This is a genomic window from Paenibacillus taihuensis (assembly GCF_003386535.1).
Taxonomy (GTDB): domain Bacteria; phylum Bacillota; class Bacilli; order Paenibacillales; family Paenibacillaceae; genus Paenibacillus_Z; species Paenibacillus_Z taihuensis.
In genome coordinates, this window is sequence record NZ_QTTN01000039.1 from 1 (window position 1) to 57,671 (window position 57,671).

The 57,671-nt window shown below is 54.9% G+C and carries 52 protein-coding genes and 2 pseudogenes (1 of these 54 running past the window's edge); 21 read left to right on the top strand and 33 right to left on the bottom strand.

Annotated features, from left to right (window positions below):
* Nucleotides 1-806: 806 nt before the first annotated feature.
* Nucleotides 807-1,640: an MBL fold metallo-hydrolase gene (locus A8990_RS24590; RefSeq protein WP_116191688.1), complete on the bottom strand. Its 834-nt coding sequence runs from the start codon at nucleotides 1,638-1,640 to the stop codon at nucleotides 807-809.
* A 353-nt stretch (nucleotides 1,641-1,993) separates the two neighbouring features.
* On the opposite strand from A8990_RS24590, the gene A8990_RS24595 reads away from it, so the two are divergent.
* Nucleotides 1,994-3,007 (top strand): NAD(P)/FAD-dependent oxidoreductase, encoded by a 1,014-nt coding sequence (locus tag A8990_RS24595; RefSeq protein WP_116191689.1) that lies wholly within the window; start codon nucleotides 1,994-1,996, stop codon nucleotides 3,005-3,007.
* Here the strand turns inward: A8990_RS24595 and A8990_RS24600 are convergent.
* Nucleotides 2,982-4,442, bottom strand: coding sequence for a DEAD/DEAH box helicase (locus tag A8990_RS24600; RefSeq protein WP_116191690.1), 1,461 nt, complete (start codon nucleotides 4,440-4,442; stop codon nucleotides 2,982-2,984). The genes A8990_RS24595 and A8990_RS24600 overlap by 26 nt on opposite strands.
* A 200-nt stretch (nucleotides 4,443-4,642) precedes the next feature.
* Between A8990_RS24600 and A8990_RS24605 the strand changes: the two genes are divergently transcribed.
* On the top strand, nucleotides 4,643-5,866 hold the full coding sequence (locus A8990_RS24605) for a helix-turn-helix domain-containing protein (RefSeq protein ID WP_116191691.1): 1,224 nt from the start codon (nucleotides 4,643-4,645) through the stop codon (nucleotides 5,864-5,866).
* Nucleotides 5,867-5,972: 106 nt separating this feature from the next.
* Here the strand turns inward: A8990_RS24605 and A8990_RS31310 are convergent, their stop codons facing one another.
* The 12 genes from A8990_RS31310 to A8990_RS24665 all read right to left on the bottom strand — a co-directional run bounded on the left by A8990_RS31310 (nucleotide 5,973) and on the right by A8990_RS24665 (nucleotide 16,719).
* A complete protein-coding gene (locus A8990_RS31310) occupies nucleotides 5,973-6,296 on the bottom strand; it encodes a hypothetical protein (protein ID WP_147306864.1) in 324 nt (107 codons plus the stop codon).
* A gap of 230 nt (nucleotides 6,297-6,526) precedes the next feature.
* Nucleotides 6,527-7,003, bottom strand: coding sequence for a transcription elongation factor GreA (gene greA / locus A8990_RS24615; protein WP_116191693.1), 477 nt, complete (start codon nucleotides 7,001-7,003; stop codon nucleotides 6,527-6,529).
* 207 nt (nucleotides 7,004-7,210) lie between these two features.
* Complete coding sequence (locus A8990_RS24620; RefSeq protein ID WP_116191694.1) at nucleotides 7,211-8,833, bottom strand: AraC family transcriptional regulator; 1,623 nt, start codon at nucleotides 8,831-8,833, stop codon at nucleotides 7,211-7,213.
* 108 nt (nucleotides 8,834-8,941) lie between these two features.
* Nucleotides 8,942-10,003, bottom strand: coding sequence for a dual-specificity RNA methyltransferase RlmN (gene rlmN / locus A8990_RS24625; RefSeq protein ID WP_116191695.1), 1,062 nt, complete (start codon nucleotides 10,001-10,003; stop codon nucleotides 8,942-8,944).
* A 108-nt stretch (nucleotides 10,004-10,111) separates the two neighbouring features.
* Complete coding sequence (locus A8990_RS24630) at nucleotides 10,112-10,717, bottom strand: carbohydrate-binding family 9-like protein (protein WP_116191696.1); 606 nt, start codon at nucleotides 10,715-10,717, stop codon at nucleotides 10,112-10,114.
* A gap of 188 nt (nucleotides 10,718-10,905) precedes the next feature.
* Nucleotides 10,906-12,177, bottom strand: a complete 1,272-nt coding sequence (locus tag A8990_RS24635) for an MFS transporter (RefSeq protein WP_116191697.1) — start codon at nucleotides 12,175-12,177, stop codon at nucleotides 10,906-10,908.
* Nucleotides 12,178-12,184: 7 nt separating this feature from the next.
* Entirely contained in the window at nucleotides 12,185-12,628 is a 444-nt protein-coding gene (locus A8990_RS24640) for a MerR family transcriptional regulator (RefSeq protein ID WP_116191733.1), read from the bottom strand.
* 237 nt (nucleotides 12,629-12,865) lie between these two features.
* Nucleotides 12,866-13,246, bottom strand: coding sequence for a rhodanese-like domain-containing protein (locus A8990_RS24645; RefSeq protein WP_116191698.1), 381 nt, complete (start codon nucleotides 13,244-13,246; stop codon nucleotides 12,866-12,868).
* Between the two features lie 43 nt (nucleotides 13,247-13,289).
* On the bottom strand, nucleotides 13,290-13,607 hold the full coding sequence (locus A8990_RS24650) for a rhodanese-like domain-containing protein (RefSeq protein WP_116191699.1): 318 nt from the start codon (nucleotides 13,605-13,607) through the stop codon (nucleotides 13,290-13,292).
* 241 nt (nucleotides 13,608-13,848) lie between these two features.
* On the bottom strand, nucleotides 13,849-14,676 hold the full coding sequence (locus tag A8990_RS24655) for an ABC transporter ATP-binding protein (RefSeq protein ID WP_116191700.1): 828 nt from the start codon (nucleotides 14,674-14,676) through the stop codon (nucleotides 13,849-13,851).
* A gap of 20 nt (nucleotides 14,677-14,696) precedes the next feature.
* On the bottom strand, nucleotides 14,697-15,737 hold the full coding sequence (locus tag A8990_RS24660) for a FecCD family ABC transporter permease (protein WP_116191701.1): 1,041 nt from the start codon (nucleotides 15,735-15,737) through the stop codon (nucleotides 14,697-14,699).
* Nucleotides 15,730-16,719 carry a FecCD family ABC transporter permease gene (locus A8990_RS24665; RefSeq protein WP_116191702.1) on the bottom strand — a complete coding sequence of 330 codons (990 nt, stop codon included), beginning with the start codon at nucleotides 16,717-16,719 and terminating at the stop codon, nucleotides 15,730-15,732. The genes A8990_RS24660 and A8990_RS24665 overlap by 8 nt, the downstream gene beginning before the upstream one ends.
* 230 nt (nucleotides 16,720-16,949) lie before the next feature.
* On the opposite strand from A8990_RS24665, the gene A8990_RS24670 reads away from it, so the two are divergent.
* Together A8990_RS24670 and A8990_RS32305 are read left to right on the top strand one after the other, a co-directional pair.
* Nucleotides 16,950-17,990 carry an ABC transporter substrate-binding protein gene (locus A8990_RS24670; protein ID WP_425463928.1) on the top strand — a complete coding sequence of 347 codons (1,041 nt, stop codon included), beginning with the start codon at nucleotides 16,950-16,952 and terminating at the stop codon, nucleotides 17,988-17,990.
* Nucleotides 17,991-18,128: 138 nt separating this feature from the next.
* On the top strand, nucleotides 18,129-18,278 hold the full coding sequence (locus A8990_RS32305; protein WP_245996194.1) for a hypothetical protein: 150 nt from the start codon (nucleotides 18,129-18,131) through the stop codon (nucleotides 18,276-18,278).
* Here the strand turns inward: A8990_RS32305 and A8990_RS32310 are convergent.
* The 3 genes and pseudogenes from A8990_RS32310 to A8990_RS24685 form a co-directional block, all read right to left on the bottom strand.
* A pseudogene (locus tag A8990_RS32310) lies at nucleotides 18,221-18,421 on the bottom strand (catalase); the annotation flags it as partial. The gene A8990_RS32305 and the pseudogene A8990_RS32310 overlap by 58 nt on opposite strands.
* Nucleotides 18,422-18,615: 194 nt before the next feature.
* Nucleotides 18,616-20,514, bottom strand: coding sequence for an LTA synthase family protein (locus A8990_RS24680; protein WP_116191704.1), 1,899 nt, complete (start codon nucleotides 20,512-20,514; stop codon nucleotides 18,616-18,618).
* 31 nt (nucleotides 20,515-20,545) lie between these two features.
* The gene (locus A8990_RS24685) at nucleotides 20,546-21,193 is read right to left on the bottom strand and encodes an antibiotic biosynthesis monooxygenase family protein (RefSeq protein WP_116191705.1); all 648 of its coding nucleotides are present in this window, start codon (nucleotides 21,191-21,193) and stop codon (nucleotides 20,546-20,548) included.
* 174 nt (nucleotides 21,194-21,367) lie between these two features.
* On the opposite strand from A8990_RS24685, the gene A8990_RS24690 reads away from it, so the two are divergent.
* Entirely contained in the window at nucleotides 21,368-21,844 is a 477-nt protein-coding gene (locus tag A8990_RS24690) for a MarR family winged helix-turn-helix transcriptional regulator (RefSeq protein ID WP_116191706.1), read from the top strand.
* A gap of 56 nt (nucleotides 21,845-21,900) precedes the next feature.
* Entirely contained in the window at nucleotides 21,901-24,405 is a 2,505-nt protein-coding gene (locus A8990_RS24695) for an ATP-binding protein (RefSeq protein ID WP_181909767.1), read from the top strand.
* Between the two features lie 23 nt (nucleotides 24,406-24,428).
* On the opposite strand, the gene A8990_RS24700 is transcribed toward A8990_RS24695, so the two are convergent.
* Nucleotides 24,429-27,404 carry a response regulator gene (locus A8990_RS24700; protein WP_116191708.1) on the bottom strand — a complete coding sequence of 992 codons (2,976 nt, stop codon included), beginning with the start codon at nucleotides 27,402-27,404 and terminating at the stop codon, nucleotides 24,429-24,431.
* Between the two features lie 194 nt (nucleotides 27,405-27,598).
* Nucleotides 27,599-28,003 (bottom strand): VOC family protein, encoded by a 405-nt coding sequence (locus A8990_RS24705; RefSeq protein WP_425463929.1) that lies wholly within the window; start codon nucleotides 28,001-28,003, stop codon nucleotides 27,599-27,601.
* Between the two features lie 142 nt (nucleotides 28,004-28,145).
* Between A8990_RS24705 and A8990_RS24710 the strand changes: the two genes are divergently transcribed.
* From A8990_RS24710 to A8990_RS24720, 3 genes are all read left to right on the top strand, one after another.
* Entirely contained in the window at nucleotides 28,146-28,616 is a 471-nt protein-coding gene (locus tag A8990_RS24710) for a heme-degrading domain-containing protein (protein WP_116191709.1), read from the top strand.
* A gap of 33 nt (nucleotides 28,617-28,649) precedes the next feature.
* On the top strand, nucleotides 28,650-29,189 hold the full coding sequence (locus A8990_RS24715) for an NAD(P)H-dependent oxidoreductase (protein ID WP_116191710.1): 540 nt from the start codon (nucleotides 28,650-28,652) through the stop codon (nucleotides 29,187-29,189).
* Nucleotides 29,190-29,374: 185 nt separating this feature from the next.
* Nucleotides 29,375-30,385 (top strand): globin-coupled sensor protein, encoded by a 1,011-nt coding sequence (locus A8990_RS24720; RefSeq protein WP_116191711.1) that lies wholly within the window; start codon nucleotides 29,375-29,377, stop codon nucleotides 30,383-30,385.
* 381 nt (nucleotides 30,386-30,766) lie between these two features.
* On the opposite strand, the gene A8990_RS24725 is transcribed toward A8990_RS24720, so the two are convergent.
* Together A8990_RS24725 and A8990_RS24730 are read right to left on the bottom strand one after the other, a co-directional pair.
* Nucleotides 30,767-31,216 carry a DUF488 domain-containing protein gene (locus A8990_RS24725; protein ID WP_116191712.1) on the bottom strand — a complete coding sequence of 150 codons (450 nt, stop codon included), beginning with the start codon at nucleotides 31,214-31,216 and terminating at the stop codon, nucleotides 30,767-30,769.
* Nucleotides 31,206-31,577, bottom strand: coding sequence for a DUF4180 domain-containing protein (locus A8990_RS24730; protein WP_116191713.1), 372 nt, complete (start codon nucleotides 31,575-31,577; stop codon nucleotides 31,206-31,208). The genes A8990_RS24725 and A8990_RS24730 overlap by 11 nt, the downstream gene beginning before the upstream one ends.
* 112 nt (nucleotides 31,578-31,689) lie before the next feature.
* Between A8990_RS24730 and A8990_RS24735 the strand changes: the two genes are divergently transcribed.
* A complete protein-coding gene (locus tag A8990_RS24735; protein ID WP_245996195.1) occupies nucleotides 31,690-32,754 on the top strand; it encodes an LLM class flavin-dependent oxidoreductase in 1,065 nt (354 codons plus the stop codon).
* Here the strand turns inward: A8990_RS24735 and A8990_RS24740 are convergent.
* The 4 genes from A8990_RS24740 to A8990_RS24755 form a co-directional block, all read right to left on the bottom strand.
* Nucleotides 32,751-34,145, bottom strand: coding sequence for a hypothetical protein (locus A8990_RS24740; RefSeq protein ID WP_116191714.1), 1,395 nt, complete (start codon nucleotides 34,143-34,145; stop codon nucleotides 32,751-32,753). The genes A8990_RS24735 and A8990_RS24740 overlap by 4 nt on opposite strands.
* A 112-nt stretch (nucleotides 34,146-34,257) precedes the next feature.
* Nucleotides 34,258-34,734 carry a ferritin-like domain-containing protein gene (locus A8990_RS24745; protein ID WP_116191715.1) on the bottom strand — a complete coding sequence of 159 codons (477 nt, stop codon included), beginning with the start codon at nucleotides 34,732-34,734 and terminating at the stop codon, nucleotides 34,258-34,260.
* A 59-nt stretch (nucleotides 34,735-34,793) separates the two neighbouring features.
* A complete protein-coding gene (locus tag A8990_RS24750; RefSeq protein WP_116191716.1) occupies nucleotides 34,794-35,549 on the bottom strand; it encodes a class I SAM-dependent methyltransferase in 756 nt (251 codons plus the stop codon).
* A gap of 32 nt (nucleotides 35,550-35,581) precedes the next feature.
* Nucleotides 35,582-36,355 (bottom strand): DODA-type extradiol aromatic ring-opening family dioxygenase, encoded by a 774-nt coding sequence (locus A8990_RS24755; RefSeq protein ID WP_116191717.1) that lies wholly within the window; start codon nucleotides 36,353-36,355, stop codon nucleotides 35,582-35,584.
* A gap of 160 nt (nucleotides 36,356-36,515) precedes the next feature.
* Between A8990_RS24755 and A8990_RS24760 the strand changes: the two genes are divergently transcribed.
* The gene (locus A8990_RS24760; RefSeq protein ID WP_116191718.1) at nucleotides 36,516-37,067 is read left to right on the top strand and encodes a helix-turn-helix domain-containing protein; all 552 of its coding nucleotides are present in this window, start codon (nucleotides 36,516-36,518) and stop codon (nucleotides 37,065-37,067) included.
* A gap of 132 nt (nucleotides 37,068-37,199) precedes the next feature.
* Nucleotides 37,200-38,147 carry a nucleoside hydrolase gene (locus tag A8990_RS24765; RefSeq protein WP_116191719.1) on the top strand — a complete coding sequence of 316 codons (948 nt, stop codon included), beginning with the start codon at nucleotides 37,200-37,202 and terminating at the stop codon, nucleotides 38,145-38,147.
* Between the two features lie 45 nt (nucleotides 38,148-38,192).
* Here A8990_RS24765 and A8990_RS24770 read toward each other — a convergent pair whose 3' ends face one another.
* Nucleotides 38,193-38,624 carry an organic hydroperoxide resistance protein gene (locus tag A8990_RS24770; RefSeq protein WP_116191720.1) on the bottom strand — a complete coding sequence of 144 codons (432 nt, stop codon included), beginning with the start codon at nucleotides 38,622-38,624 and terminating at the stop codon, nucleotides 38,193-38,195.
* Nucleotides 38,625-38,826: 202 nt separating this feature from the next.
* Here A8990_RS24770 and A8990_RS24775 point away from each other — a divergent pair, with 202 nt between their 5' ends.
* Nucleotides 38,827-40,065, top strand: coding sequence for a chromate transporter (locus A8990_RS24775; protein ID WP_116191721.1), 1,239 nt, complete (start codon nucleotides 38,827-38,829; stop codon nucleotides 40,063-40,065).
* Between the two features lie 207 nt (nucleotides 40,066-40,272).
* Here A8990_RS24775 and A8990_RS24780 read toward each other — a convergent pair whose 3' ends face one another.
* The 3 genes from A8990_RS24780 to A8990_RS24790 are packed head-to-tail and all read right to left on the bottom strand — an operon-like array spanning nucleotide 40,273 to nucleotide 43,366.
* Entirely contained in the window at nucleotides 40,273-40,758 is a 486-nt protein-coding gene (locus A8990_RS24780) for an SRPBCC family protein (RefSeq protein ID WP_116191722.1), read from the bottom strand.
* A 20-nt stretch (nucleotides 40,759-40,778) separates the two neighbouring features.
* Nucleotides 40,779-41,240 (bottom strand): VOC family protein, encoded by a 462-nt coding sequence (locus A8990_RS24785; RefSeq protein WP_116191723.1) that lies wholly within the window; start codon nucleotides 41,238-41,240, stop codon nucleotides 40,779-40,781.
* 5 nt (nucleotides 41,241-41,245) lie between these two features.
* Nucleotides 41,246-43,366: a cell division protein FtsA gene (locus A8990_RS24790; RefSeq protein WP_181909768.1), complete on the bottom strand. Its 2,121-nt coding sequence runs from the start codon at nucleotides 43,364-43,366 to the stop codon at nucleotides 41,246-41,248.
* 247 nt (nucleotides 43,367-43,613) lie between these two features.
* Between A8990_RS24790 and A8990_RS24795 the strand changes: the two genes are divergently transcribed.
* From A8990_RS24795 to A8990_RS24830, 8 genes and pseudogenes are all read left to right on the top strand, one after another.
* Entirely contained in the window at nucleotides 43,614-45,230 is a 1,617-nt protein-coding gene (locus tag A8990_RS24795) for a response regulator transcription factor (RefSeq protein WP_116191736.1), read from the top strand.
* A 4-nt stretch (nucleotides 45,231-45,234) separates the two neighbouring features.
* Nucleotides 45,235-47,034, top strand: a complete 1,800-nt coding sequence (locus A8990_RS24800; protein ID WP_245996196.1) for a cache domain-containing sensor histidine kinase — start codon at nucleotides 45,235-45,237, stop codon at nucleotides 47,032-47,034.
* A 17-nt stretch (nucleotides 47,035-47,051) separates the two neighbouring features.
* A complete protein-coding gene (locus tag A8990_RS24805; protein WP_116191725.1) occupies nucleotides 47,052-48,035 on the top strand; it encodes a substrate-binding domain-containing protein in 984 nt (327 codons plus the stop codon).
* A gap of 24 nt (nucleotides 48,036-48,059) precedes the next feature.
* Entirely contained in the window at nucleotides 48,060-49,349 is a 1,290-nt protein-coding gene (locus tag A8990_RS24810; protein WP_116191726.1) for an extracellular solute-binding protein, read from the top strand.
* Nucleotides 49,350-49,457: 108 nt separating this feature from the next.
* A complete protein-coding gene (locus A8990_RS24815) occupies nucleotides 49,458-50,882 on the top strand; it encodes an ABC transporter substrate-binding protein (protein WP_116191727.1) in 1,425 nt (474 codons plus the stop codon).
* A 99-nt stretch (nucleotides 50,883-50,981) separates the two neighbouring features.
* Nucleotides 50,982-51,884: a carbohydrate ABC transporter permease gene (locus A8990_RS24820; protein WP_116191738.1), complete on the top strand. Its 903-nt coding sequence runs from the start codon at nucleotides 50,982-50,984 to the stop codon at nucleotides 51,882-51,884.
* Between the two features lie 15 nt (nucleotides 51,885-51,899).
* Nucleotides 51,900-52,745 carry a carbohydrate ABC transporter permease gene (locus A8990_RS24825; protein WP_116191728.1) on the top strand — a complete coding sequence of 282 codons (846 nt, stop codon included), beginning with the start codon at nucleotides 51,900-51,902 and terminating at the stop codon, nucleotides 52,743-52,745.
* Nucleotides 52,746-52,935: 190 nt separating this feature from the next.
* Nucleotides 52,936-54,161 (top strand): annotated as a pseudogene (locus tag A8990_RS24830) (FAD-dependent oxidoreductase).
* A 66-nt stretch (nucleotides 54,162-54,227) separates the two neighbouring features.
* On the opposite strand, the gene A8990_RS24835 reads toward A8990_RS24830, so the two are convergent.
* The 4 genes from A8990_RS24835 to A8990_RS24850 form a co-directional block, all read right to left on the bottom strand.
* A complete protein-coding gene (locus A8990_RS24835) occupies nucleotides 54,228-55,091 on the bottom strand; it encodes an SDR family oxidoreductase (protein ID WP_116191729.1) in 864 nt (287 codons plus the stop codon).
* Between the two features lie 145 nt (nucleotides 55,092-55,236).
* Nucleotides 55,237-55,650 carry an Rrf2 family transcriptional regulator gene (locus tag A8990_RS24840; RefSeq protein ID WP_116191739.1) on the bottom strand — a complete coding sequence of 138 codons (414 nt, stop codon included), beginning with the start codon at nucleotides 55,648-55,650 and terminating at the stop codon, nucleotides 55,237-55,239.
* Between the two features lie 113 nt (nucleotides 55,651-55,763).
* Nucleotides 55,764-57,662 (bottom strand): ABC transporter ATP-binding protein, encoded by a 1,899-nt coding sequence (locus A8990_RS24845; RefSeq protein WP_116191730.1) that lies wholly within the window; start codon nucleotides 57,660-57,662, stop codon nucleotides 55,764-55,766.
* A protein-coding gene (locus A8990_RS24850) for an ABC transporter ATP-binding protein (protein ID WP_116191731.1) crosses the window boundary here: on the bottom strand, nucleotides 57,628-57,671 show its 3' portion. The gene runs 1,750 nt beyond the window's last position; 44 of the gene's 1,794 nt are visible here — the last part of the coding sequence; the start codon falls outside the window, past its right edge; its stop codon occupies nucleotides 57,628-57,630. Before A8990_RS24850 ends, A8990_RS24845 begins: the two co-directional genes overlap by 35 nt.

Sequence of the window (57,671 nt, forward strand, 5' to 3'; positions counted from 1 at the left end):
CCTCCATAACCTCGCCTTAACCGTCACGGTTTCGAACAAGGGTTACCGCTTCTTAGCGGAGACGATGAGATCTCCTTGGGTCACGTCAACCGACTTTCCCCCGAAACCAGTCCTCCTAACTTCCAGAGCCACTGGTGGTATTGGACCTCCCCTTCTTTTGCAGGGTTATCCGGCTCTGTCAGCCAACTTGGTATGCCGCCTGTTCCGGGTTTTGCCTTCGCATCCTCCGCACCTCTCCTCGCGGACAAAGCACTATGCGTCAGCTATGCACTTCCGCCACCTCGCGGTGTGCTAGAGACTTTCACTCCTTAGTCGATTGCGCTGCCAAGCGCACAAAAGACCGTAAGCCCATTCGCTTACGGTCTTCATGCAATGTGGAACATAAGGCGCGCCTCTGTGCCGCCTGTCGTAGGTGGCAGGTCGGAATCATAATCATTGATTACGATCGTGATTGGGAACGTAATCGTGATTGCGATGCAGCGCGGTTATCCTTGTCTTTCCCTTGCTGGGGCCCGTAAAGGCCGATGGACAATGAACAGCTTATTCAATTGAGACGTGTGGGCAATGTTGCGGACCGTCATGTCAATCGGCCTCCTTCCTGTTTAAGATAGTGTTTATGATAATGGCAGCAGGGAATGAATGTCAATACAAAAATAGAAAATAATTATCGGACAAATTAATTATATTTATCACTCGTGTTGCGCGTGGCTGGCGCGTGAGTGTGGCGTGATTGGTGTGTGATAGATGCGTGAGCGGCGCGCGAACAATGCATAACCAGTGCGGGACCAGTGCGGGACCAGTGAGAGTTACTCGCTGATCTGCAGCTCGCGTTCGAACAGCGTCTGGTTGCCGCGGTGGAATTTGCGCATGTTGCGCGGGAACTTGCAGCCCTCGATCAGCCTGTCGATCGCAGCCTGGTCGCCCGCCCGGACAGCCGCCCGCATCGCGGCAATGTAAGCCAAATCCGACTCTTGGCGGCGTTTCATCTCGCCGTGGTCGGTGGTTGAGTTGCCATGACCCGGGATAAGTCGAGTAATGGCGCGGTTCGCGAGCATCGTATCGAGCTTCCGGATGCTCGTCTCGTACTCCGTGCTGCTGAAGTAGATATACGGGAACTCGATGTCCGACCAGTAATCGCCTGCGAACAGCAGCCCGAGCGGCTCAATGACGGTATAGATGCCGTCGTTGTTGTGACCCGGTGCTTGGTAGAAGGTCAGGCGCGTTCCGCCTTCGCTCAGATTCAGTACTTGTCCATCTGCTTCCGCGCGGTGCGTGACCGTTGGATAGGCGATCTCGTAATCCCGCTCCAAGTAGTACGAATGCTCGAAGTCGCGAATTTGCTCGAGAATTGCTTCTTTATCCGCATCCGGCTTATCTGCCAAAGCGGCGGATGCAATGACCGCCGCGTCCGCGAACGCCCCGTATCCGATGATATGGTCGAAGTCGGAATGGGTGAATAGCACGTACTTCGACCTGTCTCCAGCGAGGTTATCCGCATATTGGCGAATCTCCTCGACCTCATGCGGCAGCCAGCACGGATCGACAATAATGACTGCGTCCACCGTTTCTACGACTGCGGACATGGTCTTGTACAGCGCGCTCTCGAACAAGGTGAGCGGGCCGTCTTGCAGTTTGATCATTGGGGGTGGTACCTCCTTTTAAGATAGAGTTCGTTGTCCGAATATGTGTATCCCTGAGGGTCACTCTTGCACCTAATTCCCCGGATTTCCGCCTATGTGTAATCCTGAGGGACACTCTTGAGTCATACTTCGCACATATTCGTCTATGTGTATCCCTGGAGGACACGCTATTTCTCCACCTACCGATTCTCAACCAATGTAGATACCTGGAGCACTCTCTTTTGCCAAAATCCCCAGTCGGGAGATTGATTCCCGCCGTTCTGGAAAATAATAATCCGACAAGTCTGCTTAGGCTTCATCTTCAACTTCAACTTCAACTTCAACTTCGACTTTGACATGTAGGGAGATTCGTCATGATTATGGATTGCATCATTATCGGCGGCGGCATTGCCGGACTGCAGGCTGCCATTCAGCTCGGGCGATATGCTTCGCACCGGGTGCTTGTCATCGACTCCGGCGACGGCCGGTCCGCGATATGCCGCAGCTATCGCAATCTGCTCGGCTACCCGGACGGCGTATCCGGCACCGAGCTGCGCGAAGCCGGCATGCGGCAGCTCGCGGCATACGGCATCGACGTCGTACACGACACGATCGTCGATGCTTCCCGCGCCGCGGACGGCCACTTCGTGCTGCGCGGCGCCGGCGAAGGCGAAAGCAGCAGCAGCGCCACATACAAGGCGCGGACGCTGCTCATTGCCACGGGCGTCATGGACCGGTTCACCGACTATCCGGGCCTGCGCCCATGCCTGGGGCTCACCGTCTACGTGTGCCCGGACTGCGACGGTTACGAAGTGAAAGACCGCCGCACCATCGTGCTCGGCGCAGGCGATGTCGGCGCGAACATGGCGCTTACCCTGCGCGCATGGACCGACAAGCTCGTCTACATCGAACAAGCCGAAGCCGAGCCCGAGGCTAAAGCCAATAACGATGCTCAGCAGCGAACCGCTTCAGGCGCCACAAGCGCCAGCATCCGCGCGCAGCTTGAAGCCGCCGGCATTCGCCATACCCAAGCGGTCGTCTCCGCCATCACCGTCGATACCGCCACCGGGCAGTTTCGAGGCGTGCAGCTCGCCGACGGCACCGCCATCGAAGCGGACCGCGCCTTCCTCGCCTACGGCGGCAACGAGGTGCGCTCCCAGCTAGCTCGCCAGCTCGGCGCAAGCTTGCACGAGAACGGCCATGTCTGGACCGATCCGCGCAGCAAAATGACGAGCGTGCCCGGCGTCTGGGCCGCCGGCGACGTCGCCGTGCATGCGGAGCAGGTGTCGATCGCGATGGGCGAAGGCGCGCAAGCGGCGATCTGGATCCACAAGCTGCTCATGGATCCCGCCGCGAATATCCCTACTTATTCGCCACATGCACCTTGAGCAGCTTGCCCTTGATCGTCGTCTGCTTCATCGCCTGCAGCACGAGCTGCCCTTTGCCGTTCAGAATGTCGACGAACGTGGCATTATCTTCAATCGAGATAATGCCGATATCGTCGGCAGTAATGCCTTCAAGCTTCGCGATCGTCCCCACGAAGTCGACCGCGCGCAGCTTCTTCTTCTTCCCGCCGCCAAAATACAGCTTCGTAATATCCTGGCTCAGCAGGTCCCGCCGGTCCACACGCGGCGCCTCTTCCTTGCCAAGCTTCGCCTCGAATGCCCGCGAAGCCACAGCCAATTCCTCCGCCGTCGGCATCTCCGCACGCGGCAGTTCAAACCCGATGTAGCTCTCGATCTCCTCGAGATACCGCTGCTCACCCGGCAATACAGCGAAAGTAATCGCTTCGCCGCTCATGCCGGCACGACCTGTCCGGCCGATGCGGTGCACGAAATTCTCTTTATCCATCGGCAAGTCATAGTTAATGACATGCGTGATATTCTCAATATCGATGCCGCGCGCAGCCAGATCCGTCGCGACCAAGTAGCGGAACTCTCGCCTGCGGAACGCATGCATGACGCTGAAGCGGTCATTCTGCTCCATGCCGCCGTGCAGCTTGTCGCACGGATAGCCCCAGCGCTTCAGCTGCCGCGCCACTTGGTCGACCGTCTCCTGCATCCGGCAGAACACAATGCAGTTGTCCGGATTCCGAGTTACCGTGATCGCCCGCAGCAGCTCCAGCTTCTCCTGCTCCTGAGCAACCGAATAGAGCGTATGTGTAATCCGCTCTACCGTCACGCCGCCTTCCGCCTCGATCTCGATATCGACAGGGCTTTTCATATACTCATGGCAGAGCCGCTCCACATCAGGCGGCATCGTAGCCGAGAACAGCAGCGTCAGCCGCTGCGTCGGCAGCAGCGCCATAATCGCCTCCACCTGCTCGATAAAACCGCGGCTCAGCATCTCGTCAGCCTCGTCGATAACGAGATACCGCAGCTTCTCGACCTGCAGCGTGCCGCGCTGAATATGATCGAGTACCCGTCCCGGCGTTCCCGCGATGACGTGCACCTTCTGCTTCAGCTCAAGCCGCTGCTGCGCGAATGGCTGCTTCCCGTAGATCGCCACCGCCTTTATCCGCTTAAATCGGCCGATATTGATCATATCCTCCTTGATCTGCCCGGCCAGCTCCCGCGTCGGCGTCAGAATGAGCGCCTGCGGCTTATTCTCCTCCCATGCGACAAGCTCGCAGATCGGAATGCCGAACGCCGCCGTCTTGCCGCTCCCTGTCTGCGAGCGGACAGTCATATCCCGCTGCGCGAGCACCTGCGGAATAACCTCGCGCTGCACGGGCGTCGGCTCCGTATAGCCAAGGCTATCTAGCGCACGGACGATCTCCTCGCTTAGCGGATATGACTCAAAACCTGTCTTTTTCGATGACATGCATAGACTCCTTTTGCCGTAACAATATAGTTGATTCCAGTATAGCGGTTTTTTGAAGCTATGAACAGCAATTTGGCATAGGTCCACCCGTTGGAAACTAAATACAAATATGTAAATGAAGGATTTTCAAGCATTTGCGCCGAATTCCCCCAATGTAGCGCACAATCCGCCCGCCAAGAAAACGAAAGGGGCTCCTTCCGATGCACGAAGGCAAGATTATCAAGCTTTACCGGGAAAAAGCCCAGCTAACGCAAGAACAACTCGGAATCGGCATCTGCTCGGACACCCATATTAGCAAGATCGAACGCGGCATTACGGACTACTCGCCCGAAATTGTAACGCTGCTCTCGGAGCGGCTTGGTATCTCGTTAGAAGAGGAACTCTCTCGGTTCAATAAGCTCAAGAAGCGGCTGTATGACTGGCACGACGTCATCGTGAAGCAGATCCGGCCGGAAGTTGAAGCTATACGCGGAGAGCTCGAGCAGGAGATGCTGCTATCGATCTCTGAATATCAAACCCTGTACCTCCTGCTGCAGATCAAATATTTGCTGTTCATGAATGAGGCCGATAAAGCGCATCGCATGATTCAGAAGATCGCGAAGTCGAAGGATCAGCTGCCTGCTTTTGAAAGCAATCTCTTCAAACATGTGCAAGGCATCTACTATTTGGCGCGGCAGCATTATCACGAAGCCATTGCGATGCTGAAATCGATCAATGAGAAAGAATATAACAACCCTGAATTCTATCACCATCTGGCGGTAGCCTACCATACGCTGAAGTCGGAGGTCATGGCTTACTTCTACGCGGAGAAAGCACGCAACTACTTCAAGGAGATCAACTGCTTCCTGCGTGTAATTGACTCGGAGATGCTGATGCTCATTCAAGTACAGGACGACCACGGCACGGAGTTCGACAAGGTGGTTACCCGCTTCGAGAACTTGATTCAAAGCAGCGACATGGTCGGTGCCCCTGACCGCAAAGCGCGGCTCGTGCATAATTTGGGGTACGAGCTGTATCGCCGCAAACAATACAAGCAAGCAAGCCTATTGTACAAACAGTCGATGGAGCTGAAAAATCGGCGGACCGGCCCTTACTTGCTGTCGCTGCATGGATACCTGAGAAGCTGCTACGACGGTGAACTGCTCCCTAACGAACAGGTCGAGCAGCTTGCGCAAGAAGGGCTCGCATCCGCAGTATCGATGAAAGAAGCGCTCTATGTATCGCTGTTCAACCTCGTTCTCTACAAAATCCGCAAAGATGAGTTCCAGTACCACACTTATCTTCGCGATGAAGCACTGCCCATTTACCGGAAACTCGGCCATGTACTCCTGATTGAGCAATCCGAGAAAGAGCTGTTCCAGTATTATTGTCGGACAGGTGAGACGGCAGCTGCTCTGGAAATAGCTCATGCGCTCATTGACTGATGAATAATGACATTTCACCCCAAACAAATAACCCGTGAGACAAGCCCTCCGCAAAGGGTGTCGCCTACGGGTTATTTGGCGCGGATTCGCTATGGTTTATGCTGGACTATTTTCTGGAACGTTTCTTAGTGGATTTCTTAGCTCGTTTTGCACTCGATACCCGAGCTTTTTTGCCTCTAGCCATGACGTCAGTCTCGGAATACGTGTAGCAGTGGTTGTAAACAGGGCAGCAGTGATGCTGCTTCACTACATTGACAGCATGAACGACGTTGACCAGCTGCGGATGATAGACATCTTCATATAGCGTAACCGGCGGATCATACATCGTTTGTGTAGGACAGTCTGGACAGAACTCCCCGCCAGTGTTTGCTCCAGCGACGTTGTTGCCAGGACCCATTCCTGCACCTGCTAATGCTTGGTGGTAATTCACTAAGGAATCACTCCTTCCTCTTAATGGAGTACACCACATACTATGCGTTATCGAATGCGGCGGCCTGTACGCTTGACACGGAAGGCCATCGCCTCTTCTTCGCCAGCGCATTAGCGGCCAGGATGTATGCCAGGGAACAGCAGCAGCCCGCATGTTGGCGCATAGAAAAAGACAGGCATCCCGCTCCCGATCAGGAGCAACAGACACCTGCCTTACTTGAATAAGCCGTATTAGAACGCCTTGACTTCGAGCAGCTTGTACACGACTACACCCATCGGGGCGTTGACGTTGATGGAATCCCCAACCGATTTGCCAATCAACTCTCTGCCAAGCGGGCTTTCATAAGAAATTTTGTTCTCTGCCACATCCGCCTCTGCCGGCGCGACGATTTGATACGTGATCTTCTCATCAAACTCGACATCATGCACTGTGACCATCGAGCCTACCTGCACTGTGCTTTTGTTCGGATCAGCTTCGACAACACGCGCGGTTGCAAGCATTTTCTCAAGAATAATAATGCGTGTTTCCATGAACGATTGGTCGTTCTTCGCGGAATGATACTCGCTGTTCTCCTTCAGGTCACCGTAGCTGATGGCCAGCTTAATGCGAGCCGCCAGTTCCTTGCGCTTCACATACTTGAGGTCGTCGAGCTCCTCTTGCAGCTTGTCATAACCTTCTTTGGTCAAAATCACTTCTTCTTTCGACATCGATCCAGCTCCCGTTCCACTTGATTCCTCTATTTTAGCCTATTTAGGGCCTAAAGTCTCTTTCCTCTTGCCCACCTTTGTCATTGTTGACAAAAAGTTGTTGCCCTATAAGAGCTTACCCAGCATGCTTCTCGTCTTATTCCTCCATGTCAGGTCCTTACAATAAAAAAAATGCCCCCGCAAGGGAGGCATCTGAACGCCAGTATTTTACTTGATCGGCACGTAAATGTGGAGCTCCGAGTCGGCCCGCCCCTCCTGAAATCCGGGACCGTAGAACTCGAAGTCGAAGCTGCACGCGTCGCCTCCATCCATCTCTTTCCGTGCTTCCCCGGACGCCGGAAGCCACTCACCGTAAATATATCCGAATGTTTCGCCGAGCAGCTCTGTGGAGCCTACATGCGTGAACACCGCGTATTTGCCGCCGGGAATGGTATAGCCGGTAACGCCCCCTGGTAAAGCAGACAAGTCGGCTACTTGAACGCCTGCCACGTACGTGAACTGCCCGCTGCGAGCATCAGCCTGCGGTTCGTAGAGCTCAAGCCCGAAGCAGCTCTCCTCGCTCACTTTGCCCGGAATTTGCGCCCACAAGCGGCTAAGCTCCTTCCAAGCGGCTGCAATGTGACGGTCCTTCGACGTATCTGTCTGACACACGACCCCTGCAACATGCGCAGCTTGACGCACTTCAATCTTCGGCTCTCTCATTGTACACGCTCTCCTTCTGAATAATTGAGGAGGCTCCCCGAATCGCTTCATAAACGAGCGGATGAAAGACTCGTGACTGCCGTAACCGATGTCGAACCCGATGCGCGTGCCGGATTCGTCCGTGCTTCTCAGCTGGCGCGCCGCATAAGCGAGCCGCCGCTCGCGGATGTATTGGGACAGCGTCGCACCCGTGCAAGCGCAGAACAAGCGGTGAAAATGAAACGGCGAGTACCCCGTCATCCGCGCCAGCTCCTCCAGATGAAGCTCCTCCTGCAAGTGCTGCTCGATGAATTCGGCCGCGCCGATAATACCCGCGTACCGCTCTTCTTCATTCATCGGATCACCTCCCCTTATCCTCATTGTAGAGCGACGCCGCTTGCCGAACCTGACAATCCTTGCGGTCTTGCCGAGAGGTATGTAGTACCCCACACTGGCGGAAATCGGCGGGAAATTGGCAAAGAGAGGTACGTAGTACCCCACATTGGCGGAAAGCGGCGGGAAAGCAGCAAAGAGAGGTACGTAGTACCCCACATTGGCGGACATCGGCGAGAAAGTAGCAAAGAGAGGTACGTGGTACCCCACATTGGCAGAAAGCGGCGAGAAAGTGGCAAAGAGAGGTACGTAGTACCCCACATTGGCGGAAAGCGGCGGGAAAGCAGCAAAGAGAGGTACGTAGTACCCCACATTGGCGGACATCGGCGAGAAAGTAGCAAAGAGAGGTACGTGGTACCCCACATTGGCAGAAAGCGGCGAGAAAGCGGCAAAGAGAGGTACGTGGTACCCTACATTGGCGGAAATCGGCGAGAAATTGGCAAAGAGAGGTACGTAGTACCCCACATTGGCGGACATCGGCGAGAAAGTAGCAAAGAGAGGTACGTAGTACCCCACATTGGCGGAAATCGGCGAGAAATTGGCAAAGAGAGGTACGTAGTACCCCACATTGGCGGAAATCGGCGAGAAAGCGCCAAAGAGAGGTACGTAGTACCCCACATTGGCGGAAATCGGCGAGAAAACGGCAAAGAGAGGTACGTAGTACCACACATTGGCGGAAATCGGCGATAAAGCGCCAAAGAGAGGTACGCAGTACCCCACATTGGCGGAAATCGGCGATAAATTAGCAAAGCGCATCCGGAAGTGTGATTCGATTGCGCTCTATTTGTCCAGCGATCGGAACAATGATCCGAACGCGCAGCGGTTGATTTTACCTGACCCATATACTCACTTCATACCGGAGTTTTATACCGAAGCCTTGATCTGTTTACTCCGCAGCTGTCCGCACGCAGCATCAATGTCCGTGCCGTGCTCGAGGCGCACGCTCACGCTGACATCCTGCTTCTTCAGCGTATCGTAGAAGACGCGGATCGACTCCTGCTCGCTGCGCTGGTACTGGCTGTGTTCATCGACCGGATTGTACGGGATCAGGTTCACGTTGACCTGCTGGCGCCGATCGCCGATCAGCTCAGCGAGCTCAAGCGCATGCTCCTTCTGGTCGTTCACGTCCCGCAGCAAAATATACTCCAGCGTCACGCGGCGTTTGTTCTTGCTGAGGTAGTAATCGATCGCTTCCATTAACTCTTCGATCGGAATCGCCCGGTTGATCTTCATAATGCGCGTGCGCAGCTCGTTGTTCGGCGCATGCAGCGATACCGCCAGGTTCACGCCGACGTTACGGTCGGTGAACTCGCGGATTTTGTTCGCGAGCCCGCTCGTCGATACCGTGATATGGCGCGCGCCAATCGCGAGCCCTTTGTGATCCTTGACCACGTCGAGGAAATCGACCATATTCTCGAAGTTGTCGAACGGCTCGCCGATGCCCATGACGACGATATGGCTGACGCGATCCCCGCCCCCCTGCGCATCTAGGTGCAGCTGCACCTTCATAATCTGGCCGACGATCTCGCCTGCCGTCAGATCGCGGCTCTTGGCCAGCAGCCCGCTCGCGCAGAAGCTGCAGCCGATGTTACAGCCGACCTGCGTCGTCACGCAGACGGACAAGCCGAACTTGTGGCGCATCAGCACCGTCTCGATCAGGTTGCCGTCCGTCAGCTTCAGCAGAAACTTGATCGTGCCGTCCGCCGATTCCTGCTTCGTATGCTCGCCCAGCGTCTGAATATCATAATGCGCTGCCAGCTGCTCCAGACAAGACGGATGAACATCCGTCATCTCGCCAAAGCTCGTCACCCGCTTCCGATACAGCCAATCCCACACCTGCAGCGCGCGCGACTTCTTATGTCCGTGTTCTGCAAGCCAGCTGGTCAGCTGCTCGAACGTAAATCCATAGATGGATGGTTTATGCATGATAGATCCTCTCTTCAACACCTAACTGATGTCCCGGTGCACATTCTTTGTTCGTATTGTCCCAAAATTTCAAGGGGAACACAAGGGCAGCAGCCGCCAGCCAGCTATTTATACGAATAAAAGCGTGCCGAACTTGCCAGGCATATGAAACTGGACCGCCCCCGTAGGCTGCCATGCTTGATACTCGCGCACGCCTTCCACGCTCTCGTCGATGCGGTAGAAGTTCACCTTCCAGCGGATGCCCTCTTCCAGCTTCGTCTCGAAGTTGCCTGCCGCCGGAATACGGATCTCATAGAGCAGCTCCCCCGATTCGATTCGGTTTACCGACGTTTGGAGCCCTTCGATATTCCAGCCCAGATCAATATTAACCGCACGATTGTCCTCGTTACCGATCCGCGCATCGAACACGACATTATGCGGACTCACTTCCAGCTCTATATAACCGGTGCCGATGCACCGCTCATCGATGAACACTTCCACGACATCCTGGTTGTACAACGGCTCGTCCTTCTGCGTATAGTCCGATACGATATGCGTATCCTCGCATAGAAACTGAATAAGCAATGCCTCGGCCGTCCAGCCGCAACGCACGCGCGTCCGCTCCGCAGACGCTTCGCCGCTCACCGTATCCGACAGCTGCACCCATTCATGCGAGTCCCAGCCTTCTTGCTCACTCCATCTTTTGCACGCATACACGTTAGCGTCCATGTTCATCCTTCGATTCTCCCCTTCGACTCCAATAGTCACTTTCCTCTATCGTACCAGCTTTCGAGCGCGTTGAGACAATAAAAAAAGCAGCCCCTATAGACTAGGGACTACGATTTTATAACATTTACGTAAACGTTACTTTTTGAACATGCCAAGGTGCATTATTGGGGTCCGGCACAAAAGTATAACTTAACTTAGTGACCCTCTGCCGCATCGACATGCTTCAGATGTTTGCGGTTCAGCCAGATGAAGATTACTGCCAGTAGTACGAAGCCGCCGCCAATGTAGAACGGAGCATGGAAGTCGAACCATTCCGCGAACTTAACTGCATAGTACGGTGCAAGCGCGCCGCCGATGAAACGAAGGAAGCTGTATGCCGCCGAGGCTGTCGGACGCTCGATCGGTGCAGCATTCATAACCGCCGTCGTAATCAGCGTGTTGTTGTTGCCCAGGAAAGCGCCAGCGACGATTACCATCACGATGACAACCGATTTATTCGTCGTCCAGTAGCCCATTGCGAACAAGGTTGCAGCGAACAGAATGAGCTGCGTGCACATGGCTGTAATGGTACCCATGCTCTTCTGCAGCTTCGGAGCTGTAACGACCGATGTGAAGGCAAGCATAAGACCCCAGCCGAGGAACACATAACCGAGACCGTGCACATCCAGATGGTGCATATGTCCAAGCACAAGCGCTGCGTATACAAGCAGTGTGAAGAAGCCGAAGTTATAGAAAGCCGCGGACAAACCGAATACGAACAGTGCGCGATACTTGAGTGCGCGGAACGGATCGAGCAGCGATGCTTTCTTCTTCACTGTCTTGGCAGCCGCTGTTGGTGCTTTAGCAAATGCTCTGGGCATCATGAACAGAATGAGACAGAATGCAATAACCATCAGTCCTGCAACACCATAGAACGGCGCGCGCCATGTGATTGCACCGAGCTCGCCGCCGAGCAGCGGACCTACCGAGATGCCAAGACCGACCGCGACCTCGAACAAAATAATCGAAGCAGCAACGCCGACACGGGACAGCGATACAATCGCGGACAACGCCGTTGCAACGAAGAAGGCGTTACCTAGACCCCAGCCTGCGCGGAGCCAAACGATATCCATCACGTGATCGACACTGCCGGCAAGCGCGGAGAAAATAGCAATGATGACGATACCGCTAAGCAGCATCCGCTTAATGCCAAGACGTGCAGAGATGACGCCTGTAATGAGCATCGCAACCGCCATAACCGCGTTATAGCTGGTGAACAGCAGCGTAAGCTGGCTGTCCGTTGCGTGCAACTGGTCCTTCATCATAGGCAGAATCGGGTCAACGAGGCCTAGGCCCATGAACGCGATAATGCTGGCGAAGGCGATAGCCCATACGGCGATCGGCTGATTAAACATACTTTGTTTCTTGGCAGGAGCGCCTTGGACAGGCGCTTCTGCACGAGCTTGCTGACGTGCCGGTGATGACATGGTTGAATTACTCCCCTTCTTTTGGTGGTGTGGGCTGCTGGTTCAGCGCGTTTGAGACACGTACCTGAAGCTTCTCGATCTCTTTGCGGAACCCCGCGATCTTCTCGAGCTTAATGTCGATCATCTCGAGCTGCTTATCGAGCATCTGCCCGACTTCCATCAGCTTGAGACGTCTCTGCTCAGCCTCTTCGGTGAGGTGATACGCATCCCGATGCTGAACGATCTCCTCGCGTATCGCTACGAAATCGACCAGCTCCTGCAGTGAGAAGCCGAGAACATCACGCGCATCGACAAGCTGCTTCAGCCGATCGATATGCATCCGAGTGTACAGCCTGGTTCCGCCCTCTGTACGCTCTGGCGCTGGAAGCAAGCCAAGCTCTTCATAGTAGCGGATCGTGCGCTTCGTTAGACCGGAAGCCTTGGCGACATCGTCAATTTTGAAACGTTCCACTGCTTGTTGAACCCTCCCTTCAATCATCCGATTGTTATTCGTCGTTGATTTCATCTTACTCCTATTATAACGTTAACGTCAACGTTAGATTTAATTCGCAAATAGTTGCAGTCAGACCATCCAGCATCGATGCTAATGTGACCGAGTGCGGTGGATTTCATGCAAAAAAGAGCCCTATTGCCGCTGCAGACCTGTTAATGCCAAGGTGCCAGCCTGAAAAGGACTCTCTTATGAACGTTAACGTGAGATGCGGCCGCTCCACACACTAATGCCGCCCCGCAGATGCGAGATGTGGCTATAACCGCCCCGGCCCAGCATTCGCGCCGCCGTCTTGCTGCGCATGCCGCTGCGGCAATACAGCAGCAGCTCGCGCTCCTTCGGAATTTCATCGATTCGCTGCCCGAGCTGCGACAACGGAATGTTGAGCGCGCCCGGAATGGCGCCGCTCTTGAATTCGTTCGGCTCGCGAACGTCGATGAGCATCGCTTCGGGAGCTGTTTCAAGCTTGCTGCGGAAGTCTGCTTCCTTCAGCGTGCGGAGCCCTTTCACCCTGCCAAAGCGCGTATAGGCGAACCAAATGACAAGCACAATAAAAAGTAGATTAATTGCCGTTTCCAATGTAACTTTAGACGCCCCTTTCGATTGCTAACGCTGTTCCCTGCTAGTCCTGCACAAGCTCGCCTGTCCAGCTCATAAGGCCGCCCGTCAGGTTCACGACATCGAAGCCTCGTTCGCCGAGCAGCTCGCAAGCGAGCGCGCTTCGACCGCCGCCTTTGCACATCACGATGAGCTCGCGTCCTTGCGGCAGTTCTTGCAGCCGCTCCTGCAGCTGACCAACCGGAATATGCACCGCTCCTGCCAGATGACCCGCCGCCCATTCGTTCGGCTCGCGAACATCAAGCATGAAAGGCTGTTCTCCCTCGCTCAGTCGTGCAGCGAGCTGCCCAGGCGTTAATTCTTTTGCGATTCGAAATCCCATTGTTGCCGTCCTCCTCAGGATGCTTATAATTAGTCAAGATTTAAGTATTAAGAGTTAAACAGTTAAAACGGCCCTTCACGAGCAGCTCGTCTTCCATCAAGCGGAGCACGCCGCGTTCACGGAGCATATACCCCTATGGGTATACTAACGAACGCAGCTTACCCTGTCAATGCCATCTCCGCATGCAAAATAAGGCTGCCCGCCAGTCTGCATCAGACTACCGGACAGCCACAATTCGAACCTATACAACCTCTGCTTTGGCCGTTATAGCCGCAGCAGATCGCCTTCTTCCCCTGCCATGCGGAATGCACAGCGGCGTTCCGTACAGCGGATCAGGGATAATATCGCATTTGAGTCGGAATACCTTCTCGATCAATTCCTCATCGATAATTTCATCCGGTCGTCCCTGCGACTCGACCAGTCCGTCTCGAATCGCAACGATATGATCCGCATATCGGCACGCGAGATTGATATCGTGCAGCACCATGACAACGGTCCGCTGCTCCCGGCGGTTCATCGCGTCAAGCAGATCAAGCACCTCGATCTGGTGCGTCAAGTCGAGGTATGTCGTCGGCTCATCGAGCAGAATGATCGGCGTTTCCTGCGCGATCGTCATCGCGATCCATGCCCGCTGCCGCTGGCCTCCGGATAACGAATCCACGGACCGCTCCGCCAGCTCAGTCATGCCGGTCGCCGCAAGCGCGCCCTGCACGCTCGCTTCGTCCTCTCTCGACCATTGCTTCAGCAAGGACTGGTACGGGTATCTGCCCTGCTTCACGAGCTGCAATACGGTCAGCCCTTCCGGAGTAACCGGCCCCTGCGGCAGGATCGCCAGCTTGCGCGCGACCTCCTTCGTCGACATGCCCGCAATATCCGCGCCCTCCAGCACGACAGAACCGTGCTGCGGCTTCAGGAGCCGCGCCATCGAGCGAAGCAGCGTCGACTTCCCGCAGCCGTTGCTCCCGATGAACACGGTCACCTTCCCCTTCGGAATGGAGAGATTCAGATTTTCAAAAATATAGTTACCTCCGTAGGACAACCCGAGTCCCCTAGCTTCTAAATGACTCATATTGATTTCCTGCCTCCCTGCTAGCTGCGATTCCGGTTCCGATAGAGCAGATACATGAAGAACGGCGCGCCGATTGCCGCCGTCAGTACGCCTGCCGGTACGTCGTTCGGCAGGAAAGCCGTGCGCGCGACCACGTCCGCGACGAGCAGAATGAGCGCCCCGAGCAGCGCGCTGACCGGCACGACGCTGCCGAAGGACGAGCCGACCAGCTTGCGCGCGATATGCGGCGCCATCAGGCCAATGAACGCGATCGCCCCGCCGATGGCAACGGCGGCACCCGCGAGGCCTACGCTAAGCGCGATGAGCAGGAGCCGCTGCCGCTGCACCCTCGCCCCGGCGCTGCTGGCGACGTCGTCGCCGAGCGCCTGAATGTTCACGTTCCTTGCCTGCAGCCACGTCAGCGGCAGCAGGATGAGCACCCACGGCAGCAGCGTCATGACATCCTTATCCCAGGATGTCCCGTAAATGCTGCCGGTCATGAAAGTAAGCGAGCGCTGGGCGAGCGCCATCGGCCCGGAGATGATGAGCATATAGGAGACCGACTTGATCGCGGCAGAGACGCCGATGCCGACGAGAACGAGCCGCAGCGGCTCCACGCCGCGCTTCCACGCGAGCACATACAGCAGCGCGGTCATAAGGAGCGCGCCGGCAATCGCGAACAGCGGCATCCAGTGGATCGATACGGCGCCGCCGAACAGGAAGATGAACAGCACGGCGCCAAGCGATGCGCCCTCTGTCACGCCCGTCACATCCGGCGAAGCCAGCGGATTGCGGATGATGCCTTGCAGCACGGCGCCTGCGACCGCGAGCGATGCGCCGACGAGAACGCCGATGACGATGCGCGGCAGCCGCAGCTTCTCGATAATGACTTGATCCATCGGCTTGCCCCCGCCGAGGAGCACCTTGATGACGTTCAGCGGCGAGATCGGTTGGCCGCCGCTGCCTGCGCTAATGATCGCTGCTACGATGCAAAGCACGAGCAGAATAAGCGATATCCAGACCGTTCGCTTCTCGATGAGAAACGAAACCTTCGATGTGCGGAATGTTTGATATTTACCCATGGCGCGTTCTACCTTTCCTGGCGATATAGACGAAGAACGGAACGCCGATAATCGCCGTCATGACGCCCACGGGCACTTCTTTGGGCATCGCGATGTAGCGCGAGCCCACATCGGCCGCTACGAGCAGGAGCGCGCCGTATACCGCGCTGTACGGCAAGATCCAGCGGTAATCGGTTCCGACCATGTAGCGGACGATATGCGGGATGATAATGCCGATGAACGCGATCGGTCCCGCTGCGGCAACTGCAGCGCCAGCCAGCAGGATGATCGCAGCCGCGGCCAGCACCTTGATGTGCGCCGTGCGCTGCCCAAGCCCCGCCGCGATATCGTCGCCCATCGCGAGCACGTTCAAGTGACGCGGCAGGAACAGCGCGATGACCATGCCGACCGCCATATATGGCCACACGGCGGCTAGTTGCGACATCTCGCGTCCTGCAACGGAGCCGACCAGCCAGGCGAGGATCTGGTCGAACATTTTGCCATCCGTCAGCATAACGCCCTGCGTCAGGGAAGCGAAGAACGCAGCCATCGCTGCGCCGCTCAGCGTGACCTTCACAGGCGTCATCCCGTCCCGTCCGATACTGCCGAGGGTGAATACGATTGTGCCGCTGATTGCCGCGCCCAGCAGCGCCACGAGCGTGAATGCGTGCAGCCCGGACACGCCGAACCATGCGCCTGCCACGATAATGAAGAACGTCGCGCCGGAGTTTACCCCAACCGTGCTCGGCGAGGCGATCGGGTTGCGCGTGATGGCCTGCATCAGCGCTCCCGCAACGGCGAGGCTGGCGCCAACCGCCCCGGCAATGAGCGCGCGCGGCAATCGCGCCGTGCGGACGATGAGCTGTTCATTGCTCGTGCCGCCGTGGATGATCGAGTCCCATACGACCCGAAGCGAAATATCTGTAACGCCAAAAGAAATGCTGCAAATAAGGGCTATAACAAGTACGGCGAGCGACAACAACAAATATAAGGCCAATCTCATAAGCGCGCATTCTTCCCATCTGGGCGAACCTCGTAAGAGGTACCCTTTTATACTCGTCAAATTTTAGTAGCATCCACCTCTGTTGTCAATGACACTGAGAATCATTATCAGTTTTTTATTGACAACTCCAGCACTTAGCCGTTATAGTTGGTACCTGTTACTGATAACGATTCTCAACGTCATGATCAGCTCGATCAGAAAATCGCATTAAGCACTAGGGGGAAATGAATATGTTTGCACCACGCACCACCTCCACTCGCCGCCGCGCTGTCCTGTGGACGATCTTGACTCTCGTTTTTGCCGTTGTAATTGCAGGCTGCGGGAACAGCTCGAATAATACGGGAAGCACAAACAACACGTCGGCGAACACCGAATCGGCCAATACGAACAGCGAGGCTGCTGAGCCGGCTTCCGATACAGCAACACGCACAGTGAAGCATGCCATGGGTGAAACTGAAATTACAGGCACGCCGAAGAAAATCGTCGTTCTAACGAACGAAGGAACGGAAGCACTTCTCGCCCTTGGCATAAAGCCGGTTGGCGCAGTGAAATCGTGGACAGGCGACCCTTGGTATCCGCATATCAAGGACGAGATGGAAGGCGTAACGGTTGTCGGCGAAGAGAGCCAGCCGAACCTTGAGCTTATCGCTGGCCTGCAGCCGGATCTCATTATCGGGAACAAGATGCGCCAAGAGAAAGTTTACGAGCAGCTGAAGGCGATTGCGCCAACCGTAATGGCAGAAGACCTGCGCGGCTTGTGGAAGGTTAACTTCAAGCTTTATGCGGAAGCTGTTGGCAAGACCGAGGAAGGCAACAAGCTGATCGCCGACTTTGATGCACGCATCGACGACTTCAAGGCAAAAGCCGGCGACAAGCTGAATCAAACGGTATCCGTCGTTCGGTTCATGGCAGGCAAAACACGCGTTTATCATACGAACACGTTCTCCGGCATTATTTTCGATCAAATCGGCCTTGCACGCACGGAAATGACGAAGAACGCGAAGGATACGTTCGTCGACGAAATTACGAAGGAGCGTCTGCCTGAGGCGGATGCGGACCGGATCTTCTACTTCACGTATGAGACGGGCGACGGCAAAGCGAGCGACACGGAGAAGGAATGGACGAACGATCCGCTTTGGAAGAACCTGAAGGCCGTGAAGAACGGTCAAGCGTACAAAGTGGACGACGCGATCTGGAATACAGCCGGCGGCATTAAGGCAGCGAACCTGATGCTGACGGAGCTTTTCAAAATTTATGGACTGACTGAATAGTTATAGTTTAAGCGTGCTGAAGCGACCCCTTGCGGGTCGCTTTTTTGTCGTTATTCGGAAGCGCGGGAGAGTATGTTTTTCTTCGGTTGGTAACAATACCCTTGGCTAGTTTTCATTTACTTCGAGAGGAGCTTACGCGTGAACAAGAATCAACATGACGCTCCCGGCGGCGATTCGAATCAGACGCTGACGACCGGGCAAGGTCATCCTGTCACGGATAATCAGAACATTCGCACTGTCGGGGGCCGCGGTCCGAGCACACTCTGGAACAGCTTCGCCCGAGTATAAGGAGCAACAGGCTTGTCGCCCACTTTGCCGTAGGCCTCGAAGACGCCATGAGCGCCAGCGCCGCGGCCATGAACGAAGCGCTCAGGGATGCGCTCTCAGTCGAATAGACTGATTTTCTCGATAAAATGATAGTTCTCAAATGTGGGGTACTACGTACCTCTCTTTGCCACTTTCTCGCCGATTTCCGTCAATGTGGGTGAAAGCTATCCCCGTCGGCCTTCTCGCTGCGCCTAGCCGCTCCCCGAGCCCGCCTCGCAGCGCCACACCGCACACGCGCACAATCCAAAAAGAGCAGTGACCCAAGGGTCTGCTCTTCTTCCGCATTCACTCTATATCCTTATTCCCTTTTCCCCGTAACAGCCGATACCGGCTTATCCGCTTCCGTCTTATCCGGCAGCTGCTTCACATAGCTGTCTGACAGATTCAGCAGCTTCAGCGTCCGGTTGTACTGGCCATTCGTAATACCCCGATCGACCGTGCTGCCATTCGCCAGCGAGTAATTCGTGCCATCCTCATACGCGATGCCTGGCATGAACAAGAAATCATTCGTAATAACGGAACCCGACGGCAGGAAGTGGCGCATCGGAATCATATCGGACGGCTGGTTCAACAAGTCTTGGCCGAAATGAATTTGCCCATCCATCGACACGCCGGCCAAGTTCGCAATCGTTGGCATAATATCGACTTCTCCGCCCATTTGCGAGACTACTTTCGGATAGGTAACGCCTGGTGCATGGAGAACGGCACCGATCCGGAACATGTCGGTATACCCGTATTCATGGCCGAGCATCTCGGCAACCAGATCCTTCTCCTTGTTATCCAGCGAGTAGAGCGACAGCCCTTGGTGGTCTCCGTAGAACATAATGATGCTGTCGTTCCACAGACCGCTCTCCTTCAGCCCTTCAATGAACTGGCCAAGCGCATAGTCGGCATAATTCTGCGAGCGGATATAGTCACCGACAAGCGTTCCCTCGAAACGCTCAGGCAGCTGCATTTTGTACTTGCGCTCCGGCAGGTCGAACGGATGATGCGCGCTCATCGAGATCACTTGCGCGTAGAACGGCTTATCGCTCTCGTCCATCTTCTTCAGCTCCGGAATCGTCTTCGCATACAGCACTTCATCGGAAGAACCGAATGCAACGTGATCGTCATCGCCGTACCAGGCTTGGTCGTAATACTTATCCCAGCCAATCGCGCTGTACAGCTCCGTCCGATTCCAGAACTCGATGGCATTCGTATGGAATGTCGCCGTGTCGTAACCGTTGGCATGCATCAGTTTCGGGAAGCTTGGAAGCGCCTTGGCCACGTTCGTATCCGTCGCCGCTTCGTGCTTCGGCACATATAGCGATGTATTCACCACATACTCGGCATCCGAGGTCGTGCCTTGCCCAACCATCGTATAGAAGCGGTTGAAGTGGAAGTTCTCCGCCGCCAGCTTGTTCATATTCGGCGTAATTTCCTGACCGTCGATTTTCAGGCCGATGAGGAAATCCTGGAACGATTCCATCTGCAGGATAATGACGTTCTTACCCTTGTCTGCACCGAAGTACTTCGGCTGCAGCGGCTGCTCGATCCCTTTCAGCCTATCGATCTCGCTCTGGGTGATTTGATCCATCGGGACGAGGTCATCATCTTCCGTCGAATCCGCGAAGATCGTGTACACCTCATAGTTGAGAATGCCCATTTCCTCCGCCTGTTTGTTTTCGTTCATGCTGGCGCGGTTCGGCCAGATGTTAAGCAAGCACAGCATCAGCGACACTGCGAACAGCGCGATAATGCCGCGTTTCTTCCGCACCGGGCGAGCGCTGACTGCCTGCTGGTACGAGACGTTCTTCGGACGCCACAGAATGAACGTAAGCACGATAATATCGACGAAAATAAATAAATAGTACGGGTCCAGCAAAGAATACGTACTGTTGCCGACCTGCGTTACCTTATCGGCCTGACGGAGCGCATGGTACGTAACGATAATTCCGTAATATTTGTAATACATGAGGACGGTAAAATAAAGTAACGTAAACAGCAGGTTCACGATCATGTAATACAGCATTTTGCGTTTGCTCGCCAGCCATTCAATCAAGCAGAAGACGACCCAGAAGAACGGAATTTCCGTTACGACGGTCATCCATGAAGGTCCCTCGTCGAACACGACCGACCAAGCCAATAAACCCTTGACCAACAATATAATGGTAAAATAAATAAATCTGCGGTTAAGCAGCCTTCTCAGAAAAGGCACCCCACATCAGCTCCCTCTAACGTTGCTAGCACTATGCACTTCCTCCGACAACATGAGCCAGCTCGCACAAATGCAGCTGCGGCGGCTTCGGCAGCACGCCGAGCACCGTAGCCATGATGCCGAGCGGATATCCCTTGGCAAACGAACCGAGCACCTCTTTCTTGCGCATGCTCGCTCTGAGCTGCTTGCTTGAATCGAACTGACCGATATTGATGGCCAGCGGCTGATCGACACTAAGCAGCAAATTCGACGATACGTACCCCGGTTGTTTGCGCATATAGGGGATTGTATGCTCGAAGTGGGCGATCAGTTCTTCTCGTTTCTCCGGAGCAAAGTGAACGATGTTCACAAAATGCGATAAATTCGAACCTTGCTCGATCGACGTGAAGCCTTGATTCGTCCGATGATCGCTAATTTCTACTGTAAAACGGTTCGGCGCCGCCGTTTCCTCCGCAGTCGTGTCGACATGCGCGAGCGAAATGACATGCTTGCCGCCAGTCGCACGCAAAATAGCGCCGCTCCGCACCGATCCGTCATGCCAGACCCGGTCTATGGCGCTGATCGCATGCTGCACCTCAACCTTCTGTTTATGCCGGTATGGCGCAGGCAGCACCTTCAAGCGGACAAGTTGCCCGACGCCCTGCCTTAATTGCAGCACCGGATTTAATTCGCCTTTCATCTCTGTTATTCACCCCGCAAAGACCCCATTCATAGAGTCGCTAGAATAATACAATTGATTGTCCGGTCAATTAGTTGTAAGATACAACTATCGATATGATTGTATTATACAAGTTTTTAAGATGTCAATTACCGTTCAGAAGTTGACAAAAAAGTGAATAAGCGGTGAACGAAAATGATTACAGATAACAGCACGATGCAGCTGCTGCAGCAGGAAATGGCAATTTTCATACGTCGGGCAGAAGCCGCCCGCATCGCATATTTGAGCGAGCATGACTGCGATCGCTCCACTTATTTATTGCTTCAGCATTTGAAGAAGAATGGGCCGGTCGGCTTGAAGGCAATGTCGACCTCGCTGCAGCTCGATATTTCCACCGCGAGCCGGCAGATCGCGTCGCTGGAAGCCAAGGGCTTTGTCGAGCGCACCTCCGATCCGAAGGATGCGAGAGTAAGCCTCCTGCAGCTGTCAGAGGAAGGCAGCAGCTTCTTACGCCGGGCGAAGGAGCTTCGCCATCAGTTCTTTACGCTTCTACTTGGGGAATGGTCGCAAGAGGAATGTGAACAATTCGGCCAATTGCTGCAGAAGTTTAACCAAACGGTCGAGCAATTTCGACAACGGAAGATATCCCTATTAAAGGAAAATGAGCAATAAGGTCGAATAAATTCATTACAGCATCCTACTAAAGAAGTAGAATGGAGTCCTGCGTAATGAATACAATTCGCGATTTAATTACTAATCTCTCGATTTTATCTGTATTTATTGTGATTGCCGGACAATTGTTCTATAACAAAGAGCCGAATATCATCCGCACTTGGCGTTACAAGCTGGCCGTTGGCGTTGTCCACGGTCTTTTTGGCATTGTGCTGATCCTCTTCGGCGCCGCGCTCGACGATCGCCATGTCATCGACTCCCGATTCGTATCGATCCTCATGTCCGCCTATTTCGGCGGCCCGATTTCGTCCGTCATAACAGCCAGCATGGTGATCGTATTCCGGACCATACAAGTGCCATCCCTCTTCGTGACCGTTCTTTGCGCCAATATGATTATCGCGCTCGGCTGCGGGTTCATCTCGATCAAGCTGCGCTCACATACGCGCAAGTGGCTCTATATGCTGCTTTTTTTAACTACTGTGCTCGTTGTCGATTATGTATTCGTGTTCAACTTCCCCCTTCAGCCTTACGTCGCTGAGCATCTCGCGATTAACCTTATTGGCGGATCCACAACGGCTCTGCTATGGCGCTTCTTCAGACGCAACCGCGAGCTCGCCCGGCAGATGGAGCTGTTGAAGAACGAGTATCATGAGGTCCTTCGCCTGCAGCCTGGCCTCATCTACAAAGTGTCCGTGCAATCGTCTCGCTATTTGTGCACGATGATGACCGGTCAGCTTCTGGAATCGCTTGGCCTGAAGTCAGAAGATATCGTCGGATTGTATTGCGATGATATTGAAGCGCTGCCCAGAGAAACGATTACTCTGCTTCAAGTCCACTACGGCAAAGTGCTCCAGACCGGCGAGAAATCGAGGTTCGAGGTCCATATTGCAGGCGTTGAGCTGCTCGTCGCCATTCAGCCGGTATTCCGGGACGCCCTGGTGAAGGAGCTCATCGTCTTCTTCACCGACATTACCGAACGCCATAAGCGCATACTCGCCGATGAAGCGAACCAAGCGAAGAGCCAGTTCCTTGCGACGATGAGCCACGAGATCCGCACACCGCTCAGCGGCATTATCGGGCTGACGCAAATTCTAATGAATACGTCGCTCTCCAGCGTGCAGCAAGAGTACTTGTCCAAGATCAATTCCGCCTCGAACGCCCTGCATTCGATTATTAACGATATTCTGGACTTCTCGAAGATCGAAGCTGGCAAAATCGAGCTCGAGCATGTGCCGATCCAGCTCGACGCCTTCTTCGGCAAGCTATCGGATATGACCGGACTGCTTATCGACAATAAGCCGATTGAAGTGCTGTTCGACATTGCGGACAACTGCCCGGGTACAATCATCGGCGACCCGCTCCGTCTGGAGCAAATCATGCTCAATCTGTGCGGCAATGCAATCAAGTTCACGGAGTCCGGCTCCATACATATTAAAGCTGAAGTCATCGACGATGCCGAGGCCGCGCGCAGGATTCGATTCAGCGTGCAAGATACGGGCATCGGAATTTTGCCGGAGCAGCTGAAGCAACTATTCCGCCCATTCTCGCAGGCGGACAGCTCGACAACGCGCAAATACGGGGGCACCGGGCTCGGCCTCATCATATGCAAGCACTTGGTCGAAATGATGGGCGGCACGATTGACGTCGCCAGCGAGAAAGGGCAGGGCAGCAAGTTCACGTTCCAGCTGCCGCTCGAGCAGGCTTCTGAGCTGCCGCTGCCTGCGGCTGCCATGTTCAAGGAGCTGGCCGGACGGCGCGCGCTGCTGCTCGGAAGCCGATCCTTGTCGACGTCCCATATGCGGCAGCTGCTGCTGTCGATGGGAATGGAAGTGTTCGTCTCCGAAGCGTGGCCGAATCAGCCTCTGCACGTAGATGTGGACGTGGTGCTCGTTGATGCGTCGCAGCCCTCGCTCACGACCGGATTATGGACGAACCTGACGAAGGAAGCCCGCCGGAGGCGCATTCCGAGCATCATTATGGCGACGGCCAACGTGCGCAATGCGCTGCTGCATACGACGATAGAAGAGCTCTCGAGCGGCGGCATTCTGCTGAAGCCGATCAGCCGAATTCGGCTGTATCAGCGGCTGGTGGCTTTACTTACGCACGCTGCTGCTCCGGTGCTGCCGGAGCCAATAAGCACGAACACAGTGGCTGCAGCAGCTGCAAGCCGCGGCGCGCGGCGAGTCATTCTCGCCGAAGACAACGAGATTAATCAAATTATCGGGATCGAAATTTTGCAAAGCAGCGGGTATTACGTAGAAGTGGCGAACAATGGCCATGAGGTGCTTCAATTGCTGGAGCAATCGGCTTGGGATGCCATTCTCATGGACATCCATATGCCGGAGATGGATGGCTGCGAGGCGACGAGACGGATTCGCGCCGACAAGCGGTTCGCTTACCTGCCGATCATCGCGCTCACAGCCGATGCGTTCGCACAGAATCACGATAACTATCTCAAAGCCGGTATTACCGATATTGTCACGAAGCCGATTGAGAAGGCCGTCCTGATGCGGATGCTGAACAAGTACTGCGGCACTGCAGCGGCAGTGGATCACGTATAGCTGCAGAGGATAGCCTATGCCCTCTATCCGTGCTTGATCGCGTAGAGAACTTCATGCAGCATATGCTCGAACTCGGGCAGAAGACGCTCTATCGACTCCGTCTGACGCTCCCGAATCGCGATTTGCAGCTCGCCCGACAAGGCGGACAGCTCCTTCGCGCCGATGCATAAGGCGTCCGCCTTCAACGTGTGCGCCAGTCTGACGGCACCTTCTATATCCCCGTTTGCCAGGACGTTCCTTATTCCGACAGCCGATTCCGTGTAATCGTCCTCGAATGCACGCAGAATCTGGCTGTATACCGTCTCACTGAAGTCGAAGCGTTTCATTGCTCCTTCTCTGTCCAAGAATAAGACAGGTTCGGAACGTTCGGCAACGGCGGCGACAGCTTCTGCAGCTTCTGCGCCTTCGTGCGCTCTCGAGGCTTGGATTACTCGCTGAAGCACACTGTAGAGCTGAATCGGGTCAAAGGGCTTCGTGATGTAAGCAATCATCCCCTCAGCGAGCACCTTCTCTTCCACGCCCTTCATCGCGTCGGCTGTCATGGCAATAATCGGCGTGTCGCTGCCATTCGCCAGCCTCCGAATAATTCGTGCAGCTTCGTAGCCGTCCATAACCGGCATCTGCAGATCCATCAGAATGGCGTCATACCTCTTGCCCTCCACATGTTTCACCGCTTCTTGGCCGTTATCCGCCACATCGATATGCCCCGCAACTTCTTTCAAAATCTCTTTATCGACCATCTGGTTTATCTCGCTGTCTTCCACGAGCAGAATGACGGCCTCGCCCAGCACGGGGAAATTGGTCTCGAAATCCGGCTCCTGCTTCATGCTCGGCTTCGTGCTCACATGCGGTTGAACCAGACCCATAATTTCGTCGTACAGCAGCGACTGGCTGATCGGATAATGGAGCATTTTCTTGATCGCCGGCGAGAACGAATCCGCATTCGTCTCGGACTCGTAGTAGGAGCCCATGAGCACAATATCCTGTTCTGCAGCAGGGAAGCTCGTCTTGATCCGCTCGGCCAGCTGCGTCACTTCAGCGCCGTTCAACTGCCGATCCAGAATAATTAGATCATACGGGCCATGCAGCTCAATCTCTCTCATCACCTTGCCGGCTTCATCGACCGTGTTGATTATGAATTGGAACTGCTCAAGCTGGCTTTTCAACACGAGGCTCATTTCCGCATTGTCGCTCACGATCAGGATGCGCAGAAATTTAATCGGCAGCGGCAATTCACTCTTGGCGACAGCTCCCGCGCTATAGCCAAACTTCGACGTAAAGGAGAAGCAGCTCCCCGAATCAACAACGCTCTCCACCTGAATATTCCCGCCCATGAGCTCCACGAGGCTCTTGCTGATGACAAGGCCAAGTCCGGTACCGCCGTATTTTCGGGTCGTCGACATATCGGCCTGCGTAAATTCACGGAATAACAGCCTTTGCTGCGCTTCGGATATGCCAATCCCCGTATCGCGAACGGCGAACTGCAGCATGACGTCATGCTCTTCTTTCACAACAGCTTTGACCGAGATGGATACAGTGCCGTTCTCCGTAAATTTAATCGCATTGTTCGATAAGTTGAGCAGCACTTGATTCAGGCGAAACGGGTCACCCGTCAGCATCTGCGGCACCTCGGGCGAGATGGAGAAGTGCAGCCTCAGCCCTTTGTCATACGCCTTGAAGCTGATCATGTTCGAAAGATTGTTCAGCACCTCGTACAGGTCAAAATCAATCTGTTCAACCGTGATCTTCTTCGCCTCGACCTTGGAGAAATCCAAAATATCATTGATGATGGCGACTAAACTTTTGGCGGAACTAATGGTTTTGTCCACGTAATCTTTCTGCCGGCTGTTCAGCTTGGTCTGCTGCAGCAAATAATTAAGACCGATCACCGCATTGATCGGCGTGCGTATCTCATGGCTCATATTGGCCAGAAACTCGCTCTTCGCGCGATTGGCGGATTCCGCCGTTTCCTTCGCTTCCGCCAGCTCCTTCGTGCGCTGCGCAACCAATTCTTCCAGATGCTCTTGATATTCCTGTACCTGTACCTTCTCCAGCAGCAGCTCCCTGTTGACGGATTCCGCCTTCTCCTTCGCCTCGACAAGCTCGCTCTGCTCCAGGAGATGCTGATACAGCTCGGTCATATTATAGTAAAGCCGGACATGCTCATAGATAAGAACCGCGAGCAAGATATTCCCGCTCATGAAGCTGTTCCACTTGGCCATGTACCAGCTGAAATCGTAGCGATGCACCGAGTTGATCGACAGCAGCACATCAAGCGCCGAAGCCAGTACGGCGACAGCGAGCCAGAGGTCGGTTACCGACCTCGTCCCCGGTTTCAGCAGGAGCCCGATAAAGGCGCCTAATGAAATCAGAAACGTGAGAAGAAGCCCACACTTAAACAGCATGGTATATTTGCCGTTCACGATGAGCACAGGGAGCGAAGAACTGCTGCATGCCACCCATACGGTAATGCCGGTCGCGATGGTGAAGACCGAGATCAGCATGACCACGGACCAGGCACGAACCTGCCGCACGCTCCACTGCACCTTCCGGTAACGGACGCTTACGAACAAATACATGCAGACGAGCAGCCCGAAGCCGCCATGCAGAATCGCATATAGCAAGGAAGGCGTCTGCCTGCCTTCATTCATCAGGCCCGCTTTCGTGAATAACTCGGGAAACGACAGCAAGAGCGGGATCGTAATGAGCGCCGAGAACAGATAAGCTGCGGAGAGCACCAGTACGCCCGGAGAGCGATTCACACGGAATTGATTGAACAGCACGAACGCCGTAATGAAGTTAAAACAGATGACCGTAGAGGTTACGGTAGGGAAGAATCCCGGCGTGTCCATCGTCTTAACATGAGCGACAGGTAAAATGCAGAGCGAAATGAACACCAGAAAGGCGCCAACAAGAAATGCCGATCTCCGCTGAGAAGCGCTGGTTGGCAATGTCATCAAAGTAAGTGCGTTGCTGTCTCTAACTGGTTTGGCCGCCATCGTTTCCCCCTGGTTTTGGACATTTATTTCTTACAATTTTTGTTTATATTCGACTGTATTCGACATTTTTCGCCGTAATCCTTTTACCGAATTAAAGCGATTGCCCAAAAAACTATAGATACGCAGAAAAGCCACCTCCGAGTGGAGATGGCCTACTTCACCTGATAACTGGTAACCGGGCTGACGAAGTGCTATTAAGCTAGCGTCAACTGCCATGTCACGCCGAATTGGTCCCGCACCCAGCTGAATCTCTTGCTGAACGGGTATTCCCCGAGCGGCATTAACACGCCGCCGCCCTTCGACAGCATCTCGTGAGCACGATCAATCTCAGTCTCCGTCTCGCACGTCACATAGAGGGAGATCGCCGGCGTGAATGTAAACCCATGCTTCACGTGGCTGTCGATGCACATGAACATTTGATCGGCCAGCTTGAAAGTCGCCATCATCACGCTTCCCTCCGGTCCTAGCTCGCCTGCGCCATACTTGCGCATGCTTACAATTTCAGATTGGTCGAAGACGGAGAGGTAGTAGTTCATCGCTTCCTCGGCTTTACCTTCAAACATAAGAAACGTCATAATTTTCTGCGGTTTCGTTTCCAATTCGACTCAGCTCCTAATTATCGGAATATAGGACAAGTATACCCGACCAATATGCCCGCTTACCAGCCGCGGCATTTCGCTTCGCACTCCACTTGTAGTACTATTAATGCTGTACAATACGAACCGATAGGATGTGCTTACGATGACGAATGATCAAGCTGAACTGGAACGTCTGTTGAAGCAGGAGCAGGACTTGCAATTTACGACTTTTACGAACGAAACGGCTTTTGAAATCGGTACGCGAATGATTCAGAAAGCTCAGCAGGAGCAGAAGGCGATTGCGGTCACCATCGTACGCAACGGCGAGCTTCTCTTCCATACGAAAATGAACGGCACGACGGCAGACAACGATATGTGGATCAAGCGCAAGCGCAACGTGGTGCACCACTTCGGCCACAGCTCGTACTATATGCATGTGAAATTTAAAGTTGAGGGCGGCTCGGTTGAAGGCGCCTGCCTCGATCCGAAGGATTATGCGGCAGAAGGCGGCTCGTTCCCGCTGCTCATTAAGAACGTCGGCGTAGTCGGCACAATCTCCGCATCGGGCTTGCCTGGCGACCAAGATCATCAGATGATCGTATCCGTGCTTGAGGATTACCTCGGCGCTCAATAAACCGTACATCTGGACGAGAGGAGTTCCTACAACATGAAGACACTAGTCGTACTCGCCCATCCGAAGCTGCAGGAATCGCGCGTGAACCGATTGTGGAAGGAACGGCTGCAGCAAGAGCCTTCGATTACCGTGCATGATCTGTATGAGACGTACCCGGACGAAGCGATTGATGTAGAGCCGGAGCAGCTGCTTCTGCTCCAGCACGACCGGATTGTGTTTCAATTCCCGTTCTACTGGTACAGCACCCCGTCGCTTCTGAAGAAATGGCAGGATGAAGTGTACACGTACGGCTTCGGGTATGGCACTGGCAACCAGTTGAAGGGCAAAGAGTACATACTAGCCATCTCTGTCGGCCGACCAGAAGAATCGTATCGACCGGACGGCCCAAGCCTCTATACGCTGGATCAGCTGATCCTGCCGCTGAAAGCGACGGTTCTGCTAACCGAGATGAAGTATATAGAACCGTTCGTCGTTTACCATGCGCCTCGTCTGACCGATGAGGAAATCAAGGCTAGCGCGGACCGGTTGGCCGCTTATCTGACATCTCCGGCTGATGCACTTATCGCAAAATAATCAGAAAGCCCAGCGGCCGCGTGAGCGGTGCCGGGCTTCTTTCTTTTCTATGCAAGCCAAACCTAGGAACTATCCACGTCTAACTCAGTGTTTTCCCCCCGGATTTTCAGTGAATTCCCTAATATCCCCATGCACGCGCATCAGGTAGGATGAAAGCAACACCTACAAGAGGAGCGACTGCAGCTATGATTAACGTAACTGAAGCCAGGAAGAAACAGCTTGATTATATAGGCATTACGAATGATACACTCGCATTCTTGAAGTCCCATGAGCAAACATTCAAGCAAATTACGGAGCTGGTCGTGGACGAGCTCTACGCCCGCGTCTATAAGCAGCCTGAGCTGGCTGCCATTATTACCGCCCACAGTACGATCGAGAGGCTGAAATCCACACAAATCTGGTATTTCCAGACGATGACCGCCGGGTTGATTGACGAGGCCTTCATCGAGAAGCGCCTCTATATCGGCTCCCTGCACTCGCGCATCGGACTGACGACGGAATGGTACCTCGGGACGTATATGTTATATCTCGACATCGCGACTCATTTCTTGATGAGCGTCGTGCCGGATGAATGGCTCCGAATTATTCAGGCCCTGTCCAAAATGTTCAATTTCGACTCCCAGCTCGTCCTCGAAGCGTACGAGAAGGACGAGAAAGCGCTCGTCCAGAAGATGGCCGATGATCGCCAGATGATGATTACGACGATCAGCGCTGCCGTGCAGGAGCTCGCAACGATGATGATCGAGCTGACGGGAAGCACACAATCCGTCGCTCATACCGCAACGCATACCGCGCAGCTGCAAGAGGACTCGCATGATAAAGTCGAACAGCTGAACACGCAGATGAAGGACATTCAGCTGATGGGCAAGGTTATTCAGGAAGTCGCTGACCAGACGAACCTGCTGGGCCTCAATGCCGCTATCGAAGCAGCACGTGCCGGCGAGGCCGGCTACGGCTTCGAAATCGTCGCGCGGGAAATCCGCAAGCTGGCGGAGAACTCCAAGCAATCGTCGAAGACGATTCAAGAGAAGCTGCGCGGCATGAACACGATCATCGCGGACGTTAAGCAGCGTAACGACGAGACGGTGAAGCTCGCGCGCGCCCAGGCCGAGAGCTCGAAGGAGCTTGCGAGCTTCGTTACTATGATCGAGTCGATCACGGATGAGCTGAGTAAGCTTCAGGGTGTGGCTGGGTAACTAGGCAGTCATGCGGGTGGATGGGCTGGGCGGGTTACTAGACTGGGTGATCCGATCGATGGGTGGATAGCTGGGTAGTGGGGCTGGTGGACGGGTTGGCGGCTGGCGGCTGGCGGCTTCGCTGAGTGGCCAGGCTGCTGGCGGGCAGCTGGCTGTAGTGGATTTATCCCACATAAAAGGGCTCAAACGGCCGAAATTGCAGCCTATAATGGAAATATCCACTCATTTTCGCTCGACACCGGCTTTATGGACCCTTTGGCTGAAAATGAGTGGAAAAATCCAATATAGATACCGAGAAACGGCGGTTTTGATCAAAATAAGTGGATTTATCCCATATAGCGGGCCAAAGGTGGTTAGTGTTAGGGCCAAGGGTGGTTACTGTTAGTACAAGCGGTGAATCTGCAGGTCCTTCTTGTACTCGGCCACGTATTCCGCCAGCAGCCTCCTGTGGCACTGATGCGGCTTATGCTCGCTGCACATGAAGCAGACGATCTCGCCTTCCCCGAACAGCTCGCCCACTTTCTTCTCAATCTGCCGCTTCGCAATCAGATCGATGAATAGCTTCTCGAACTCCGACCACGACACCTGCTTCTGCTTAATCGCTTCGAGCAGCTCCTTCGTCGGTGCAAGATCAAGGTCATGCGTATAGTCGATATGGACGAGCTCCAGCACATAGCTGAGGTCGTCTTTCTTGGCATAGCCTGCAAGCTGCGACACGTTGTTCAGCCGCGTATCGACGACTTTAGTCACCTGATTGCCCTGCAGATGGGAGACGAACTCGCGCAATGATTTTTGGGCAAAACCGATCGTGTAGAGGGGCTTACCGGACATTGTGCAATGCCGCAAGCGCCGCCTGCTCATCCGGCAGGAAGAAGAACTGCTTGCCGTGATTGCTCTCGTAGATGAAATCCTTCAAGCTCTTGCTGCCGTAGCCGCTGAAGTCGCCGACAATCGCAAGGTTCACCTTATAGTTCGTAAACTTCTGCAGGATGTCCCCCGCCAGCTTCGTGCTAAGGTCGAAGAACGACTCGGCAATAGCCGACTTATGCAGGAGCAGCTTGTAGCAGCCGTCGTGGTTATACTGTATGGTCGCCATCAGGTCGAGCGCGTCCTGCACACTGCCGATCACGACCTCATCGCTCTCAATAATGGCAACATTCGAGCTGCCCTTCTGATTCACCGTAATGTTCATCGCGTCTTTCATCCTCCCGACTTTTCATAGGCTATCGTTCTCCATCCATTATAACGGTTTGTAGTGCCGAAGCGGAATGAGTAAACTAGAGCTATAAAGGAGGCTTACCAAGATGAACGAAGCAACACCTGCAATGGAAATTGGAATTAGTACGTTTCTGGAGACGACGCCGGACCCGGTGACAGGCAAAACGATGAGTCACGCGGAGCGGCTTCGCAATGCGGTGGAGGAGATGGTGCTCGCCGATCAGGTCGGCCTTGATGTGTACGGCATCGGGGAGCATCACCGTCCGGACTACGCGGGTACGGCACCTGCCGTTGTGCTGGCGGCCGGCGCGGCGGTTACGAAACGAATCCGTCTGACGAGCGCCGTAACGGTGCTGTCCTCGGACGATCCGGTGCGCGTCTATCAAGCGTTCTCGACGCTCGACGGCATCTCGAACGGGCGCGCGGAAATTATGGCAGGCCGCGGCTCGTTTATTGAGTCGTTCCCGCTGTTTGGCTACAGCCTGGAAGACTATGATGCGCTGTTCGAAGAGAAGCTGGAGCTGCTGCTCAAGATTCGCGCTTCGGAGAAGGTAGACTGGCGCGGCGGCCATCGCCCGGCCATCGAGAACCTTGGCGTGTACCCGCGCTCCGTGCAGGAGCCGCTTCCGGTCTGGATCGCCAGCGGCGGCAACGCCGAATCGGCTATCCGTGCAGGACTGCTCGGGCTGCCGATCGCTTTTGCCATTATCGGCGGCATGCCGGAGCAATTCGCGCAGCTGGTCGATCTATACAAGCGCGCCGCCGCGTCCGCGGGTCATGACCCGTCGAAGCTGCAAATCGCGACGCACTCGCACGGCTTCGTCGGCGACGACAACGACCGCACGGCGGATCTGTTCTACGCGCCGACCGCCGCGCAGATGAACGTCATCGGCCGCGAGCGCGGCTGGGGACAGCCGTATACGCGCGCGACTTACGACGCCGCGCGCAGCCTGCGCGGCGCACTCTATGTCGGCGATCCGGAATACGTCGCCGAGAAGATCGTGCTGCTGCGCAAGAACCTCGGCGTCACGCGCTTCTTCCTGCACGTGAACGTCGGCACGATGCCGCATAAGGGAGTGCTGCACGCGATTGAGCTGCTCGGCACGAAAGTGGCGCCGCTCGTTCGCCAAGCGCTTCGTTCGCAGAGCTAGAACTCTAGCAGCAGCATGAGGTAAACAATGACCGCCGCCCCCATGAAGGCGGCGAATTTGTAGTTCGGCCGCGCCAGCTCGAATACGGTTCGCTTGAACAGCCCGGACAGCAGATTGTTCACCGCTGACGCTGGCGATACCGTGTTCGAGACGGCCCAGCTGCCGAGCAGCAGCACGGCCATATAAGTCGGCGTTGCCCCTACGCTGTGCGGATCGACGCCATTGGCGAAGACGCTCACGAGCACGATCGGATGCAAGCCGATAATCGATGTGCCGGCGATGAGCACGAGCGCTAGCAGCGAGAACGCCACGTCAATCGGCAGCGGAATCACGCTTAGCATCTTCGGCACGAACGCGCCGAAGCCGACCGCTCCGACCGCTCCGCTGAAGAAGCCGGCGGCGAGAAACAGCGTAATCTCTTTCTTCAGTGCAGGAAGCGTGACCGTCAGATGGTTGATCAGCCCTTGGCGGTACGTCGCCATCGCCCCTTTGAAGAAGCACCAGATGACCGGGAAAATAACGGCGGACATGCACGTGATGATGACCATCGGCACGTCAATGAGCGGCTCCAGCAGGAGAATCACGCCAATGGCGCATATCAGATACACAGCGAGCCCTACCGGAAAAGCAGCCTTCTTGCTAGCTTCCGGCAACGCCGCGACTTCCGAGACCTCCGAGATTTCAGCCTGCCCCGACTCCACCAACACCTCGGACTCCTCCCCGCCCACTCGCTTCAACTTTGAGAAATCCATCAAGAAGCTCACTATCAGCGTAAGCAGCGACAGCACAACCAGGTACGGCAGCAGCGAAGACCAGTTCAGATGGAGCGCCGTCGTCACGATCGCCATCGCGGCAAAATACGGCGACCAGCAAATCGCCCCCGCGAATCCTCGGTTCAAAGCTCCTGCGAGCAGCCCTTCCATCTTCGGCCGCGGCTTAACGAAGGCAAGATGGTACACGACCGGAATGGAACCCACATTAATGAACGCGCCCATAATTTGCGTGAGCAGCTGCGTGCCGAGGAACATGACCGTGCTGCTTCTGAGGCTCGTATCGTAGAATCGTCGCAGCGCCTCGACGTACGCCGGTATACGCACTGGAATTCCGAATAACGGCGCGAAGACGAACAGTGTCACAAGCGTCGCGTTAATGCCCGCCGACTCGAACCAGACGCGGGCGCTTGCCTGCTGAACAATGAGGAGCACCACGCCGCCGGCGAGAAAAGCGGAAGTCAGCCACAGCGTCATCCCTCGAAGCTGAGGCAGCAGCACCGCCATGGCGATGAAGACGAGTCCGCCCAGCGCCCAGACGAGCCAATCTGCGCCCGACAGCTGCAAAGCGATGAACGCAGCGGCGACTGCGAATATGAGTAAACGATCGATTTTCAACATGTATCCTCATCTCTATCCCGTAATTGAATCACATGCTTGTTGATATGTATTATAAACCAACAAAGACCACCCCGGTGGATGGTCCTTGCCTTCGTATGCGCTTATTCGGACATTACGTAGGACGGCTGGCATTTAGAATCATAATATAATTGTACTTATCGGCATGTTTCTGTTCATCCGTGATAATCTCAAATACCATATCACGGTGATAGCGGCTTGGCAGTCCTGCACGAATGTCCCGATATCGCTCGACAGCCCCGAGTTCGCCGAAAAACGCCTTCTTTACGCCTGCCAGATAGGACGCCGGTTTCTCGAAAGCGGCTGCCTGCGAAGCTGGCAACGTTTGCCCGGTCAGATCATGATAAATCTGACGGAACATTTGATTATGTTTCCGCTCATCGTCCCGAATGGAAGCAATAATCTGCTGTTCCTCCTTCGTAGGAGCAACGGATATCAAATAATCGTAAAACAGTTCGTCCTCGCGCTCGCCTTCCACAGATTGCTTGATGAGCGTGAGCGCCTCCGGAAGCGACTTATAGGTCATTTCCCTCCAGTAACGATCCATCGGCGAGTAATAATACGAATACATAGAACCCCTCCAAACAATAGCTGTCAGAGGCATCATATGTAAACTTTACGAAGATGTGCCTATAAAGAGCCCCAGTAGAGCTCGGTCTCGTACTCGAAAGTCACGCAGCCATTCTCTTGGTATTGATCATATAGTCTCCGCAGGTCTGCCATCATCGCTTCATAGCCCGGCGCGCCAGGCATCGGTATGTAAGAGGAAGACGTCAGCCTTCCAATCATGCCTTCAAAGTCGAGCCGTTGATCATTGGCAAACCGCGCTGCCTGCATATCCCCGTTATGGAAGAAGGCAGCGAGATCCTCGGGCAAAATATTCTTTTGACTAACTGTCTTGTAATCCGTTCCATACGTAAGAATCAGCTGCTCGTATTGTTCCCGAAACGGTGTACCTTCCGTAAGCCGTGTGTTCCAAATGAGCACGACTTTACCGCCAGGGCGTAAAATCCGCTTGAACTCAGCCCCCGTTCGTGCACGGTCGAACCAATGGAAGGACTGGGCGCAGACAATGTAGTCAACCGATTGGTCCGCGAGTCCGGTTACTTCTGCAGAGCCATTCACCGCCTGAAATCTGCCATCGCCGCCAAGCCTCGCCACCGCCGCATTTCGCATCGCCTCATTCGGCTCCAAAGCAACGACCTTGCTGCCGCGATTAAGCAGCAGCTCGGAGAAAATGCCTGTTCCCGCGCCGACATCAGCGATCTCGCTCTGAGGCGTGAAGCGTACCGTTTCGTACAAATAATCGATTGCTGACTGTGGATAGGTCGGACGGTATTTCGCATACACATCTACTCGATCGGAGAAACGTTCCTTACTGTCCATCACTCCACCACGCTCCTGCTTTACGTTTTTAGTTAGTCAAACTGCCAACAGCTCAAGCTTAGACTACCCAATTGGTAACTGCGGTGAATCAGCGTCGCCTTCCGGTTCGCATCGCCTGCACCCATCGCCAACAATAGAGGAATGAAGTGCTCCGTCGTCGGTACCGACTCGACTGCAAACGGCGCCTGCTCGCGATAGCGGAACAGCGCTTCCGTATCCCAGCTCGTAAGCTTGCTCTCCAGCCACTCGTCGAACTGGACCGCCCACGCATCCGCTTCTGCCGCCCGCCAATTCAATCTGCGCAAATTATGAACCGTGCCGCCGCTGCCAATAATAAGGACGTCTTGCTCCCGCAGCGCGCCGAGCGCCTTGCCGATCTGATACTGCTGCTCATTCGTCAGCATCGGATTGACGGACAGCGCGATGACCGGGATATCTGCGTCCGGATAAACCAGTTTTAGCACTGCCCATGCGCCATGGTCAAGCCCTCTCGTCTCGTCGAGCTCGCTTGGAATGCCGTGCTGCGCGAACAGCGACTGAATTTGCTCGCTCAATGCACGGTTGCCGTTCGCCGGATACGTCATTTGATACAGCTCATCCTGAAAACCGGAGAAGTCGTAGATGGTGCTGTACGTGCCGACTGCGCTGACCTTCTGCACCGATCTTTCTTCCCAGTGAGCGGAGAAGATCACAATCGCTTTCGGCCGCAGCCGGGCGGAAGCGAAATTTTTCAGAAAATCACTGTAAGCATGCTGTTCTAATACTAATGAAGGCGCGCCATGCGCGAAGAAATAAGCTGGCATCATCGTCGTATCTCTCCTTTATGTGAGTTGAATATATTAGTTTTAACAAATTAATTTCTATATTACTAATATTATGCGCATGGTGCTAGCAAGTCAACTTGGAAATTGTTAATATCAACATATATTTCGTATGATCAATATTTAAGTTAGGGTGAGCATAAACATGGATATCGGCTCTTCCATTCGAGCGATCCGCAAGCGCAAACACATCACGATTGCCCAAATCTGCGAGGAAACCGGCTTGTCGCAAGGGTTTCTCAGCCAGGTGGAGACGAACAAGACGTCCCCTTCCATCTCGACGCTGGAGAGCATTGCGAAGGCTCTGAAGGTTCCGCTCGCCTACCTGCTGCTGCAGAAGGAAGATCGGATGAAGATTGTACGCAAAGATGAACGGCGCGTCACATCGAGCCGCAGCGATCAGTTTAAAGTAGAGCATCTGAGCGCAACCGATAAAGTACGCATCGTCATCGTGGAGCTGCCGCCAGGCGCTTCGACCGGAGCAGAGCCGCATGCGCACGAAGGCGAAGAGGTGCATGTCGTCATGAAAGGAAGTATTTACGCCGAGCAAGGAGAAGATTCGGCAGCGTTTCATGAAGGCGATTCGTTCAGCTGGAACGCCTGCATTCCCCATCTCGTCCGCAATATTGGCGAGGAGCCGGCGGTCATACTCATCTCGATCTATACGGAAACCGATTATCAGCCGGATCGACTGTAGAAGAGCGGATTGAAGCTGTGCAATATGGCGAATGCTAAGTCGTGTTAAGCTATCGTTACATCTTGCTTCCCGCAGGAGCAGACGGTATCATTACGAAGTTACTAATTTATAGAAAAACGAGGGATTAAGGACATGGTTAAGCCGAAAATCATAATAGACGCCGATACAGGGATTGACGACGCGCTCGCGATTCTTTACGCAGTCAAATCCGGCAAAGCGGATATTGTAGGCATCACATCGGTCTTCGGCAACATTCCTGTCGAGCTTGCGACCGAGAACACGCTCAAGGTGCTGAAGCTAGCCGGGCTGGAAGGTCATATTCCCGTTAGCCAAGGCGCTGCGCAGCCGCTCGTCCGCAAAGTAGACGTATTCCCTACGTTCGTGCACGGTTCTAACGGTATTGGCGACGTTGAAATTCCGAACACCGCACAGCGTCCGGTGGATGAAGCTGCAGCTGACTTCATTATTCGCAATGCGGATGAGCTGCGCGGCGAGCTTGTTGTCGTTGCGCTTGGGCGTTTGACGAATTTGGCGCATGCGCTTCAGAAGGATCCCGAGCTTCCTTCGAAAATCAAACATGTCTACATTATGGGCGGCGCTGTTCGCGTACCAGGCAATATTACGCCGACCGCCGAAGCGAATATATGGGGTGACCCGGAAGCGGCTGACCTCGTTATTAAGTCAGGACTATCGATCACGCTGATCGGTCTGGATGTCACGCTGCAGACGATGCTTCATCAGTCCCATCTGGATGGGTTGAAGACCTCCTGCAAGTCGGAAAACCGCGATGTAGTCGGCTTCCTGAACGACTCGATGCAGTTTTACTTCAATTTCTACCACGAGGCGGACGGCTACAACCAATGCGCGCCGCTGCATGATCCGCTTACGGTTCTGGCAGCTATTGAACCAGGCGTTGTGCAGACTGAAGTGCTTAAGCTGTCGGTTGAAACGCAGGGCGAGGTATGCCTTGGCATGACGGTTGCGGACTTGCGCGAGAAGCCGTCCGTCGGCACGCCGGTTAACGTTGGCGTTCAGGTAGATGCTGAGCGGGCGCTCGAGTTGTTGCTTAGCGCGTTTTAAGAAGAAGAAGAAGGAGCCGCCCGGTGGGTTGCTCCTTCTTTGTTTTTAGCCGATATGCTGCCCGTTCACGACGAGCTTCGTCTCGATATTGCCGCGAGTCGCTCTGGAGTATGGGCAAACGCCATGCGCCGCCTTCACCAGCTCTTCCGCTGTCTGCTGCTCGACTCCGTCCACGTTCACATGCAGCTGCACCGCCAGCTCGAAGCCGCCGTCCGCTGCTTTGCCGATGCTGACATGTGCGGTTACGTCGCTGCCTTCATGCTGCACCTTCTGCATGCGCGCCACCAGGTTAAGCGCACTGTCGAAGCAAGCCGAGTAACCCGCTGCGAACAATTGCTCCGGATTCGTCCCTTCCTCGCCGTTGCCGCCAAGCGCTTTCGGCATCCGGACATTGAGATTGAGTACACCGTCCGATGAAGTGATAACTCCGTTACGGCCGCCTTCTGCTGTTGCAATTGCTGTATACAATGTGTTCATGATTGATCTCTCCTCATTTGTGTTTTATACAATTTAATTTTATACAATTAACTTAGCATTGCAGTGGTCGTTCGTCAATACCAATTTCTGAGTACGATTTGCATGCTTCTTATCAGAAATTTAACATTCGGCTTCGAATGGCTGTGATAAGATGGGGATACTTCTGTTTATTTATGCGGTTAGATGAAAGGATTACTGAAGGATGCATACAAAAAAACCAAAAGGTCGGCTGGGAACGCTAATCGAGCTGCTGCTCGTGTCGACGAAGCTAGGGCTCACCTCGTTCGGCGGTCCGATTGCTCACCTTGGATATTTCCATCATGAATATATACGCCGCCGCAAATGGCTGGACGAGCGCAGCTACGCCGATCTTGTGGCGCTATGCCAGTTCCTCCCCGGGCCGGCCAGCAGCCAAGTCGGTATCGGCATTGGACTCATGCGCGCCGGATTGCTCGGCGGACTCGTGGCGTGGATCGGCTTCACGCTCCCGTCTGTTATCGCGTTGATTTTGTTCGCGCTCCTGCTTCAAGGGGGCGATATCGCAGGTGCGGACTGGATTCACGGACTGAAGATCGTTGCCGTCGCCATTGTCGCCCATGCCATTATGGGCATGGGCCAGAAGCTTGCTCCTGATCGGAACCGCGCTACGATTGCCGTCGCCGCGGCGGTCTTCTCGCTCTTATCGCCGTCGGCATGGAGTCAAGTGCTGCTCATCGTGTGTGCTGGTCTGATCGGGCTGTGGCTCTATCACCGTCAGAACGGAACAGCCGTGGAGGCGGCACCGATGGAGGTGCCGGTCAGCCGCAAGTTTGGGGCGTTCTGTCTCGCACTCTTCTTGGTACTGCTCATTTCACTGCCGCTGCTCCGGCAGTGGACCAGCGCCTCCGGCGGAGCGGATGGGATTGGAAGTGGCGGCGGGGGCGAGATACTTGCTCTGTTCGATAGCTTCTACCGGTCCGGCTCGCTCGTGTTCGGCGGCGGTCACGTTGTGCTCCCGCTCCTGGAACGCGAGGTCGTGCCGACCGGATGGGTCAGCTCTGAGCAGTTCCTCGCTGGCTATGGCGCGACGCAGGCAGTGCCCGGCCCGCTGTTCACCTTCGCCTCCTACCTCGGCATGATGGCCGATGGCGTGCTCGGGGCAGTGGTCGCAACAATCGCGATCTTCCTGCCCGCCTTCCTGCTCATCGTCGGCGCACTGCCATTCTGGAGCTCGCTGCGTACGAGCCCCAAAGTGCAAGGCGCCCTCGCCGGCGTGAACGCGGCAGTGGTCGGCATCCTGCTCGCCGCGCTCTATAATCCGCTGTGGACGACGGCGATTCTGGCGCCAGCGGACTTCGCGCTGGCGGCTGTCTTGTTCGGCATGCTTGCCTTCTGGAAGCTGCCGCCGTGGATCGTCGTCGTGACAGGCGCGTTAGGCTGCTTGTTGCTCGGCCAGCTGTAGATGTATAGCTGCAACAAAAAGAGAGGTGCTGAGCACCTCTCTTTTTGTTGCAGCAATTTCGGCTCATGTAGCGTACCCAGTATCCCTCTTTATCCCATTTCCCGCAATTTCGGCTCATGTAGCATACCCAGTACCTCTCTTTGTCTCATTTCCCGCATTTTCGGCTCATGTAGCGTACCCAGTACCTCTCTTTGTCTGGCTAGTCCACTAACCTAATCCTCCAGCTAACATCTCCTGATACTGCCCGTACCACCGCTCCCACTCTGCCTTACGGTTTTCAATCGTTCTGCCATCCAGCAGAGCGCCGATCACATCAAGGCAGACATGCCAGCCCGCTAGATCCTTCGGCGTATGAACGGTCAGCTTGCTTAGCTTCTCGAGAAGCACCAACCTGCAGCCCACATCCTCCGGATACAATTCGAAGCGAACAACGTCTTCGCCCCACGCGTACTCGAGAATGGACTCCGGTTTCATGTCCAAGATCGCCATCTCAAGCGCATCGCCGCCATCAGGCATCAGGAACCTCATACATCCACCCTCACGCAGCTCACCGACACGAAGCTCAGGGAACCAAGTTGGCAGCAGCTCATTATCCGTCAAGTACGCCCACACCTGCTGGACCGAGTGAGCCGTGAAGACACGTTCGAAACGAGCCATATAACCCTCACCATTTTGACTTACGATTGCTAGCATGGCGTATCTTCCTCCTTCATCTAATCTCCGCCTGCAAGCTTCTCCCACTCTTCAAAAGACAACTTATCCGTTATGCCCCTAAGCTCCTCGGGAACCGGAACATAGCAGATCAACTCCAGACTGTTACCGTCCGGGTCATTGAAGTAGACGGAAGCATTCCCTTGATTCGGACGGACGAATGGCTGGACCGAAGTTCTCCGGCCGAATGGGACAGCATCAACTTGAATGGATTCCAGCCATTCCACGGACCGCTTCAAATCCTCATACTCAGCCTCAAAAGCAATATGCCGCAATGAAGGATGGTACGGCGTTTGGTACTCGGCACCCTGCCAAAGCCCCACCCAGCTTCGCCCCTCCACGATCCAGAAGAACGCCGTATCCCCATCGCGCCAAGCCAGCTTCAACCCTAGCTTTGTATAAAATGCAATCGAAACCGCTAAGTCTCGAACCGGCAAATGCGCCTCATACAATCCTTTTATCATCGTATCTACACCCACCTAAGCTCAATAACATCGCCATCCAGAATCGGTCTCGTGTATGAGATCGGATCGCCGTTATGTGTCATAAGCAGGCTGCCCTGCCGTTTGCTTCTGTCGAAATCGACGTAGTCAAACAAGTTGACGAAGACGAGACCGCGCGGCAACACAAGCGGAGAACTGTTGCACACAATAGCGATGGCGGCATCAACATTGTCCGCAGCCGTTGCGGCGGGCTCCGCAGGTTCCGCAGCGACAAATTCAGCTGCTTCAACTTCACCCGCTGCATCCGCGGTCTCAACCGCCTCCGCAGCCACAACCGCAGCTGCCGCTGCTTCTTCCCTAGCCGCCTCCACCTGAGCCGCCGCAGCTTCCTCAGCATCAATGCCCGCTTCAACGCTAATCAAATCATGGTCCGCTACCCGATAGCTGTCCTCTACGACCATACCGTTCGCGTATACAACCACGCTCGCATCAAGGACGAGCGCCTTGCGCAGGTCAGCCACCGTCTCAAGCTGCTCGAACTCGATCACATCCTGGTCGGCGAGCAGCAGGTCGCCCTCCGTGGCCTGTCCATTCAACCGCAGGTTCACAATCGTGCTCATCCAAGCGCCGTTCACCTTAAAGCCTGCATGCACGTGGACGAGCTTGCCGAGCGTCATCGCCCGTTTCTCGCCATGCTTGGCAGGCACGATAACGATGCGGTCCTGCGCCTTAATCGGGGTGCTGATGCTCGCAGGCTCGCCGTTCACGTAGATTTCGCCGGCCTCGCCCGCTTCGCCGAACACCGTCTTCTTCCGTCCGTTCAGGTACACCTCGAACGACCTGCCCGCCTTCGCAATGAGCTGCTGCGGATTGAAGCCTACGAGCATAAGCGCATCGATGACCTTCAGCGTCTTCGTGTTAATGAGCTTCACGCCGGCGCCGTTCACGAACACCTCCACGAAGTCGCGCCCCAAATGCGACAGCGCCTTCGCCAAGATCCCAATCGGCGTCACAACCTCCGGTCCCTCCAACTTAAAGTTACTTACGCTCAGGTTCGGAATGTTCGACATATCCCTTGTCGTGACCCGCTCCGCCGGCAGCTCCAGATAGCCCGCGATCAGCTGATTCAGCCGCGGAATTTGGCTCCCCCCGCCCGTCAGGAACACCGCGCTCGGCGACTTGCCGTTCTTATCGAGCACATTGTCGGCAATGTTCTTCGCGACCAGGTCGATGACTTCCGACAGCTGGTCCAATATCTCCTCGGTCGGCTTCTCGTACTCGATGCCGATGATATCCTTATACTGCTGCACCGGCTGCTCGCGTAGTCGGCACTTGAGCTCTTCCGCGCTGTCAAAATCCATGAGATACGCTTGCGCCAGCGCTTCCGTAATCTCATCCCCCGCGGTAGCGGTCATCGCATAGGCCACAATGGTGCCATCCTTGGTGATGGCAATATCGCTTGTCCCCGCGCCGATATCGACTAACGCTATGTTGAGCAGCCGAATGTTCGCCGGAACCGCCGCTTCGATGGCCGCAATCGGCTCAAGTGTCATATAGCTGACATCAAGCCCGATCCGGCTCACCGCTGCATAGAGACTGTCCACCACCGTACGAGGCAGGAACGTAGCGATTAAGTCGACCTCAATAGACCGGCCTTTGTGCCCAAGAAGGCTGAGCATCGTTTTCTCATTCAAATAATAATGAACGACCGTATGCCCGATGCAGAAGTAATCCTGCATCTCCGGCGATGTTTCCAGCAGCTCCGTATACACCTTCTGCAAACCATCCATCTCAAGCGAGTCGATGACATGCTTCTCAATCGGCTTCGTCTCGTCGATTTGCTGCGCCAGCCGCGCTCTTCCCGTAATGAGCGACCGCCCGGCTGCTGCGATCGCCACTTCCGTGAACGTCTGGCCGCTTGCTCCCTCAAGCTTCGCCCGTATAACCCGAATCGACTCCGTGACCCCGTCAATATCATGAATTTGCCCGTCGATCATCACACGGTCCTTGTGGTATTCTACCTCGCCATGCTCCACGACAAGCTTCCCGTTCTCGTAATAGCCAACAAGGCCGATAACGCTCCTTGTCCCAATATCAACTGCAAATACACGCTGCTTGTAGTGAGTTTCTGTTATCTGCGCTGACATGTGCAAAACCCCTTTGGATTGGCCATTTATGTAAGTAAAGTATAGCATAAAGCTCCCCTCGCAGCGGCACAAAAACCTGTAATATACAGCAGCAGCGAACTGCCAATCACTCCCGTTGTCAGGTTATCTAACATTAAGTTATGATGTTTCCATGGACTGGGCGTCTACGCCAAATCTCGAAATCGTGTATAATAGATTCGTTTCTAGCATGGTTGCGCTTTCATATTAAACAGGGCGGTGTATGACGTTGTATAAAGTAATAATCGTCGATGACGAAGCGGTCGTACGCGGAGGCCTTAAGAACACCATTCGCTGGGAAGAGCATGGCTTCGAGCTTGTCGGCGACTATGCCAATGGCCGCGATGCCTGGCATGCGATCGAGCGCGAGCAGCCCGACCTGGTGATTTCCGATATCAGCATGCCCTATATGGACGGACTGGAGCTGGCCGGTCTCATTACAGCGAGCTATCCCGAAGTCAAAGTCATTATCCTTACTGGCTACGATGAGTTTGAATATGCCCAACAAGCGCTCCGGCTGAAGGTGTCCGATTTCCTGCTCAAGCCGATCACGGCGATGGAGATCCGCACGCTGCTGAACAAAGTGCGTGCCGAGATGGACGAAGAGATGAAGATCCGCGAGGATCTCAGCATGCTGCAGAGCCAGCTGCGCCAGAGCATGCCGCTGCTTCGCGAACGGCTGCTCGAGCGTCTTGTCACGCTTGGCGTCGGCAAGCCGGAGATCGAGGTGCGCTTCGGCTACTTCGATATTCCGAAGCTGACGCCGCCATATCTCGTCCTCGTGGCGGATATCGACGACTTCGGCGACCGCGAACGGCTGGAGAGCGTGCATGACGAGGAGTTTCTGCGTTTTGCCGCGTTCAATGTGTTCGAGGAGATTACGGCGCTGAAGAAAGCACTGTCCTTCCGGACACGCGAGGAGCGGATGGCTGCCGTTATCACCGGTGTGCCGCCCGAGATCAACATCTACGAGCACGCCTACGAGCTAGCGGAAGAGCTTCGCAGGCAGATTGAGAAGTACCTCAAGCTGACCGTGACGGTCGGTGTCGGACGAAGCGTCAGCTCCGCCGATCAATTGCCGCTCTCTTACAAGAGCGCGCTCTCCGCGCTCGATTATAGATTCTTGCTCGGCAAGAATCGGGTGCTCGGCATCCTCGATATGGAGGGAGCCCCGGCATCGACGACTATCCCGACCCCGGATTGGGACCGCAAGCTCGCTACGGTTGTGAAGACCGGGTCCGCAGCGGACGCCCAAGAGCTCATCAAGCAGATCGTGGACGAGTTGAAGCGCTTGCGTCTTCCGATCGAAAGCTGCTACCTGCAGCTCCAGAAGCTGACGCTCTCGCTCATGAATACGGTACAGGAGCTGGGCATCCAAGAGAAGGGACTCGCCAATCAGCAGCAGAGCTGGATGATCGACATCTATGGCTTCAAGACGCTGGACGAGCTCGAGCAGTGGCTTCAAACGATCGTCTCCAGTCTCATTACCGCGATCTCCGCCAATCGGAGCCATTACACCAACACGCAGATGGTCCGCGCGACGGAGTATATCGAGGCTAACTATGCCGATGAGCAAATTTCGCTGCAGGATCTATGCCGGCACGTCCTCATGAGCACGAGCTACTTCAGCCTTGTGTTCAAGCAATATACCGGCGAGACATTCGTTGAATACTTGACCCGTGTGCGTGTAGAGAAGGCGAAAGTGCTGCTATCGACGACCTCGCTCAAGCTCTACGAGATTGCCGAGAAGGTCGGCTATGCCGATCCGAACTATTTCAGCCTCTTGTTCAAGAAGCACGCCGGCCGAACGCCTAGAGAATACCGCGATACGCAGAGCGGAGGCTGACCTGATGAGGGACCGCAAACCTTTCGCACCCTTGCTCCCATTCAAAAGCATCCAGTCGAGCATCTCGTTCGCTTTTTCCTGCCTCATTCTTGTGACCATCACGGTGACGAGCCTCGCCAGCTACCAGCTTGCGGTCTATTCCGTGGAGCGGAACTCCGAGGGCTACATCGAGGAGATTATGAAGCAGGTCAACACGAACATTCAGTCCTACGTGGACAATATGGAGAATATCTCGCTGCTCGCGATGACCAACAAGGACGTCAACTATTACATTTCGAGCAACAACTTTATCGGCAACGAAGACCGCAGGGTGTACGAGAAACGAATCTCCGATCTGTTCCAAGCGATCCTCTATACGCGCAAGGACATCGCTTCGCTCATGGTGTTCGGCTACAATGGCCGGGTCGTCTCCGACCGCCGGATTACGAGCATCAACCCGTACGCCGTGCTTACGGATCAGGCTTGGTACCGCAATGCCAAAGCGGCAGGCGGTAAATCCGTTCTATCCGCTCCGCACGTACAGAATATCATCCAGAACGAATATCGCTGGGTCGTCTCGCTCAGCCGGGAGCTGAAGAACTCCGACGGCGTTACGGGGGAGGGGGTCTTCCTCGTCGACCTGAACCTCAGCGTCATTACCGACCTGTGCAGCCAGATCAACCTCGGCAAGAAGGGCTACATGTTCATCGTCGATAATGACGGCAACATCGTCTACCATCCGAAGCAGCAGCTCATCTACAGCAATCTGCGCACCGAGCAGATCGAGCGGGTGAAGGAGGCGCCGAGCGGTACGGTGTTTACGGTGGATGATCAGGAAGGGAAGCGGAGCTACACCGTCCAGGATACGAATTTCGGCTGGAAAATCGTTGGCGTCGCGTATGCGAATGACCTCATCAGCAACAAGGACGATATTCGCCAAACATTCCTGCTCTACGCCAGCGCCGGCCTGATCGTCAGCCTATTGCTGTCGATCGCCATCTCGCACCGGCTGTCCCGTCCGATCCGCAACCTGCAGCGTGACATGAAAGCGGTGGAACGAGGCAACTTCGACACGCAGACCGTCATCCGCGAGCCGAACGAGATCGGCCAGCTTGGCCATACGTTCAACATTATGGTCGGGCAGATCAAGCGGCTCATGCAGGAGATTATTCATACGCAGGAGAACAAGCGCAAGAGCGAGCTGCAGCTGCTCCAGTCGCAGATTAATCCGCATTTTCTGTACAATACGCTCGATTCGATCGTGTGGATGGCCGAGCAGCAGCAGCATGAGCAGGTCGTCTTGATGACTTCTGCGCTCGCCAAGCTGTTCCGCGCAAGCATTGCCAAGGATACGGAGCTCGTCTCGATCCGCGTCGATGCCGAGCACATTACGAACTATCTGCTCATTCAGAAGATGCGCTATGAGTCGCAGCTGGAGTACATCGTTGATTTTGACCGAGGCATCATGCCGTATAAGACGCTGAAGATTCTGCTTCAGCCGTTCGTTGAGAATGCGATCTACCACGGTCTGCGCAACAAGCCGGACAAAGGGACGGTAACGGTTCGCGGGTACGAGTCGAATGGACTTATCGTCTTCGAGGTCGAGGATGACGGGCTTGGCATGACGGCAGAACAGCTCGAGCGGATATGGAAACCCGCACCTGTACCGGCTGACGAGGTGCTGACGATTAGTCCGAAAGGGATCGGCATTCATAACGTCGATGAGCGGATCAAGCTGTATTTTGGACCGGAGTACGGGGTTCGGATTCATAGCGAGCTTGATGTCGGGACATGCGTCACCATTACGATTCCCAAAGTGAAATAAGGAAGGACTAGAGGCTTATGCGATTGCACCGTATGACCTTCATACTCGTACCGCTGCTCATTGGCCTTATTGTGTTCGGCGTGCTGAATTACAAGCTCGGCGAAGTGTCTCCTCCGAAGGCGCGTTCGATTGCTTTCGTGCTGAAGACGAGCAACGCGAGAAGCGACTTCTGGCAGGCGGTCAGCGCGGGAGCTCAAGCAGCGGCGAAGGAGGCAGAGGCCGGACTCACGGTTGAGGGACCGCTTCAGGACATGGATGCTGACACGCAAATCCGGATGATTCAAGAGGCTGCCGACCGGGGGCCCGATGCGCTGGTCGTCGCGCCCGTCCACGATCCTCGCATGGGCGACATTCTGCGCGACATCCGCGAACGAGGCATTAAGGTGGTCGTCGTCGATACGCCGCTTCAGCTGGATTCGCCGCCCTATTACGTCGCGAACAATCACAAGGAAGCCGGGCGCCAAGCGGGCCGAACCGCTGTGGAGGCGACCAGCGGCAAGCTCAATGCCGCGATCATCAGCGACTTCCCGAACTCGGGCGTTCAGAGCGATCGGGAAACCGGCGTGAAGGAGGCGCTCGACGCCCATGCAGACGAGTACGACGAGACATTCTATGCAGAGAATTCCGAGGAGAAGGCTTATGACTATACGAAGTCGCTCCTCCAGGATAAGCCTGCTCTCAATACGATTATCGCCTTAAGCGAGCCGGCTGTGCTTGGCGCGGCGAAAGCGCTGAAGGAACGGGGTCAGGCGGGGAATGTGAAGCTGATCGGCTTCGACAGCTCCGTCTATGAGATCAAGCTGCTGGAAGAGGGGGTCCTGCATGCGACGATCGTGCAGAAGCCTTTCAACATGGGCTATCTTAGCGTGAAGACCGCGCTGGGTCTGGTCGCAGGAAGACGTACCGATCAAACCACGTATATCGATTCCGTCGTTGTGACGAAATCCAATATGTACACCACGGAGAATCAGAAGCTGCTCTTTCCGTTCATTCAAAAATAAAGCTTGCAGGGAGGAGTTCATGCGATGACCAACCGAACGAGGCGAACGACGCGATTAATAATGGGTTCCGGGCTGCTTGCCATCACCTTCAACGCCTTGCTGCTGTCCACCGGCTGCTCGCCGTCCGAGCCGGCGCCGATTATCGAGACGAAGGAGAAGCAGTCGCTCATCCGATTCGTCGCGGCCGAGTACAGCTCGGAGACGAAGCCGCTGCTGGAGGAGATCGTCCGGCAGTTCGAGATCCAGAACCCGACCATTGAGGTCGAGCTGCAGGTTGCCAACTGGGATATCCTCGGCGGCATCTACACCGCGATGATTAGCAAGAACCAGCCGCCGGACCTGCTGAACTCGAACGCATACGCGCAGTTCGCGAGCGACGGGCTGCTCAACAACATGGGGAACATCATGTCTCCGGAGCTGAAGCAGAAGATCTATCCGAATCTGCTCGAGAAGGACCGGATGGGCAATGTTCAGTACGCGGTTCCTTACGTCGCTTCGGTGCGCAATATGTACTACAATCAGGACCTGTTCGACGCGGCTGGCATAGAAGCGCCTCCGAAGACATGGTCCGAGCTGAAAGCGGCGGCCGGCAAGATCGTCAAGACCGGCAAAGCGACCGGCTTCGGCGTCGACCTGACCGATAACGAGACGCAGGCGTACTTGTCCTACTTCTTCCTCGGCTCCGGCGGCGGCTGGATCAAGGACGGCAAGTGGACGATCAATTCGCCGGAGAACGTGCAAGGACTCACGTTCTTGAAGGAGCTGTACGACGCGAAGCTGACCGATCCGGAGCCGACCGTGACGACGCGGGACGAGAAGCAGCGGGTGCTGGGCGACGGCAAGCTCGGCATGCTCATCTCCGGCAACTATTTCACGTCCGTCGTGCCGCGGGAATTTCCGAACCTGCGCTTCGGCGTCGGCCCGATTCCGGTGAAGGACGGTCATGCGCCGCTATCGTTCGGCGTGCAGGATGTGCTTGTGTCGTTCAAGAACGATCATACCGACACGGCGGCGCTATCCAAGTTTCTGGACTTCCTATACGATGATGGGCGCTATGAGGAGTTTACACGGCGCGAAGGCTTGCTGCCGGTAACGTCCACCGTTGGCCAGAGGCTGGCGAGTAACAATCCCGTCATGCAGAATGAGATGGCTGCGCTTGAGAAGGCCGAGTTCTACCCGATCCAAGAACCGGCCTGGCAGGCGGTTATGGATACGGCGCGCAAGCTCGGCGATGCGGTGCTGTTCAGTCGGATGACGCCGAAGCAGGCACTGGATGAGCTGCAGCATTTTGCCGAGACCCATGATAAGAAATAAAAGAGAATACTCAAGATTTCTTGGAAGATATTCAATAGTGAGATGCACCCTCCCAGCGCTATCATACGGATAGAGCTTTACAAAACCATTTGGGAGGGTGTGCAACACATGATTCTAAAGAACAAGCTGGCTACACTCAGTCTTGCAACTGTACTCGCTGTCGTGCCTCTGACAGGCTGCGGTTCCTCGAGCGACAACGACAATTCATCCAACCAAACGAATGCATCGACGAATGCGTCGACAAACACAAACACATCTACGAACACATCAACGAATACGTCGACCGATGCAACAACGAACAACTCCTCAACGACAGACAATGCTGCAACAGCTACGAAGCTGACCGGCGACTTCGAAATCCAATACTTCGTCGGCGGTTACGGCGACAAGTGGTGGAAGAAGGTTATCGCCGACTTCAAAGCAGCTAACCCTGACCTCAATATCAAAGAGCTTGCCGGCCCGAAAATCAACGATCAAACGAAACCCCGCTGGATCGGCGGCACCCCGCCTGACTTCGTCTACATCGACGGCCCTGGCTTGAACGACCGCCAAATGGTCGAGGACGGTCAGCTTGAAGATTTGACCGAGTGGCTGAAAACAGCGAAGAACGTTGACGGCGAACTTATCACGGACCTGCTGGCACAACCGGCTCAACAATACGACGGCAAGACGTACAACATTCCGCTCGTTCTGAACTCATGGGGCGTGTTCTGGGATAAGGCGCTCTTCAAGGAGAAAGGCTGGACGGAGCCGCAAGACTTCGATCAGTTCCTGCAAGTCAGCGACCAAATCAAAGGAGCCGGCATCACGCCATTCATCCATACCGGTAAATACCCGTACTACATCAACGGCGCAATCTTGCTGCCAGCGATCGTATCGGAGAACAACAACGATACAAGCATCCTGCAGGATATGGGCAATTCCAAAGTTGAAGCGTTCCAGAAGCCGGCTGTTCTTGCGGCTCTGAACAAGATCGTCGCGCTGCGCGACAAAGGCTTTATCGACAAAGCGTCGATCCAAATCAACCACACGGATTCGCAAATGCTGTTCCTGCAGCACAAAGACGCGTTCATCCCGAACGGTCTGTGGCTGCCGAACGAAATGTCCAAGGATATCCCAGGCGGCTTCGACTTCGGCTTCATTCCGTCCGTCACGCAAGGCGCAGGCGGCAAGGTCGTAGCGAATACGTCCACATCAACGGTTGCCATCGCGAAGAACGCGAAGAACAAAGACGCGGCGAAAGCGTTCATGCAGTTCATCTTCTCGAAAGCTCAGGCATCGCAATGGGCGGAGCTGAGCGGCGCGCCTTCCAACATCAAAGGCGACATCAGCGCTTCCAATGCACCGAGCTTCGTTAAAGACGCAGCGAAATACCTGACAGATGCGAACACCGTCGTGATCCCAACGATCACGTTCAATGCGGACGTAGACAAAGCGATGCAGGATGCGACTGATGCCCTTACAATCGGCAAAATCACGCCGGAAGAGTGGGTAAAACGCGTAACTGACGTAGCAGCTAAAGTAAAGCAATAATCGGCACATAGGTTCAGCAACCGAATGATGATCAGGGCTTTCCCGTAAAAAGTCCCTGGTCATCATTCGCACTTTGATTGGGGAAGGACGGTGGGGGGCGTGAAGTCGGGCTCGTCCAAGCTGCAGCGTAATATCTTTATCGCGTCATTCATCATTCCGACGTTCGTATTCTATTGTATCTTTACCGTATATCCGGTCATTAAGGGACTTTACTACTCCATGTTCGACTGGTCGGGCATGTCGCAGAACAAAGAGTTTGTCGGCTTCCGCAACTTCAAAGACCTGTTTCATGATCCAATCATCTGGAAAGCGATCGGCAACGATTACTTCCTCGTCGTAGGGAAAGTGATCGGCATCATGGTGATCGCGACCTTCTTCGCGGTGGCGCTGACACGCTTCAACTTTAAGCTGGCAGGCTTCCTCCGGTCGGTTTATTTTATCCCGAACATTCTTTCAGTCGTCGTTATCGGTGTCCTCTGGAATTTCATATATAACCCGCAAATCGGCTTCCTGAACGGATTTCTGTCCTTGTTCACGAAGGAGAAGGTCAGCATTACGTGGCTCGGCTTCACCAGCCATACGATCTGGATGCTGCTCCCTCCCGCGATCTGGGCGGGTATCGGCTTCTATATGATTCTCCTCATCGCGGCTATCCAGAACATCCCGGACTCGCTCTACGAAGCATCCGAGCTGGAAGGCGCGGGTCAGTGGCAGCAGTTCAGGAAGATTACGGTCCCGCTCATCTGGGAGCAGATGAAGGTGTCGATTCTGAATATCATGATGACGACGCTGAACGGCTCGTTCGTCATCGTCTGGATCATGACGCAGGGCGGTCCGGACAATTCCACGCAGGTTATGGGCTCGTATTTGTACCAAATGGCATTCCAGCAATATCACTTCGGTTACGGAGCGTCGATCGGCGTCCTGATTCTCGTCTTGTCGCTGATTACGACGGTCGTGCTGCAGCGTCTGCTTCGTCACGAAACCGTGGAATTGGGCTGAGGAGGTTAATCAATTATGAACGTAGGCATCCGCAACCCTGTCGCGAAAGGCTTCTTCTACTTACTGCTTCTCATATGGGCCGTTTCGGTTATTTATCCGTTAATATGGACGCTGCTCGACTCTCTGAAGGACAATGAACAGTTCTTCATCCATGCGCCGTGGTCGCTTCCCGACTTCCCGCTGCTCTGGTCGAACTTCAGCTATGTGTGGAGCAAATATAATTTCAATACGTATTTCGTCAACTCGCTTGTCGTCACGGTCGGCTCGACGCTGCTCGGCCTGATTCTCTCCGCCATGACGGCTTACGTGCTGGCACGTTACAAATTCAGAGGCAGCAACTTCCTTTACTTGCTGTATATCGCTTCGATGATGATCCCGTTCATTCTGGCGCTCATCCCGCTGTTCTTCCTGATGAACTCGATGCATCTCATCAATACGAAGCTTGGCCTGATCCTTGTTTATTCGTCCAGCTTGCTGGCGTTCGGCATCTTCGTGCTTGTCGGCTTCTTCAAGTCGCTGCCGAAGGAGCTCGAGGAATCGGCAACGATTGACGGCGCTTCGCATTTCGGCACGTTCTTCCGGATTATGCTGCCGCTGTCCCAGCCGGGCCTCATCACGGTCGCTATTATCAACGTGTTGAACATCTGGAACGAGTACGTGGTCGGTACGATCATCGTGAACGATCCGACGCAGTACACGCTTCCGATCGAAATCGCGGTCATGCAGCAGGAGATGCAGTACCGTACGGAGTGGGGTCCGCTGTTCGCAGCGCTGCTCGTTACCATCGTGCCGGTTCTCATCATGTACATCCTGTTCCAACGCAAAATCGCCAGCGGCATTACGGCTGGTGCCGTGAAATAAAGTGAGTGAGACATGGAAACCCCTTGATTGCTGCGGCCCCGAGCTGTAGTAGCCGAGGGGTTTTTCGCTGTTCATAATCCGTTCATCGTTGTTCATATTCGGTTCATGACCTCGTGGCAAGATAAGCACATCGAGAACAACAACATCAACAATAACAACACATTCTTATCAATCACGCGGAGCTGACCCTATGGTACACGATAAAACGAATGAACAACCGAAGATTGCTATTATTGGCGGAGGACCAGGCGGACTGACACTGGCACTCATTCTGCAAAAGCACGGGCTTGCGTCCACGATCTATGAGCGTGAAGCGTTAGATGCGAATGCGTCGCGAGGCGGCTCGCTAGACATTCATGAGGATTCCGGTCAATGGGCGCTGAAGGAGGCTGGACTGCTGGAGCAGTTCCACGCTCTGGCACGTTATGAGGGCGAGGATTTCCGGCTGTTCGATAAGCGCGGAACGATCTATATGGATGATGTCGCCGACGCCGAAGTATCGGTGGGCGGACGCCCGGAGATCGACCGCGGCACGCTTTGCGACCTGCTGCTTGATGCGTTGGACCCTGGCATATCGGCCATTCGCTATGGCCACAAGCTGCTGGAGGCCGTTCCGCTCGCGGATGGGCGGCATGAGCTGCACTTCGAGAACGGCCATAACGTTAAGGCCGATCTCGTCATCGGCGCAGACGGTGCATTCTCCCGCGTTCGCCCGCTGCTCACGGACGCTGCGGCAGCTTACAGCGGACTTACCATGATCGAGCTGCATGTGAATGCCGCTGAGCATCCCGAAGTCGCGCGTTCAATGCGCGCGGCAAAATGTTCGCCTTGGACGACCACAAGGCGATTCTCGGTCAGCTGAACGGAGACGGCCGCATTAAAGTATACGCCTCCTTCCGCGCGGAACGGGACTGGCTCGATACATGCGGCATCCCGTTCGATCAGCCAGAGGAAGCGAAGCGGCAGCTGCGGCAGCTGTTCGAAGATTGGAACGAGCAGCTGCAGGATTACATCCGCTGCGCGGACGATGTCGTGCTGCCAAGGCGCATCTATATGCTGCCGGTCGGACTGCAGCGGGAGAGCAAGCCGGGCGTGACGCTCATCGGCGACGCGGCGCATTTGATGTCTCCTTTTGCAGGGGAAGGCGTGAACCTCGCAATGAAGGATGCCGCAACATTGGCGCTCGCTGTGGTGCGGCATGTCGGCGGCGGCGGTAGCGATGGCGGCAGTGTTGACTACAGTGCTACTGCTGGGCTTGCAGCTGCGATTCAGGAATACGAGGCAGAGATGTACGAGTACTCGTCCGAATCGGTTCAAGCATCCGATGATAATCTCAAGCTTGTCTTTGCCGAAAATGCGGCGATTAACCTGAAAAACCTGTTTGATCAGCTTCATCAGCAGCTAGCTGAGCGCTAATAGAAAAACCTTAGCTTAGGCGGAGCACATCCGCATACGCTAAGGTTTTCTTCGTAATAAGAAGTCTTATGAGAGCTTGCTGAGGACTTGCTGCAGCGCATCTTGGATCGGCGTGAGCGGACGACCAAGCAATGCCTCGAAGTCATTGCTTTCCACTTCCAGCGAGCCTGCGCGAATGCCTTGCTGAATGCCGACCACGATCGGGATAGCGAAGTCCGGCACGCCGACACTCTTCATGATTCCCGCATATGCCTCATCATCCACCTGCTGAACGGCAACTTCCTTGCCTAGAACCGCGCCGAGTGCAGTCGCCAGCTCTTCTTGCGTCAGCAGCTTGCCGGACAGCTCATACGTCTTGTTCTCATGCCCTTCGCCTGCAAGTACAGCCGCTGCCGCTTGCGCATATTCTTGATGCAGCGCCCAGCCGACTTTGCCGGAGCCTGCGGACGTCACCCATGGCGCGCCTGCTTTCACGCCTTGAATGCTGCCAACCTCGTTCTCCAGGTACCAGTTGTTGCGCAGGAACGCGTAAGGGATACCCGTCTCGCGGATCGCTTGCTCTGCCGCTTGGTGCGGAGGCGCGAACAGGATCTGGCTGTCGGCAGCACCAGCCAAGCTCGTGTATGCGATGAAGCCGACTCCGGCACGAGCAGCCGCTTCTATTGCATTCACATGCTGGCGAATCCGCGTTTCCGTATCGCCATCCGTCGAGATAATCAGGATACGGTCGATGCCTGCGAAAGCCGCATCAAGCGTCTCTGGCTGGCCGAAATCACCGTAACGGACGTCGATGCCTTGCGCCCGCAGCCCCTCTGCCTTCTCCGTATTCCGGACACTGACCGCGACCTGGCTGGCCGGTACCGTCTTCAGCAATTCCTCGACCACTTCCGCGCCAAGCTTCCCTGTTGCACCTGTCACTAACATTTTCATTTTCGTTTTCCTCCTCAAATTTGTTGTAGCTATTATTGTTATAACTTAAACAGTTACAACCTTGGTATAAAATAAAGGTTCCTAGGCAAAACCGTTTTGTTCGCGAATCTCGCTCGCGAAACCGTTTTGTGCCCTTTAAGAACCTTTACTTAAACTTCTCAAGCAGCTGCGCAATCGTGGTCTGCGCGAGCCTCTGCTCCATCAGCGCCTGCGCCTCCGCAAGCTCATCTTGAAGCACCTGCTCAATATTCCGACCAACGGAACACTCGATCTTCGAGTGCTCATGAATGCGAAACAGCTGGTTATTCTCCGTCACGCCCACGGCATGATACACATCGAGCAGCGTAATATCCGCCGGGTCTTTCAGCAAGGCAGCACCGCCAACGCCTGGCTTAACCTCGACCAGACCGGCTTTCTTCAGCATCCCCATAATCCGCCGAATGACGACCGGATTCGTGTTGACGCTCCCTGCGATATAGTCACCTGTACAATCTGGCGTAACGGCGATTAGAGAAATTGTATGAACCGCAATTGAAAACCGCGTACTAATCTGCTTCACTTTAACCACCACCGTTGTAACCATTGTAGTTACTTCTCGCAAGGATGTCAACATCGCACTCTAGAGGGCTTTTACGCGGGCATTTACTATTTTACAGGCTTTTCACAACACTTTTAGCCGGTCTGCTCCTGAGCCGCCCATTGATTGTGAACCAGCCCCGCGTAAAATCCGTTCAACTGGAGCAGCTCCTCATGCGAGCCCTGCTCAATAATTTCCCCGCCGTTCACGACCAGTATGCTGTCTGCCTCCCGAATCGTGCTAAGCCTGTGCGCGATAACGAAGCTCGTCCTCCCTTTCATCAGCGACTTCATCGCCTCCTGAATATGAAGCTCTGTCCGCGTATCTACGCTGCTCGTCGCCTCATCCAGAATGAGAATTGCCGGGTTCGCCAGCACTGCGCGGGCGATGGTGAGCAGCTGTTTTTGCCCTTGGCTGAGGTTGCTGCCATCCGCACTCAAGTCCGTATCGTAGCCTTTCGGCAGTCTTCGAATGAACGTGTCCGCATTCGCGTGTCTAGCCGCTGCCTCCACTTCCTGATCGGTGGCATCGAGGCGTCCGTAGCGGATATTTTCGCGGATCGTCCCTGAAAATACGTAAGCATCCTGCAGCACGAGCCCGATTTGCTGCCTAAGCTCCTGTTTGCTGAATTGCTGAATGTCCCTGCCGTCAATCCGAATCTGCCCTGACCCGATCTCGTAGAAACGGGTCAACAGATTGATCACCGTCGTCTTGCCCGCGCCTGTCGGTCCGACTAGTGCAATCATCTGTCCGGGAGAGGCCTCAAGCGATAGCTGCTTCAGCACAGGCACGTCCGGCTTGTAGCCGAAGGTTACTCGATCGAACACGACCTCGCCTCGTATTGGAAGACTCCGGTTCAGCCATTCTTCGCGATCATCATACATCTCCGGCTCCAACTCCAGCACCTCGAACACGCGCTCGGCCCCGGCTACCGCGGACTGGAACAAGTTATATTGATTGGCGAGCTGATTGATCGGTTGGCTGAACTGTGTGGAATAGTTAAGAAAGCTGACAATAACTCCTATCGTAATCAAGTCATGATAGGCAAAGAGGCCGCCGCACACTGCAATGATCACAAACGTAATATTCCGCATCGTGTTCATCATCGGTCCCATCGATCCGGACAGGCTCTGAGCCTTGATGCTGACCGCCCGCAGCTTCTCGTTAATGTCGCGGAACTGCTCCGTCGACGTAGCCTCCCGCCCGAACACCTTAACGACTTTCAGACCGGATATCATCTCTTGCACGAAGCTGTTCACTTCGCCAAGATGCCGCTGCTGCTGGGAGAAATAATGCCGGGTGTACTTCGTAATTCGCTTCGTAATAAACGCAATGAGCGGTACAGTCAGTATCGTAATCAACGTCATCCAGCCGCTGAGCACGAACATCATGACGATACTGCCGACCAGCATCAGCACGCCTGAGATCAGCTGAACGACCGTCTGATTAAGCGTGTTCGAGACGTTGGCGATATCGTTGGTCGCCCGGCTCATCAGCTCGCCGTGCGTCTTCTGGTCGAAGAACGGAACCGGCAGCCGTTGATAATGCTTCATAATGTCCCGGCGCATGTCGCGGACCGTGTTCTGCGACAGGCTCGAAGCCGAGTACTGCTGAATCCAAGTAAATATCGCCCCAAGCAAATAGACGCCTAACAACAGCATGCCCATTCGCATAAATCCGTCGTAATGACGGGGGACAACGTAGTTATCGACCATTTTGCCGATCATATAGGGACCTAGCAAAGCGAGGCCAGAGGTGATCACCGTGCTCAGCACAACGGTAATCAGAGACTGACGCTGCAGCGCCAAGTAACTGCCGATCCTCCGCAGCGTACCTGCCGTATTCTTCGACCTTACCTTCCCCGGACCTCCGAGGAGCGGCCCATGACCTTGGCGAAAGCCCATTTGGTCAAAATTCGCCGCCGGCGCAGGAGCCTGATTCCCGCTAGCTGGGCTCCCGTTAGCTGAACGAGATGGGTTGCTGTTTCTGGGCATGTGCCATGA

Coding starts and splice junctions, on each gene's coding strand:
- A8990_RS24740 (WP_116191714.1), bottom strand. CDS start 34,145: ATGTTGAAAATCGATCGTTTACTCATATTCGCAGTCGCCGCTGCGTTC.
- A8990_RS24690 (WP_116191706.1), top strand. CDS start 21,368: ATGATTACAGATAACAGCACGATGCAGCTGCTGCAGCAGGAAATGGCA.
- A8990_RS24725 (WP_116191712.1), bottom strand. CDS start 31,216: ATGTCCGGTAAGCCCCTCTACACGATCGGTTTTGCCCAAAAATCATTG.
- A8990_RS24715 (WP_116191710.1), top strand. CDS start 28,650: ATGAAGACACTAGTCGTACTCGCCCATCCGAAGCTGCAGGAATCGCGC.
- A8990_RS24815 (WP_116191727.1), top strand. CDS start 49,458: ATGATTCTAAAGAACAAGCTGGCTACACTCAGTCTTGCAACTGTACTC.
- A8990_RS24660 (WP_116191701.1), bottom strand. CDS start 15,737: ATGGGTAAATATCAAACATTCCGCACATCGAAGGTTTCGTTTCTCATC.
- A8990_RS24805 (WP_116191725.1), top strand. CDS start 47,052: ATGCGATTGCACCGTATGACCTTCATACTCGTACCGCTGCTCATTGGC.
- A8990_RS24735 (WP_245996195.1), top strand. CDS start 31,690: ATGAACGAAGCAACACCTGCAATGGAAATTGGAATTAGTACGTTTCTG.
- A8990_RS24655 (WP_116191700.1), bottom strand. CDS start 14,676: ATGAGTCATTTAGAAGCTAGGGGACTCGGGTTGTCCTACGGAGGTAAC.
- A8990_RS24825 (WP_116191728.1), top strand. CDS start 51,900: ATGAACGTAGGCATCCGCAACCCTGTCGCGAAAGGCTTCTTCTACTTA.
- A8990_RS24745 (WP_116191715.1), bottom strand. CDS start 34,734: ATGTATTCGTATTATTACTCGCCGATGGATCGTTACTGGAGGGAAATG.
- A8990_RS24800 (WP_245996196.1), top strand. CDS start 45,235: ATGAGGGACCGCAAACCTTTCGCACCCTTGCTCCCATTCAAAAGCATC.
- A8990_RS24600 (WP_116191690.1), bottom strand. CDS start 4,442: ATGTCATCGAAAAAGACAGGTTTTGAGTCATATCCGCTAAGCGAGGAG.
- A8990_RS24605 (WP_116191691.1), top strand. CDS start 4,643: ATGCACGAAGGCAAGATTATCAAGCTTTACCGGGAAAAAGCCCAGCTA.
- A8990_RS24785 (WP_116191723.1), bottom strand. CDS start 41,240: ATGATAAAAGGATTGTATGAGGCGCATTTGCCGGTTCGAGACTTAGCG.
- A8990_RS24630 (WP_116191696.1), bottom strand. CDS start 10,717: ATGAACATGGACGCTAACGTGTATGCGTGCAAAAGATGGAGTGAGCAA.
- A8990_RS24755 (WP_116191717.1), bottom strand. CDS start 36,355: ATGATGCCAGCTTATTTCTTCGCGCATGGCGCGCCTTCATTAGTATTA.
- A8990_RS24695 (WP_181909767.1), top strand. CDS start 21,901: ATGAATACAATTCGCGATTTAATTACTAATCTCTCGATTTTATCTGTA.
- A8990_RS24700 (WP_116191708.1), bottom strand. CDS start 27,404: ATGGCGGCCAAACCAGTTAGAGACAGCAACGCACTTACTTTGATGACA.
- A8990_RS24760 (WP_116191718.1), top strand. CDS start 36,516: ATGGATATCGGCTCTTCCATTCGAGCGATCCGCAAGCGCAAACACATC.
- A8990_RS24650 (WP_116191699.1), bottom strand. CDS start 13,607: ATGGGATTTCGAATCGCAAAAGAATTAACGCCTGGGCAGCTCGCTGCA.
- A8990_RS24845 (WP_116191730.1), bottom strand. CDS start 57,662: ATGCCCAGAAACAGCAACCCATCTCGTTCAGCTAACGGGAGCCCAGCT.
- A8990_RS24770 (WP_116191720.1), bottom strand. CDS start 38,624: ATGAACACATTGTATACAGCAATTGCAACAGCAGAAGGCGGCCGTAAC.
- A8990_RS24730 (WP_116191713.1), bottom strand. CDS start 31,577: ATGAACATTACGGTGAATCAGAAGGGCAGCTCGAATGTTGCCATTATT.
- A8990_RS24780 (WP_116191722.1), bottom strand. CDS start 40,758: ATGCTAGCAATCGTAAGTCAAAATGGTGAGGGTTATATGGCTCGTTTC.
- A8990_RS24670 (WP_425463928.1), top strand. CDS start 16,950: ATGTTTGCACCACGCACCACCTCCACTCGCCGCCGCGCTGTCCTGTGG.
- A8990_RS24775 (WP_116191721.1), top strand. CDS start 38,827: ATGCATACAAAAAAACCAAAAGGTCGGCTGGGAACGCTAATCGAGCTG.
- A8990_RS24835 (WP_116191729.1), bottom strand. CDS start 55,091: ATGAAAATGTTAGTGACAGGTGCAACAGGGAAGCTTGGCGCGGAAGTG.
- A8990_RS24710 (WP_116191709.1), top strand. CDS start 28,146: ATGACGAATGATCAAGCTGAACTGGAACGTCTGTTGAAGCAGGAGCAG.
- A8990_RS24665 (WP_116191702.1), bottom strand. CDS start 16,719: ATGAGATTGGCCTTATATTTGTTGTTGTCGCTCGCCGTACTTGTTATA.
- A8990_RS24590 (WP_116191688.1), bottom strand. CDS start 1,640: ATGATCAAACTGCAAGACGGCCCGCTCACCTTGTTCGAGAGCGCGCTG.
- A8990_RS24685 (WP_116191705.1), bottom strand. CDS start 21,193: ATGAAAGGCGAATTAAATCCGGTGCTGCAATTAAGGCAGGGCGTCGGG.
- rlmN (WP_116191695.1), bottom strand. CDS start 10,003: ATGCATAAACCATCCATCTATGGATTTACGTTCGAGCAGCTGACCAGC.
- A8990_RS24750 (WP_116191716.1), bottom strand. CDS start 35,549: ATGGACAGTAAGGAACGTTTCTCCGATCGAGTAGATGTGTATGCGAAA.
- A8990_RS24635 (WP_116191697.1), bottom strand. CDS start 12,177: ATGTCATCACCGGCACGTCAGCAAGCTCGTGCAGAAGCGCCTGTCCAA.
- greA (WP_116191693.1), bottom strand. CDS start 7,003: ATGTCGAAAGAAGAAGTGATTTTGACCAAAGAAGGTTATGACAAGCTG.
- A8990_RS24720 (WP_116191711.1), top strand. CDS start 29,375: ATGATTAACGTAACTGAAGCCAGGAAGAAACAGCTTGATTATATAGGC.
- A8990_RS24790 (WP_181909768.1), bottom strand. CDS start 43,366: ATGTCAGCGCAGATAACAGAAACTCACTACAAGCAGCGTGTATTTGCA.
- A8990_RS24765 (WP_116191719.1), top strand. CDS start 37,200: ATGGTTAAGCCGAAAATCATAATAGACGCCGATACAGGGATTGACGAC.
- A8990_RS24810 (WP_116191726.1), top strand. CDS start 48,060: ATGACCAACCGAACGAGGCGAACGACGCGATTAATAATGGGTTCCGGG.
- A8990_RS24620 (WP_116191694.1), bottom strand. CDS start 8,833: ATGCGCTTTGCTAATTTATCGCCGATTTCCGCCAATGTGGGGTACTGC.
- A8990_RS24595 (WP_116191689.1), top strand. CDS start 1,994: ATGATTATGGATTGCATCATTATCGGCGGCGGCATTGCCGGACTGCAG.